Origin of the sequence: Paracoccus sp. MKU1 (assembly GCF_001447385.1) — a bacterium.
GTDB lineage: Bacteria > Pseudomonadota > Alphaproteobacteria > Rhodobacterales > Rhodobacteraceae > Paracoccus.
This window is the reverse complement of the sequence record NZ_LLWQ01000208.1, coordinates 1-47672: the sequence shown is the minus strand read 5'-3', so window position 1 is coordinate 47672 and position 47672 is coordinate 1. Positions and strand designations below refer to the sequence as shown.

Sequence of the window (47672 nt, the reverse complement as noted above, 5' to 3'; positions counted from 1 at the left end):
ATATTTCGGGGAGCCAGATAGTCAGGGAAAGAGGCAAGTTTTCAAGCTTAAAGGGCTTGCGGAGCGTTCGGAGTATAACGGGAAAACATTTAAAGAGCTAGCACCGAGAGATCAGCGGAGACTAAAGAACACAGCGCTCCGTGCCATTCATATTAAGCAGCTCAAACCTAGCCTAAGAAATGATAGCGTATTCCACATATTTGAGAGACTCAACACCGGCGGAACTCAGCTAAAGGCGCAGGAAATACGAAATGCTGTATATCGGGGAAAGATCACAGAGGAGCTCAAGGCGTTAAACGACAACGGTGACTGGCGTAAGATTCTTGGCATCACAAGGGCAGATAAGAACCAAAAGGATGTGGAGATTATTCTACGCCTGTTCTCATTGTTTGAGGTTTGGGGTGACTATGAGAAGCCGATGCTACGCTATCTCAACCATCAGATGAACGCGAACCGTGAATTCTCTACTGATCGTGCGAATCGTTTTAAGAAAAGGTTTCCAGAGGTTGTGAAGCTCGTCGCTGATACCATTCCACGCCCCTTTAGGCCGAGATCGGTAATCAACTCTGCCATGTTAGAAGGCGTTATGGTTGCACTGCTTGAAAATGATAGCATAACACCGGTGCAGCTGGCAGAACGCTACAAGGAACTCCAGCAGGACCCATCATTTGAGCGAGTGCTCAGAGGTGCCACTACTGATACTTTGACTGTCAAGGAGCGGATTAAGCTCGCAAAAGGCGTTCTTGGTAATGCCACGAGTTGATTTGGACGAAAATTTCAGAAAAATTGACGCCTTGATTGCTGAGATCAATGCGTTGGTACCCGCAGACGGAAGGTATGAAGGGGTGCAGTTAAGGGCAGATTTGGCAGGGCTGTTAGTAGTAGCAATGGCTGCGACCTATGAAACCTGCGTGAAGGAAGTCATGTGTGCGCATGCGTCCGTGCGGCACGATGCGTTTGGCCAGTTTGCTCAAAGAAATTATGTAAAATTAAATAGTCGCATAAATATTCATGACCTGAAGAAATACTGCGGCCTATTTTCTCCAATAATGGAGAGGTCGTTCAAGGATGAATTAACCTCAAAGCGAAAGAAGATATCAGATAGGACCGGAAAAAATATAGAAACCGCATACGAGCATATCCTTGCGTGGAGGCATGACTTTGCCCACGCATGGAATCGGAATACAACAATTGAAGAGGCCGCCCGAACGCACAGATTGGCTAAACGCGTCTTATATGCGTTTGATAGGGTTTTTAGTGCGATGGATGTGTAAGCCAATTCGAGGAGAGGTTGAATCTACCTTCCGCCCCAGAAAAGGTCGTCAGAGTTTGTAGACTGCCCTTTCATGTATTGTGTAAACTTCGCTTCCCACCCGATCCGCGTTCTGTGCCCGCTGGTCTGCTACGGTGTGCATGAGCGGCGGCTTCCTCAGTCGCGCTGCGCTTGCCATGCCGCATTGCCCTAAGGCCGCTCCCCGCCCTTCGTGCCAGAGCCTCTAGCCGTGACGGCAATGGAACTTTTGCAGGCCCAGAATCGCGAATCTTAGGCAGCCGAGGGCCGCACAACGCTATGCTCCGGCGCCGTTCATTCAGTTAAGACTGAGAATTCCTCACGCGCCGAGACCTATGCCTTATGCATACTTCCCCGGCCAAGAAGTGGAGGTATAGCTATGCAGGTCGGCGATCCAATTTCAGAGGAAATCATCATTCGAGCGCGCGAAAGCTTTGCGCGACAGGGACTTATGGCGCATCTCGGGGCCGAGATAACGGATGTGCGCGCGGGGCTTGTCACGCTGCGACTGCCGTTCCGTCCGGAACTCACGCAGCAGCATGGCTACTTCCATGCCGGCGGGACATCGGCCATCGCCGACAGCGCAGGCGGTTACGCTGGGTTCACCCTCTTCCCCGAAGGCAGTTCAGTCCTGACGGTCGAGTTCAAACTGAACCTGATCAGCCCCGCGCAGGGAGATTATCTCGAGGCTGTCGGCCGCGTGATCAAGGACGGTCGCACACTGACCATCTGCCAGCTCGATGTATGGGGCGTTGATGGAGAACGCCGCAAACATGTCGCCACGGGGATGCAAACCCTGATCTGCTTGGATGACACCCCAGACCTGCCCGCTTCGCGCTAGAACAAGTCTTCTCGGCGAATGGCCTGAACAGGATTGAAGATCGGCAGATCTTGACGATCCAATCCCAGATCTTCCAACGCCGCGTCGCTCAAGCGGTAAAAGGCCCGAAAGCGGCGCGGCAGCCGAGCCGGGCGTGATGCGAGACCATCTTGGTCGTGCTCTTGCGTTGAATTTGCCGTGCATCGCGGGTTCATGGTCACCTCCGGTGTCTTCCCCCAAAGAATGCACCCCGCGCCCAGAGCCATGAATTTCGGATCCCTCAGCGGATATTGAGAATTCCTCTCTGTGATTGTCGCCGCGAAATCCTCAGGACCGCCGGAAGATTCCTCAATTGCGAGTAGCCATGCCGCCGCATGACAGTCAGCCCCGACCGCTAAAGCGGACGGAGAAGGATACCGGAAGAATGACAAGACTTTCACGCACTGACCTTGAAACCCATGCCAGGCATTGGATCGCTGCCTGGAACGCACATGACGTGGAGACGGTTCTCGCGCCGTTCGCCGAAGACTCCGTCTTCATCAGCCCTCTCGCCAAGCAGGTGACGGGTGACGCCCAGATCATTGGGAAGGACGCCCTGCGGCAGTACTGGACCGACGCCCTGGCACGCGTGCCCGATCTTCACTTCGAACTGAGCGGAACCGCCGTAGACGCAGAGGCGCAATCCGTGACGGTTTTCTATGTGTCGCGAGCCGGTGGTCGGGTCAGGCATGCCTGCGAACACATGCGGTTTCGCGAGGGCGTCCAGTTTCTGGGCGAAGCCTATTACGGGTCCGAGGAATGACGGGCCCCCTGCGCGCGACCGACGCAAACCATTACCCCTGGGGTAACGGCTGCGACGGCTGGAGACTGGTCGATCGCCCCGAACTTTCGCTGCGCGAAGAGCGCCTGCCGCCCGGCGGTGCCGAAGCACCACATTATCATCGGGTCTCCCGCCAGATCTTCTATGTCCTTGCCGGGGAACTGACGATCAGGGTTCCGGGCCGTATCCTCTTGGCCAAGGCGGGAGAGGCCCTGGAAATCTCCCCGGGCCTGGGACATTTAGTGCAGAACAACGGGCCCGAAGATCTGCGCATCCTGCTCGTGTCCGCCCCTGCTACGGCCGGCGACCGGTATCCGGTCGAAGACCATGCGGCCATCCCGGCGGATGTAGCACACCATCCGATGTATTGGCTCTAGCCCGCCCCGGACAAAATCTCCCGCTCGGTTGAGACCTTCTCAATCGGCGAGGAGGCGGCTCCCGGCTAGCACTTGAGACAAAGAGCGGATGCCAGAAGCCATGAACATCAATGATCTCAGAAAATCCTTGAGCGCCGCCTCTGGCGAGACACCGACTCCCGGCCTGTCGGGTCTTCAACGACTTGCACTTCTTTGGGTCACGGCCATCCTGCTGACATTTCTGTGCTTCGTCTCTTATCCTCACCGATCTGGCGAAACGGGCTCCATTCAGGATCGTGCCGAGCAAACCAACGACCTTGGGCGGGTGTACTCCCTGAGGGACGACTGCTGCATCTGGTCCGGCCACGCGCATGACTGACTCAGCCCAATTGTCCCCGTTGCGCCGCATCGTCTTCGTCTCTCTGCCATTTACCTTCGCCTACCTGCTCTCCGAACTCTTTCGAAATGTGAACGCTGTTCTGGAGCCTCGTCTCACGGCCGAGTTTCAGCTTGAGCCTGCGACCATGGGCATGATGACCTCCGCCTTCCTTGGCGCACTGGCCGGCTCGCAGCTGTTCGTCGGCCAGGCCCTGGACAGGTTCGGGCCGAAACGCGTGCTGGTGGCTACGCTCTTTCTGGCTGTCGTCGCATCCGCGCTCTTCGCCGGGGCGCAAACAGCCCACATGCTCATCCTGGCGCGTTTCATGATCGGCCTCGGACTTTCCGCTTGCTGGACCGGCGCCTACAAGGCGAACACCCTGTGGTGGCCGAGGGAGCGCCTGCCCCTGGTAAACGCCATCACGATTGCAGCGGCCGGCCTTGGCTCCCTGGCGGCCACCAGCCCGACCGAATGGCTGCTACGCCAAATCGGCTGGCGCGAAATTTTTCTGGGTCTCGCCGGCGTCACTGCCACCATTGCATTGATCATCGCCGCGGTGGTTCCGCCCCAGACGAGGGAACGAGCCGCCCCTGCGGGGCCGGAACCGGCTGTGAAGGGACTGCGTGGTGTCCTCACGCACCCCGCCTTTCTCACCATCGCACCGGCTTCGGCCCTCTGTCAGGGAGCCTGGGTCGCCTATCAGGGGCTCTGGGCCGGGGTCTGGCTGCGCGACGCGATTGACCTCCCGTCGACTGCGGCAGCGGGTATCCTGATGGCGCTCTCCTTTGCCGTCATCTTTGGGCAATTCGGCTTCGGCCTGCTCGCCGATCGGATCGCCCGCACCGATCGGCACCTGTTCCACCTGACGTTCGCCCTGACGCTTGGCTTTGTTCTGTGTCAGTTCGCGATTGCCGGTGCAGGCGCGTCACTGCAGACCATCCTCTGGGCTGGCTACGGGCTGTTCACCGCGGGTCCCATCCTTGCCTACGCGCTTCTGGTCCGGCTGCTACCCGACGCAGTGTCCGGCCGCGCTATCGCCATGCTCAATCTCGGCGCTGTCCTCACCGGTTTCTTGATGCAGAGCGGCATCGGCGCAGGCATCGAGGCTTTGGTTCGGTTTGGGTGGAGCATTTCGTCCGCCCATGTGACGTTCATCGTGCTGATCGCCGGTCTGCAAGCCATCGCTCTGGCGTGGATGGCTCTGCATCAAGGTCGCGCCCTGGGTCTGGACAAGGTTCGGTGATCATTTCTACGGGGCCCCTGAAAGCTTCTCAATCGCCGCGTCTAACGCATTGGAATACCGTCAAATCATGGAAGTCGAGGAGAGACATTCATGATGATGAACCTAAGTCGTACTGCCCTGTTCTCAATGGCGCTCGCCGCCGCTCCCGTTGTCGCTCACGCGTTCGATCTGGACAGCCGCGACTTGCGGGAGGGTGAAACGATCCGCATGGAATTGGTGAATTCGACCATGGGGTGCGAGGGGCTCAACCAATCCCCGCACCTGGTCTGGAATGACCCGCCTGCGGGAACGCAGAGCTTCGCGATTACGGTCTACGACCCCGACGCCCCGACCGGCAGCGGTTGGTGGCACTGGATCGTTCTGGATATTCCGGCGCACACACGAGCGATGCTCGCGGGCGCCTCCGGCTACCTGCCCGCCCCTCTGGTCGAGTCCCTGACGGATTTCGGGCAGCCCGGCTACGGCGGCCCCTGCCCGCCTGAGGGCGCAGTCCCTCATCGCTACGAGTTCACCGTCTATGCCATCGACGTGCCGAGCCTGGGGTTAGACGCCAGTGCCATGCCCGCCCTCGCCGGCTACATGATTCACGCGCACAGCCTCGGCAGTGTGACACTGACGGCGCGCTTCGGGCGCTGAAAGCAAGGGCTTACCGACCATGAAGAAACGCATGCTGCAGATCGATGCCTTTTCGGACCGACCCTTGCTGGGCAATCCGGCGGCGGTGGTCTTCGACGCCGACGACTTGTCCACCGAGACCATGCAACGCATCGCGCGCGAGATGAACCTCTCCGAGACCGTGTTCCTGCTTCGCCCGACCGATGATGCGAACTATCGCGCCCGCATTTTTACCCCGATGCGCGAACTGCCCTTCGCCGGTCATCCGACCATTGCCGCCGCCCATGCGTTTTGCGGCGAGCAAAGCAGAACGCCCCAAAGCCTGACGCAGGAATGCGGCATCGGACTGGTTCCGATCCGCGTCGAAGACGACCTTTACACGATGACGCAGGCGACGCCGCAATTCTGCGATGTGCCGGTCACCAAAGCTGAACTTGCCGAGGCGATCTCCCTTCCGCTCGATATGCTCGCGGATAGCCGGCATCGGATCGTCTCGACGGGGGTTCCATGGCTGTTGCTTGAGTTGCACGACCTCCAGGCACTGGCTGGCCTGCGACCCGACCTCGGCCGGATCGAGCGGATCTGCCATGGGCTCGGCGCGGCAGGGCTCACGGTCTTTGCGGACAGCGGGTCCGGGGCCGCGCCGCGCCTGCGTGTACGCACCTTCGCTCCGGGTGAGGGCGTGGCCGAGGATCCTGTCTGTGGGTCTGGCAACGGTGCCATCGCTGCTTGGGTCGCCACGCATCGCGATGCGGTGCCTCGGGGTGGTTACCTGTCGGAGCAAGGGGTCGAGATGGGCCGGCGCGGGCTGGTTCACGCGGGCTGGGAAACGACAGCAGAAGGGCTGCGGATCACCATCGGCGGGGCCGCCTGTATCGTCCTGCGGGGCGAGCTGGATCTGGGTGACGCGTCCTGATCAGATGGACTGATCCAAAACCTCCAGAACAAAATCGACCCGCGCCTCGACCGTGGCCAAAGGCAGCGGCAGCAGGTCATATCCCGCCATGGCATAGGCCTGCTCCATTGCCTCTGCCGTCGCAACCGCCTCGTCGAAATCCTGCCCGCGCTGCGCATCCTGACCGAAGATCTCGGGCCAGGGCGGCGCAAGAAAGACCGTCGGGCGATACCGGTAGAGCTCGGCCGCCGCGTGAACATGTGCGGGCGCCTCTCCCACATAGAGCTGAAGATAACCGATCACATCGGGAATGCCGCGATCGAAGACCACCGGACCGTCGGTCCCCTGCGCCTCGTGCCACGAGCGCATCTCCCAGCCGAGCATGAGCTCTGCAAAAAGCTGCCGGTCCTGACCGTGCCACCCTGTTCCGCCGATCCGGGTCTGATCCTGAATGATCGCGCGCCCGGCTTCGGGCATTGTTGCGAGACCATGCAGCGCCAATGCGGACAGAAGCGTTGTCTTGCCCGATCCTGGGCCGCCGGTAATGACGAAAAGTCGGTCGTTCATTTTGATCCTAGTGGAAAGACACCTGCATTCAGCCTGTCGGAAAGACTATCCGCCCCGGAGCATCCTTGGGCAGTCGACCGGAAAGCAACCATGCGGCGGCAAGCGGCCAGAGCGTCTGTTCGAAACGGGCGTGGAAGAATGCGAAATGCCCGATCTCGGGCACCGCGATATCCGGGGGCGCGATCCGCAGATGGGTTCGATCCGCCCCGGAATAGTAGTCGAGCAATCGTTGCCCCGCAGCTTCGGTGCAGAACGGGTCATCTGTCAACCCGATGGCCAGGAGCCGCGCCCTGGTGGCGCCATGACGCGCTGCAAGGTCTGCTGGGTCCAAAGCGGAGCAAACACTTGTCTCGAACCGCGGACCCATCCGGCTCCAGTCGCGCACCACGCCGCGCGGCACATCCTCGAGCCATCCAAGCCGTGCCCCGGGAAAATAGCCGAAGAGCTGCGTCACGGCTGGCATGAAGAGATGCCATTTCAGATACATCGCGCGCCGCTGGCGGGGATCGTAATCGCGCCAGTAGGCGAATTGCGCGCCAACCGTCACGATCCGGTCAAGCCGATCCGAGGTACGCGCCAACCCCAGGGCGAAGCCGCCGATTGAATGGCCCACGGCGCAGAGCGGACGATCCGGCCAGCGCGTACCAACATAGGCAAGCACCGCCTCAGCATCGAGGACGCCCCAATCGACCCATCCCGCCTGCAAATCCTTCACCGGCGTGGAGCGGGACTCACCAATCCCGCGATAGTCGAAGGTCAGGACCGTCGCCCCCTGCCCGGACAACCAGGATGCGAACCGTGCGTAATAGCGCGCCCGAACCGCCGTCGCGGCATGAAGCACGACGACAGGGCCGGTGTCTGCGTGCCAGATCCCACCCCTGATCGGATACCCGTCTTCGGCCGCCACCTCGAAGCGTTCGGCGGGCATCGCCGAGGCGGGCCTTTCAGGGTTCGGCCGCGATGGCGGAGCGTCAGGTCTCCAGCGGTAAAGCATTGGTGTCCACATTCGTCTCAGGTCCGACAATACGAGAACAGCTTCCTTTGAAAGGGAAATCACGCCAAATGAGCTTTGCTACGGCTCACCTGAAGCCAATTCAATTGCGGGACCGGTCGGATTGGCGCTCTCTTCTCGCAGGAGGGCACCGAAATGACCCAGGATCGCATGCCACGCAGCCCCGTCGTCACGCTCGACGATCTGGAGCTCTCGCCACAGAGCTATGGCACCCGTTTTCATGCCGCCATGGCGGCCATCGCCGCCCCACTCGGTGCGACGCATCTGGGGGCGCGGCTGGTGGAGGTTCCGCCCGGCAAAGCGGCCTGGCCCTTCCATGCTCATCACGCCAATGACGAGATGTTTGTCATTCTCTCGGGCTCCGGCGAGCTGCGGTTCGGCCCCGACCGGTACCCGGTCGCAGCCGGCATGGTGGCGGTCTGCCCTGCGGGCGGCGCCGAAACGGCCCATCAGTTGATCGCAACCGGCACTGAACCCCTGCGATATGTCGCGGTCAGCACCATGCGCGAGCCTGATGTGATGGCCTATCCCGACAGCGGCAAGCTGACAGTCTTCGCGGGCGCCGCGCCCGGAGGTGACAAGGCAAAGCGTCGGGTTGCCAGCTCCTTCCGGACCGCGGATGCGGTCGATTACTGGGAAGGCGAAGAGCCATGAGCCCCGTCGAGTTCTGGTTCGACTTCTCGTCCGGCTACGCCTTCTTCGCTGCGCAGCGGATTGAGGCAATCGCGGTAGGCCTGGGTCGGACCGTGCTCTGGCGACCCTACATGCTGGGCACCGCTTACAAGGTGACGGGGGCACGCGGATTGTCCTCGACGCCGCTGAAACGCGACTATGCGCGGCGCGACTGGGCGCGGATCGCTCGGCACCAGGGCCTGACCTTCCAGCTGCCCGCCGACCATCCCCATGTCGCCCTGGCGGCGACGCGCGCCTTCTACTGGGTTGAAACACAGCACCCTGAACTTGCTGCTGCCTTCGCGAAGAGGGTCTTCACCTTGTATTTCAACGACCGTCTAGACACAGCCTCACCCGAAGCCGTCTCGCGGCTCGCCCCTGAGTTCGGTCTCAAACCCGAAGCCCTTCTGGCCGGCATCGCCGACCCTGCCCTGAAAGAAAAAGTCCGGAAGATCGGAGAAGACGCGGTGGCACGGGGCGTCTTCGGATCTCCCTTCTTCATCGTCGATGAAGAGCCTTTCTGGGGCTGGGACCGCATAGAGATGATGGCAGAGTGGGTCAGGACCGGCGGATGGTGAACGTACCGACGATCCGCCGCCTGTCCGCCGCGGACGCTCCGCGCCTTGCCGATCTGATGACGGCCTATCGGAGAGCCATGAGCGGACCGGCAGAGGCAATGACGCCGGAACAGGCCACACCTCTGATCGAGCGGGCCGGCAGCGAGCCGGATCTGCTGCTTCTCGGGGCGGATCATGGCGGCGCGCTTGCCGGCTTTGCGCTGGCCTTCGACTTGCCCGAGATCATCTCAGGAAGCCGTGCCGGTCAGCTCGACGACCTCTTCGTCATGCCAGAGGCCCGGGGAAGCGGCCTTGCCCGCGCCCTGATTGGCCAGTTGACCGAGATCGGTACCGCGCGCGGCTGGACCCATCTGCGCTGGCTGGTGCCGCAGGACAATCTGACGGCGAAACGGTTGTATCTGTCGATCGCCGATCTCGCGCCCTGGGACAGTTTTCGGATCGAGCTGTAGTCATAGCCGCCCAGCAGCGAGCTGCCAGACGTCAACCCTCGTTCTCTGGTTGGAAAATCTGCTCGATCGGCAAGGCGAAGAGGCCGGAGAGCCGAAAGGCCAGAGGCAAGCTGGGATCATAGCGCCCGCGTTCGAGCGCGTTGACCGTCTGCCGGGACACCTCAAGGTGCAGGGCCAGATCGGCTTGCGACCACCCCTTCGCCTGACGCAATTCGCGGATCGCGTTCTTCATCCGTAGCGCACACGGCCGATCAACACGCCCACGACCCAAAGCGCCGCCATCAGCGGCCAGACAACGAACATCGAGAGGCGAGGCAATCCTACCCCTTCAAGGAATCCATAGCCGAAGGTCAACAGCGCGGTGCCTGCAAAAGCGAGTGCCAGAGCTTCGAACTGAAGTTTGCGCTGTAACTCGTCCATCCGGTGAATGGCTCGGATGATGACAACACAGATAAAGACCGAAGGCAGCATCGGTGCCAGTGAAAGCAGGATCCGCATCGCCTCGCTGTCCGTCCCTCTCGCAAGCAGTCTCTGCGACAGGATCAGCATCGCCACATAGGCGATCAGTCCGATTGTCAAAAGTCCGAGCCACCGCATAGTCACCCCCCATGTAAAGTTAGCTTTACATGGGGGGTGACGAGCGTGCACGGCCATGTCAAGCACGTTTTACAATTCGCAATCGCTCAGGCAAGGTCGATCCGGTAGCGCTTGACCGGATCGAGCGTGGCAATCCGGTCATAGAGCCGCTGCGCAACCAGGTTCTCAACGCCGGTTTCCCATTCGATGCGGCGCCAGCCCTGCGCGCGCCCCTCCCGAACCAGTCGCTCGACAAGCCGTTCCGCCAGCCCGCGACGCCGCGCGAAAGGTGCGATCCAGAGATCTTCCAGGATCGCGATCTGGGCCGTGCTGAAGCTGTGCTGGCGAAGCACCACATGCGCCAGCCCGGCGGCCCGCCCCTGTCGGAGAACCAGCCAGCCGAGAAGTGGCGCGGCTTGATCCATGAGGCGCTGCCAGATGACGGGAATGTCCGCTCGGGCACGATCAGGCGCCGCGTAATGGTCCAGGTTCTCTTGCCAGAGGTCTTCCCATGCCACGCGGTCGTTTTCCTCAAGTCGCCGGATTTCGACCGCAGCCGCTTCAATGCGATTCATTCAATCTGCTCCCGGCTCCAGTTGCCTTTGCGCGAGGGTCCTTTCCCCGGCCGAGGCCTCGACCATCCAGCGGCTCAGGTTGCGCACGCGACGGTCCCTGGCCAGCGCCTCCGGATAGACGAGGAAGTAGCCTCCGCCCGTATGAGCCCAGTGGGGAAATAGCTGCGTCAACCGCCCGGCTCCGACGTCGAAGGCAGCGATTTCCACCCCGGCCAGAGCCACCCCCGCCCCGTCCATGGCCGCGCGCAGTGCGAGCCCCGCGGAATCGACCATCATCACCGCAGCAGGCCGGATCGGCCCACCCGGCAACGTCGCGTTCCATCGCGCGTAGTTCTCTTTCCGATACTGCGAGAGAAACAGGGTCATGCCCGATATCTGCGCCCGCATTTCGTCGGGGTCATCCTTGGCCAGGGGTGGCGCGCCGAACAGGCTCACGGTTTCTTCGAACAGCAGGTCCGCCTGCAACCCATCCCATTGGCCCTGCCCGTGCCGCACCGCCGCATCGGCCACTCCGGCCGACAAGTCCACAGCCTCCTGTGTAGTGGATATCAGCAGATCGAAGCCGTTGCGCTCGAACGGGTAGCGCGTGAGCCGGGGCGAGAACCAATGGGCCGCGAACGTCGGCAGCATCGACAGCCGCAACGGGCCCGTATTGCGATCCTGCCTGAGACCGCCGACCGCTTCGATGATCCGGGAAAACCCCTCGCTCAGATCGGGCGCCAGTCTCGCTCCGGCCTCTGTCAGTTCGAGCGCCGGACCGACCCGTCGCATCAATGTCAGGCCGAGCGCATCCTCAAGCCCGCGCAACTGGTGGCTGACGGCGGATGGCGTTACGCCAAGTTCCAGCGCCGCCTCCTTGATCGAGAGATGGCGTGCCGCAGCCTCGAAGGCTCGCAGGGCGTTCAGAGGCACATTCAGCCGAAAGGGTACTTGTTTATCCATAGATCCTCACGAACCGACTATCGCCGATAACCGGCACCACGCGAACGACGCTTTCTCATCAGCGCCTGAAAACTGCTCACTCGCCTGCCCGGCTCCTGAGCCTGAAGATTGTCCCACCATCCGCGAACTGGGAGATCCCGAATGCTGACCGAAGCCGTGAAGGTCCCGCTCGTCGATACGACGAGGCCCGTCTGGTTCGACGGGACGCTTCTGCCGTCCGGTGAGGCGACGCTGCATGTTCTGACGCATTCTCTGCACAACGGCGGTGCGGTCTTCGAAGGCATCCGCTCCTATGACGGTCGCCTGTTTCTGGGTAAGGAGCATTTCCGGCGCCTGCAGCGCTCGGCCGAACTTCTCGGCTACACACTGCCATGGCTGGTCGATGATCTTCAGGCCGCGGCCGAGGCCGTGCTTTGGGCTGGCGGACTGAAGGACGCCTATGTTCGGCCGATCGCCTGGCGCGGAAGCGAAAGCGTCACCGTATCGGCGCAGGGTTGCCGGATCCATACCGCCATCGCGGCCTGGGACTGGCCGGTGGAAACCGCCCTTGGGGACGGGACCGGCGGATTGCGCCTGGTTCTGTCGGATTGGCGGCGCCCCGCGCCCGATACAGCGCCGACGGCGTCGAAATGCTCGGGCCTCTACATGACCGGAACCTTGTCGCGAGCCGCAGCCGCCCGTAGCGGACATGACGATGCCCTCATGCTGGATATGGCAGGCCATGTCGCCGAAACGACGGTCACGAACATCGTCCTCGTCCGGAACGGCAGGCTGCTTTCTCCCCTTCCTACATGCTTTCTCGACAGCCTGACCAAGCGCCATGTCTTCGACCTTGCGCGTGGCCTTGGCCTGTCGGTTCATGAAGGAACCGTCAGCCTCGACGATCTGGATGCAGCGGACGAGGTCTTCGTCACGGGCACGTCGGTCGAGCTTCGCCCCGTAGTCTCGCTGGACCGCCCCGGCAAGCACAGCACATGGCCTTTGGGGCCAATCACCACGGCCCTGCGCGAGGCGCTCCGCGCCTCGACCCGGGCTCACGCGTAGTGCCAGACCAGCAACAGGCCGAGGCAGACGATCGCGGCGCGCAGGAGTTGCGGCTTCACCCGGCGCGCCAGCCGGCCACCGATGACACCACCTGCCGTCGCCCCCAGAAAGACCAGGGCAGCCGGCCCCCAGGCGACCGTGCCGCCAAAGGCGAAGATCAGGACGGCGATACTGGTCGCAAGCGTTGCCAGAGCATTCTTGACCACGTTCAGCCGCTTCAGATCGTCGTCCCCAGTCACGGTCAGCAGCGCCAGCAGCAGCACCCCCAGCCCTGCCCCAAAGTAGCCACCATAAAGGGCCACGCCCCCTTCGGCGCACGCGGCGCTGACTGGCCCGATCGACACCCCGCGGCGGGCAAGCCAGCGGTTGAGCATGGGCCCTGCCGCAAACAGCAGCGTCGCGAAAAGCAGCAGCCAGGGCACCAATTGCCGGAACAGTGCATCTCCCGACATCAGCAACAGCCCGGCCCCCGCCGCCGAGGCCAGCGCAAACACCGCGATGCGCCCGGGCCGCGCGATCAGTTCCTGCCGCAGCACCGCACCTTCGCCAATCAGGCTGGCCGCATGGCCGGGCCAGATCGCGACTGCGCTGGTTGCGCCCGCCGTCACCGGCGGCAGCCCCACGGCCAGCAGCGCCGGGAAGGTAAAAAACGTGCCCCCGCCCGCGATCGCATTGCACAGCCCGCCAAGCAGCCCCGCGCCGGCGAGCAGCGCCATTGTCGTTATATCCATCCGGTCCTCCGCTTCGCCTCCGCGCGATCCTGACGGAGGGGCTGGAAAAATGTGTCGCCCCGGTGCCAGATGATACCCCGGAGGTGCCAGCATGCAGCGCGATGAGATCGGAGGATTTGCCGAGGATGGAAGTCCGGTGATCGGCAGGATCACGAGTTTCACACCCGGCACCATGCCCGAGGCGCATGCGCATTGGCGCGGACAGCTCGCCTGGTGCCCGGACCGACCGGTGACGGTCGAGACAGGACGCAGGCTGCATCTTCTCTCTCCCGGCATGGCGATCTGGCTTCCACCGACGCACCGCCACCGCATCCGGGCCGAGGGCGCGCGGAAATCGGTCAACCTCTACACCCGGCCCGCCGCGGCGCCGCTGCCCAAGGACCCCACGCCTTTCCCTCTCGAAGCGCTGGAGGCCGAACTTCTCCGCACCCTCGCAGGGTCCAGCCGCGCCGACCGGCAAGAACCCGCCTTCGCCCGGCTGACGGCCGTGCTGTGGGACCGGCTTGCGCGCCCCGCCCCCGCGCCCACACTGCCCCTGCCTGCCGACCTGCGCCTGCGTCGTATCGCGCTGGCACATCTCGATGGGGCCGACCATTCTCTCGACCACTGGGCTGCGGCACTGGCGCTGTCGCGGCGCAGCCTGCAACGGCTCGTCCGTCGCGACACCGGGCAAAACTGGGCCACCTGGATGCGAGACCTTCGGTTGGCACGCGCCATTGCCCCGTTGATGGCCGGCAAAAGCGTGCAGCATGCAGCCCATGCCGCCGGCTACGCCACCGCGAGCGGCTTCGTGGCCGCTTTTCAGGCCGCCCATGGGATCACGCCCGGTCAGTTGCAGCGTCGGATGGAGATCTGAGGTCATCCCACGCGCCGCTCCGTCAGCAGTCGCAGGGCGAACCCGATCAAGACACTGCCGGTGATCCCGTCGAGGAGGCGAGGCAGGCGGGGGCCGTTCAGGGCATTCTGAAACGGTACTGTCGCGGCAGTCAGCGCTGCAAAGAAGATCAGCCCCATCGACGCGTGTATCCCCGCGAGCAGAACGCTGAACGGCACCACCGGAACGCCCACGGGCAGAAACTGCGGCAAGAAGCTGATATAGAAGACACCGACCTTGGGGTTAAGAAAGTTGGTCATCACCCCGCGCAGGAACCAATTCGGTGCGGAAGGCGCCATGACCCTCGGCAACCCCGGCTCTCGCGCACGGAACGCCTCCCACAACATCCCGATACCCAGCCAGATCAGGTAGGCCGCGCCGGCAAGCTGAAGACAACGGTAAGCCAGTTCCGACACGGCCAGCACAGCACCGAGCCCCAAAGCCGCAATCAATCCCCATGCCAGCACCCCGGTCACCACCCCTGCCCCCGCCAGCATCGCGCGGCGCGGCCCCTCGACCGCCGCCGTCCGCAGAACGAGGGCTGTATCGAGCCCCGGTGTGATCGTCAGCAAAGCCGCGGCAATGGAAAAGCTCAGCAATGCAGTTGCAACGTCCATGGCTACTCTCCGATCTCGTCGAGGAAATCTGCCAGAAGCTCCCGGCCTTCGGGCCAGGCGCCGAGGTTCGACGCCTCATTCAAATGGCCCCTTGGGCCGAGACGGCGCGGCCAGGCGCCTTGCCTGGCAGCCCAAGCTATCGCACTCGCCTTTGGATCATAGGGATCGTTCTCACTTGCGACTGCCAACACCGGCCGCTCACCAAACCCCGTTGCAGGTAGCGCTCCGAATGCTTTTGCCTGTGCCGGGAAAGCTGGCCCGCTCGGATCCGGCACGGCAACAAGAAATGCCGCGGCGATCGCCCGGGACGACGCCGCACGCCAATGGGCGAAGAGCAGGCACCCGAGCGAATGGCATACCAGCACCGGCGGATAAGGTGCCGCGGCGACCGCCCGGTCCAGGGCGGCGAACCAGTCCGCGAGGTCGGGCTCATCCCAGGAATTTGGCTCTATCCGGAGGGTGTTCGGATAGAGAGTTTCCCAACGGCTTTGCCAATGCTCAGGGCCGGATCCCCCGATGCCCGGCACCATAACGAAACGACGGCTCATGCGACTCTCCTGATGTTCACCCTTCTGGAGTGTCCCCTGCCGAACGGATAACGGGAATGGCAATTCATCGGCGCTTGTGACAAACTTCCGATGAATTAACGGAATCCGTGGTGGAACATGCCGACCAGTGAGCTCGACCGCCTTGACATCGCAATCCTCGAAGCGCTTCAGGAAAACGCCCGCACCCCGCTATCGGAGGTCGGCCGACGTGTCGGGCTTTCGCAGCCGGCGACATCGGAGCGGGTGAAGCGCCTTGAGAATCGCGGAATACTCGCAGGCTATACGGCGCGTCTGGACGCCGCCGCGCTCGGTTTCGGGATGATGGCCATCATTCGCCTGAAAACCACGCATGAGCACATCAAGCCAGCCTTGAAAGCCTTTGCCGAGATGCCGCATGTCATTGAGGTCCACCGTTTGACCGGCGAAGACTGCTTCCTGCTCAAAGTCCTCGTGCCGACGCCCGGCCAACTTGAGACCATCGTCGACACCATCGCCCGGTTCGGCGCGGTCACGACCTCTCTGGTGCTGCGTTCGGAACCCGTAAAACCGCTTGGAAAGGCGCTACTCGGCTGACAACTCCACGCGCGATACCGGAGCAAACCATGCCTATCGATATCTGGCTCATCTACGTCGCAACCGTGCTCGCCCTGATGAGTACGCCTGGCCCCAGCCAGATGCTGATGCTGTCAAACAGCGCCATCAATGGCTTGCCGCGGGCCTGGTTCACCGCTGCAGGAGATTTGACAGCGAACCTGATTCAGATGCTCGCCGCCGGCCTGGGGCTGGCGACCGTCATCGCTACCTCCGCCGAGGCGCTGACCGTCGTAAAATGGGCCGGCACCCTCTATCTCCTGTGGATCGGCCTGCGTACGCTTCGGCGATCCATGAAGCCCATATCGCACTCCGCTTCTCGACGGGCCTCTCTTCGGACCCTTTGGCTGCAAGGCTTCGTGACCTCGGCGGCCAACCCCAAGGCCGTGGTCTTCTTCGCAGCGCTGTTTCCTCAGTTCATTGATCCGGCGCTGCCGTTCTGGCCGCAGTTTCTGGTTTTGTCGGCCACCTATATCGCAATGGACGGAGCGTTCCTGACCGGATACGGGGCTGGCGCGCATTGGCTCTCCCAACGGCTGAAGGGTGAGGCCCGTCGTTGGCTCGACCGGATCGGAGGCAGCTGCATGATCCTGGCAGCGGTTCTCCTGGGGATGAAAAACGCCGCCAGCCGGTAAGGTCGCTACTCCTCTCGGACGGAAATTCAACGCCGGGTGAGACATTCTCACTACGTATGATACGAGAGGTTTTTCATGATGATCAGGCGTTGCATGAGAAGGCGCTGAAGCAAGCAAGCAGCCAGCCCCCCGCTTCCGAACGCAGGTTTCGGCTGCAGGTTCGGAGGTGGCTTCATGATTGAACTGCGTCAACTACACCAATTGATCGCTATCGCCGAGTTTCGGAGCCTGCGCGCCGCCGCCGAAGCTCTGGATGTACAACAGTCGACGCTAAGCCGCACCGTCCGCGCCATCGAGGATGAGCTCGGCGCGATACTTCTGGACAGGCGCCATAGCGGCGTCGAGCTCACTGAGGCCGGCCAGGCTTTCCTTCGCGAAGCCAAATCGGCGATCGAACTGCTCGAACGTGCGCAGCGACATGCCAGGCTTGCAGGTCGAGGAAAGACCGGAAGTCTCACGATCGGAATTCAGACCTCGCTGGGCACCGGATTCCTCAAGGACCTTCTCAGGCGATACGCGACCGCCCATCCCCAGGTTCTGCTCAGCGTAGTCGACGGCGCAACGAGAGAGCATGTCAGGCTCGTCGCGGCGGGCTCTCTGGACATCGCCTTCGTGACCGATTGCGAGATCCCGTCGAACTGCGATTACGCACAGCTGTGGCAGGAAGAAGTTTTCGTTGTCACCTCGAAGACCCATGCACTGTCTGGCATGCCCGCTGTCAGTTGGTCCTCGATGCGGCACGAACGGGTCCTAGTAACCGTCGCCGCGCCAGGTCCCGAGGTCGAAGCCTTCATTCGCGGCGTTCTGGCGGCCGAAGATGATTGCGACTTCAAAGTCGATAGGATCGATGCGACGCAGGAGATGCTTCTGGATCTGGTCGCCCTGAACCAGGGCATTACGGTCGCCGTCTCTTCCTGGCAGCGACCAGATGATCGGGAACTTTCCTATCTCCCGGTGAACGAGCCCAAAAACAGCGTGGCCTTCAATGCAATCTGGAATCGAGCGAACGGCAATCCGGCGCTCCGGCGGCTCATAACTGCCGCACATATCTGCGCCGGACGGCACCGCCGGGGCACGTCCGACTGGCTGTCAGCGCAACACTCCATCGGTCAGGACGGCATGTCGGGCCAACAAGTTGTCATACCCTCCAAAGGGTCCTCGCGCGATGGATAAGATCAAGCGTTGCCGCACGGCCGAAGCTCTGAGCGCCTATGCCGCGGGAGGTTATTCGGCGGCGGAAACCGTCTGCGTGCGCACTTTGATGGATTACCCTAACGACCCGGACCTGCTTCACCTGCTCGGGGTCGCACGGCTCGCTCATGGTAGCATCACTGCGGCGATCGAGGCCCTTGAGGCCGCCTGCGCACATGCACCGGTACCCTCGCCGGAAGCGTACAACAATCTCGGCATAGCTCTGCGCAAGGGGCAGCGGCCTGAAGACGCAATTGCAGCCTTCAGGAAGGCCATCGAAACACGGCCCGGATATACGGAAGCGATGTACAATTCGGCTGTCACCTCAATGGATCTGGCGGATTTTGCTACTGCAGCCGACCTTCTCGCCGAAGTCACCGCTGCCAGTCCTGAAGATGCGCGGGCGCATTTCGCTTTGGCGGAGGCTTTAATCGCCCTGAACGATCTTGACGCGGCAGCTCTGTCATTGCGTCGCTACCTTCGTCTCGCCCCCGGAGACGAGCGAGGCGCTGAACTACTTCTTGCATCCATTGGCAAGGCGCCTGTTCCAGCTAGAGCATCACCCACCTTTCTGCGCGACCTCTACCGACGAAAGGCGAAGAATTGGGATCTTGTCCCAGGCTATTTCGCGCATCGTCACGTCCTGGATGCCGTTCTCCGCCACGCTTCCCCGCCCTTCCTCTCGGCCCTTGATGCTGGATGTGGCACAGGCATCTCCGGCGCCGGCTTCCACGCGATGACCCAGCACATGGTGGGGGTCGACCTCTCGCCGGACATGCTTGAGAGCGCCCGCGCGAAGGGCATCTATGACGTCCTGAACGAGGATGACTTGCTTTCTTTCCTGACCCGGCATCCAGACCGCTTTGACCTGATCGTCTCGGCGGCGGCACTCATCCATTTCGGGGACCTGAACCCCGTCCTCGAAGCAGTGTGGCTGGCCCTTCGGCCGGAAGGAACATTTGCTTTCACCAGCTATTCATATGACGGTTCCGACCCAACAGCCTTTGGTGCGTCGAGCTATCGGGAACTCGCAAAGGCGGGATGTTTCGCGCATGGCAGCGCGTACCTGGCTGACCAATTCGAAACCTGCGGTTTCGAGATCTGCGAAGTCAGCGAGATCATCCATGAGCAAAGCTCCTCGCAGAAGATCCCGGGTTTCGTCGCGGTGCTGCGCAAGAGGAACGGCGTTGAAGGCCCCTAATCAACGGCCCCTTGCCGGGCCATTGATCTGAGCAATCCCGTCTATTGCCTGGATGCGGAAGGTCTCTTCCCGATGATGTTCATCGCCTTGAAACTGGCGACCACCTCGTCGCGCTGGTTCACCGCCTCCACAAAAGAATGCACCAGCCCCCTGTCCGCCTTCGTCCTTGACGGTCGGGCTTCTGTGATCGTGATCCTCACCTGGAGCTGATCGCCCGGACGCACGGGCACAGACCACCGCACTTCATCCACTCCCGGGGACGCCATACTTGCAACGGAGGTCAGGTAGTGTTCCACGAAGAGCCTCATCATCAGGCCAATCGTGTGCCAGCCACTGGCAATGATCCCACGAAATGGGCCGCTCTCTGCGGCGTCCCGATCCATGTGGATTGGCTGCGGATCAAACTGGGCGGCAAATTCGATGATTTCCTTTTCGTGAACCTCCACTCCGCCAAACTGGAAGCAACTTCCGGGGACGTAGTCCTCAAAATAGCGCGCATCCCTGGGGACATCGAAGGACATCTGAACGGGGGAGTCTTGGCTCATGTCTCGCACCTTCATCCATTAAGGAAGCGGGGCACAGCATTCACCGCAGCCCCCGCTCAGCTCGGCTCGCGCGAGCTGAGTTCGATTGCAGGCAATATCAGCCGGGTCAGCTCACCGCGCGAGTGAAAATACATGCACTCAGCGTGAGCTTCCTTCACGCTTCGCTCCCGGTGGACACGCGCCTCGCCCTCGCGAACCCGCGATCCGTGGCCATGAACCGCTCCAGCATCGGCACGATCAGCCGGACAGGATCGGCTACAGGCTGGCCTGTCTCCCGCCCTAACACCTCCGCATAGGCGACAAGATCGCGATGAACGGACGCGGGCAATTCCACGGTCACTTTCACCGGCTTGTCATCGGGCAGAGGTCCCAGCTTCAGTTTCGACATGATCAACCTCCTGCCGGTTCGAATACCAGATCGCGGGTGACGATGATCCTGACCGGGAACCCCGGACGGATGGTCAATGTCGGCGCGACCTGCAACTGACGCTGTACGATCTGCTGACCGGCCTGGTTGATCGTGTCCACCGCGCCATCGCGGATCGCCTGGACCAGGCGGTCTTCGTCATCGGTGGCGAGGTCCGCGCCGATCGCGAGCAGCGTGGACAGACCCGCCGCGCGCATCAGATCCCACCAATGGTAGTTGACGCCATCTTCGAGGCCGGCATAGCCGCTCGCATCCGCGCCTGGCAGACGTTCGAGAACGATGGATCGGCCACCGGGAAGGATCAAGCGGTTCCAGACCAACAGCACGCGGCGTTGGCCGAACGTCACACCTTCATCGTATTGGCCGATGATGCGGGTTCCTTGTGGGATCAACAGCAGCGATCCGGTCGGGCTGTCATAGACATTCTCGGTGACCTGCGCGGTGATCTGGCCCGGGAGATCGGAGCGAATGCCGGTGATGAGCGCGGCCGGAATCACAGCTCCCGCCTGAAGGATGTACGGCGAGGCTGGCGGCTGAATGCGATCCGACGCGACGGTCTGCCGGTCCACCGGACCGTTGAGGAAAGCCGTATATCGGCTCCCCTCGGATTGCCCGGAGCCACCCAGGCCCGGAAGGTTCACGCCGCCCCCGTCCGTCGTTGCCCTGCCAGACGCCGTCTGGAAGAAGACACCGCTCAGACGCGCGGCGTCCTCCTCTGCCCTGCGGCGCTCCGCTTCCGGATCGACGGTCGGGCCCGCAATCGGCGGAGGGCCCACGGGCACTCCCCGCTCCTGTGCATCTAGGATCGGCCGCCCGAGGTCACCGGGCAGTGCGGGTCCCAGAACCGGTCCGGTATAGTCGGACGGCAACCCCTCCAGGCCGTCCGCGGCCGGTCGGTTGTCGATGGAATAGAGTTCTCCACCTCCCGGCCCGGCCTCACGGGTCTGGAGCGCATAGATCAGCGCACCCCCGATGCCGAACAGGGCGACCGCTCCGACACCGGCCAGAACCTTGCGCGACAGCCGGGTCACGCGCGGCGGATCGGGGCGCAGACGCATCGGAGCTGCGGTATCGGTGTCACTCATGACGCCCCTCCCCTTCGCGCATCCCCCTCCGTCCGCGCATCGGCCTCGCGCTCCTCCATGCGCACGATCCGGACCACCTGCTGGCGGTCTCCTGCCCCCAGCCGGAGCTCCGCCGCACCGAAGAGGCGATCCACGATCAGCACGTTCCGGTGAATGCGGCTGTTGACGATCTGTGGTTCTCCGTCGGCGCCGAGCACGAAGAGCGGCGGCATCTCGCCCTGGGCGATGCCAGCCGGGAAAACGACATAGACGCGGCGGCCGTCGTCGAAGACAGAAACCGGGCGCCAGGGCGGGCTTTCCCCCTGGATCTGCAAGCCGTAGCGATGATTGCGGGCAGAGGGCGCCGGAATGGTCGGCGCGGTTGCCACAGCCTGTCGACCGCCACGCGGCGCAGCCGGATAAGCCCAGGCGACAGATGGCATGTAGAGTGCCTCGCGCGCACGCAACTCGATCGTGTACACCCGCCTGTCAGTGCTGATCACCAGATTGGTCGAGATGTCGTCCCGCGTCGGTTTGACGAGGATGTGGACGCGGGCGGTGGATCCGGACCCGCTCTCTGTGTCGCCAATGATCCAGCGCGTGGTATCCCCTGCGGCGATCGGACCCGCGCCGGTCAGACGTTCGCCCGGCTCGAGTGCGATGTTGGTGATCTGACCCGGCGCGGCATAGACCTGATAGAGGGCACCTTCCGACCAGGGATAGATCTGGATCGCATTGTAATAGCCCTCGCGGCGCGGTTCGACCCGGGCGGCGGCATTGGCGTTTTCGATACGTCCGGTCGGTGTGCCTGCCGCCGCTCCGCCATGCGCCACAGTCCAGACCGGCGGCGTGTGCAGGGGTCGAGGACGTTCCTCGGCAGCCGAGGCGGGCGGAGTGGGCAGCGGCGGCACGTACTCGTCGTAGCTGAATTCCCGCACCCGGTTGCTGGCACATCCTGCCAACACGGATGCGGATAGCAGGAGGGCCACCAACGTCGGCGTCCTGATGCCCGGAGACCTGGTTTCATGAACAAGCGTTTCAGTCATTGGCTCATCTCCCGCGACCAGGAGATCGCATTGACATAGATTCCGAGGGGATTGGCGCGCAGGCGCTCGGCGCTGCGCGGAGTCTGGATCACGACGGTCAGGATCGCGGTCCAACGCTCGGTCGCGGAAAGCTGGCCGTTCTCGTAGTGGCGCTCGGTCCAGGCGACGCGGAACGATCCCGGCGAGGCCCGGATGACCGAGGACACCTCGACGGCGATCTGTTGACGACCGACGCGGGTGAACGGGTCGTTGGCGCGGGCGAAGTCGTTAAGTGCGGCCGCGCCACGGTCCGTGGTGAACTCATAGGCGCGCAGCCAGTTCTGCCGCACGATGATCGGGTCGGCGGGGATGGAACGAACCTGCTCGATGAAACGACCCAAATGGAAGGCGATCTGTGGATCGGTCGGCTCGTAGTCGGCGGAGGCCGGAGCGACCGCCTGGGCCTCGCCGAGCGCGTCGATCTGAACAACCCAGGGCACTACCGTGCCGCGTGCGGATTGCCAGACCAGGGCGCCAGCAAATCCCGCCGCGAGGATCAGGCTGCCGAAGGCCATGTAGCGCCAGTTGCGGGCCTGAACGCGGGCGGAGCCGATGCGCTCGTCCCAGACCTGCGCAGCCCTCTGGTAAGGCGTCTCTGGCTGAGGTGTCTTGCCATAATGCGTGGCGGAACGCCTGAAGAGGTTCATGAGCGGTCCCTTTCGGAGAGATTGACGGAGGAGCCCGAGCCGTGGCTGTCGCCCGACCGGACGGCATGGGCGGCAGCGCGGACGCCATGGCTCACTGCCTGGTTATGGCGCATGCGCTTTGCCCAGGCTGGCGGGCCATCGGCGGAGGACGGGCCGGAGCTGCCAGGCTCGGGCGCCGCCCCGCCGACCGTGCCCATCGAGGTGGTTCCGCCCGTCGCCGCAACACCGCCCTTTACGCCCTCGGCGTAGCTGGACTGGATCCCGCCAGCCGCGCGAAAGGAGGCCTTCTTGAGCGGTGATGCCGCGGCAGCGGCCCCGGCGCGCGCTACACCGATCAACCCACCGGAGAGACCACCTCCACCCATCGAGCCGAGCGTGTAGGCGCTCGAGGCAGCGCCCGCCGCGGTGGCGCCGCCGCGTGCGAGGGCGGCACCACCGGAAAGTGCAGACCCTGCCCCGCGCGCTGCGAGCATGGTCGCCCCTCCGGCCCCGATCGCCGCGCCACCAACGGCAAGGCCGGTACCAATGGCCGCCCCCGCGCTGAGTTGGGGCCCGCCGGACACCAGACCCGAGGCGATGCCGGGGCCGAATATTCCGAGGCCCAGCAGAGACAGGGCAGCCAGAACAATCGCCATGGCATCATCGATGGTCGGGGTCACGCCACCGAAGCCAGCGGTGAACTGGCCGAAGAGCGTCGATCCGATGCCGATGATCACGGCGAGGACGAGAACCTTGATGCCGGACGAGATGACGTTGCCCAGCACACGCTCGGCCATGAAAGCGGTCTTGCCGAAGAGGCCGAAGGGGATCAGCACGAAGCCCGCGAGGGTCGTGAGTTTGAACTCGATCAGGGTGACGAAGAGCTGAACCGCGAGGATGAAGAAGGCGAGGATCACCAGCGCCCAGGCGAAGAACAGGCAGAGGATCTGGACGAGGTTCTCGAAGACCGCGACCCAGCCCATCAGATCGGAGATGCTCTCGAGCAGCGGTCGCCCGGCCTCGAGCCCGGTCTGGGCGACGCGGCCAGGGCGCAGAAGATCGGCGGCGGAAAACCCGGTGCCCGAGGCCATCAGACCAAGGCCCGCGAAGCTCTCGAAGACAATCCGGGCGAGGTTGTTCCAGTTGGAGATGATATAGGCGAAGACCCCGACAAAGAGCGTCTTCTTCACCAGTCGGGCAATGATGTCATCATCGGCGCCCCAGGCCCAGAACAAGGCCGCCAGCGTCACGTCGATGACGATCAGCGTGGTGGCGATGAAGGCCACCTCACCCCCGAGCAGTCCAAACCCGCTGTCGATATAGCTGGTGAAGATGCCCAGAAAGTTGTCGATGACGCCGGTCCCGCCCATGGTTCACTGATCTCCCGGACGCTGCGGCCCTTCGGGTGAAGGCGTCCGGCCGAGGAACCGGTCACGGCTCTCGGCCCAGGCGGCGAGGCAATCGGCATCGCTGGAAGCGGCCTCGCCAAGCTGCTGGCACCGGCGCAGCGTCGCGCGGAGAGGATCGGCAGACGGCTGGAGCGCGGGCGCGGTGCTGGCCGGCACGGGAGCTTCCTCCCGCGTGACCTCGATCACTGTGGCGGTGATCGCGATCGCCGCGAATGCGATGGCCACGATCCGCGCCAGCACCTTCCCCTCCATCGTCTCCCCTCCCGGCCTCAGTTGAACATCTGCGCATTGCCGGGCTGGTAGCCCGAGCCCGGCGTCAGGAACCGCTCGCGCTGGATGCGGCCCTGTTCGGCGGCGGTGGCACGCTCGGCCTCGGTCAGCGCGTTGGCGCGACCGTTTGCCGAGATCACCGCGATCAGATCCGAGAGCTGCTGCGATTGCAGTGCGAGGAGCTGGTTGCCCGCCTGCGTGGCCTGCAGAGCGCCAACCGCATTCTGGCTCTGTCCCACGAGCGCGGACATCTCAGCACGGTTGGCATCGATGTTGCCGACGACACCGGCCTGCACGCGCATCGCATCCTGCAGGCCACCGACGGTATTCTCCCAACGGGACCGGGCCTCGGCGATCATTTGCTGGTCGGTCGCCGTCAGAGAAAGGTTGCCATAGTCCTGCTGGAACATCTGGTCGATGCTCTGCACATCGAAGGCGATGTTTTGGGCCTGCGCCAGGAGTTGCTGCGTGCGGCTGACGTTCTGCTGGATCTGCTGGAGCGCGGAATACGGCAGGTTGGCGAGATTGCGCGCCTGGTTGATCAGCATCTGCGCTTCGTTCTGGAGCTGTGCGATCTGGTTGTTGATCTGCTCCAGAGCGCGCGCCGCGGTCAGGAGATTTTCCGCGTGGTTGGTCGGGTCGTAGACGATAAACGGGCCGCCGCCGATGCCGAAGAGCGCATGGGCGGGCGGCGCTGCGATGGGCGACATGGCCATGGGCATCGCCAGCGCGAGGGCGAGCAGCGACGTGCCTGCGGACCGAAACGTAAACTTGCGTGTCATGGTGTGATTTCCTCTTCTTCAAGGTTGATGTCCGTGTCCTCAACAACTGGGGTGGCCGGAGAAGCCCCGTCCGCGTCGATGGCGAGATTGGTGAGGTCGGGGATCAGCTCGGCGGCCCAATCGAGGTCATGCGCCTTCAGCCAGGCGACGAGGAACGCGTCTCTCCCGTGCTCAGCACAGATCTCGGCAATCAGCGCCTGATCCGATTTGGACGACGCCGCGCAGAGTGCGAGCCCGACGTCGCTGAGGCCCAGCTCGAAAAGCCGGTTGCCGCGCCGCGACTGGCAGTAGTAGTCGCGCTTGGGCGTGGCCCGCGCGAGGATCTCGATCTGTCGGTCATTGAGGCCGAAGCGGCGATAGATGGCCGTGATTTGAGGCTCGATAGCCCGCTCGTTCGGCAGCAGGAGCCGGGTCGGGCAGCTTTCGATGATCGCAGGCGCGATGGCGCTGCTGTCGATGTCGCTGAGGCTCTGCGTCGCGAAGATCACCGAGGCGTTCTTCTTCCTCAGCGTCTTCAGCCACTCGCGGAGCTGCTCCGCGAATGCATCGTCATCGAGCGCGAGCCAGCCCTCGTCGATGATGAGCAGCGTGGGTCGCCCGTCGAGCCGATCGCCGATCCGGTGGAACAGGTAAGAGAGGACGGCGGGCGCCGCGCCGGTTCCCACCAGCCCCTCGATCTCGAAAGCCTGCACATCCGCCGATCCCAGCCGTTCGGTCTCGGCATCAAGCAGCCGGCCATAGGGTCCACCCACGCAGTATGCGCGGAGCGCCTGCTTCAGGTCATTGGACTGCAGCAGGACCGCGAGGCCGGTCATGGTCCGCTCACCCACAGGGGCCGAGGCCAGCGAGGTCAGTGCTGTCCAGATATGTTCCTTCACATCCGGGGTGATCTGGATGTTCTCGCGCGTCAGGATGGCGACGATCCAGTCAGCCGCCCAGGCGCGCTCCGACGTCTCGTGAATGCGGGCCAGCGGTTGCAGCGAGACGAAGTTCTCGTCCGCGTCGGTCAGTTCTCCGCCGAGATCATGCCAGTCGCCACCCATGGAGAGCGAAGCGGCGCGGATCGAGCCGCCGAAGTCGAAGGCGAAGATCTGGCTGCGCGAGTACCGCCGGAACTGAAGCGCCATCAGCGCCAGCAACACGGATTTTCCGGCGCCGGTCGGGCCGACGATGAGGGTGTGACCGACATCCCCGACATGCAGAGAAAACCGGAACGGGGTGGAGCCTTCGGTCCTGGCGTAGAGCAACGGAGCGTCGCCGAAATGCTCATCCTGTTCCGGCCCCGCCCAGACCGCCGAGAGCGGGATCATATGGGCGAGATTCAATGTGCTGATCGGTGGCTGCCGGACATTGGCATAGGCATGCCCGGGCAGACTACCAAGCCAGGCATCGACGGCGTTGACCGTCTCGACCATGACGGTGAAATCGCGGGACTGGACGATCTTCTCGACCAGCCGCAGCTTCTCTTCGGCGCGGCGAACGTCCTCGTCCCAGACCGTGATCGTGGCCGTGACATAGGCCATGCCAGCCAGATCCGCGCCGAGTTCCTGCAAGGCCATGTCCGCGTCAGCGGCCTTGTTCGCGGCATCTGTATCGACCAGCGCGGATTGCTCGTTGGTCATCACCTCCTTTAGGATCACGGCGATGCTCTTACGCTTGGCGAACCACTGACGACGGATCCGGGTCAGCAGCTTCGTCGCATCCAGCTTGTCCATGAGGATGGCACGGGTCGACCAGCGGTAAGGAAAGGCCAGCCGGTTCAACTCGTCGAGCAGGCCCGGGGTCGTGGCGCCGGGAAAGCCGGTGATCGTCAGGACGCGGAGGTGATGATTACCCAGACGCGGCTCCAGCCCACCGGCCAGCGGCTGGTCGGGCAAGAGCGCGTCGAGATAGACCGGCACCTCGGGCACGCGCACGCGGTGCCGGTTGGTCGAAATCGTCGAATGCAGGTAGGTCAGCGTAGCGGCGTCATCGAGCCAATGGCAGTCCGGCATGAAGCCGTCGAGCAGCGCCAGCACGCGATCGGTGCGGTCGACAAAGCCGCGCACCTGTTCCCAGGGGTTCACACCTGAGGTTTCGCGGCCCTCGTAGAGCCAGGATTCTGAGCGTGCCGCGTCCTCCGCCGGTGGAAGCCAGAGGAGCGTCAGGAAGTAGCCGGATACGAAATGGCTCCCCTCCTCCTCGAAATCGGCCTTGCGCTCGGCATCGACCAGCGCCGATGCCGCATCCGGGAAGGTGCTCACCGGATAGGTCGCGGCCTCAGAGCGCTGTGCTTCCACGAAGATCGCCCACCCGGAACCGAGGCGCCGGAAAGCATTGTTCAGCCGTCCCGCCACCGCGACCAGTTCGGCAGCGACGGCGCTGTCCAGATCGGGACCCCGAAATTTCGCCGTCCTCTGAAACGAGCCGTCTTTGTTGAGGACCACGCCCTCCCCGACCAGCGCCACCCAGGGCAGGTAGTCGGCGAGGCGCGAGGCGGTGCGACGGTATTCAGCAAGATTCATCATGGGGGTTCACACCGAGAGATGACCGGGAATGCGCAAATGGCGGCGCGCAACCTCGACGAAGAGCGGATCGCGCCTGGCCGCCCAGACAGCAGCGATGTGGCCGACGGCCCAGATCAGGATCCCGACCAGCCAGAGCTGAAGCCCGAGGCCGACCGCACCGGCGAGCGTGCCATTCAGAATGGCAACCGAGCGCGGTGCGCCGCCGAGCAGGATCGGCTCGGTCAGCGCACGGTGAACCGGCACGCTGAACCCCGGCACCGCGTCGAGGGTCTCGAAACTCACCGCCATCAGATCAGCGCTCCGCCACCGAAGCTGAAGAAGCTCAGGAAGAAGGACGAGGCCGCAAAGGCGATGGAGATGCCGAAGACGATCTGGATCAACCGCCGGAAGCCGCCGCCGGTATCGCCGAAGGCCAGCGTCAGACCGGTGACGATGATGATGATCACCGCCACAATCTTGGCCACCGGCCCCTCGACGGAGTCGAGGATGGATTGCAGAGGCGCTTCCCAGGGCATGGAAGACCCGGAGGCATGCGCAGCCGGAGCGATGAACAGGCTGACATAGGTGGCGGCGGCGGCCGTGGCGATGTGTTGGCGGATGCGCAGGGCGTGACGGATCATGCGGGATCTCCTGGTTCGTGAGTGGTGGGTTCTGAAATGACAGGTGAAATCCGGTAGTCGCCGTCCGGCCCGAGGCCCTTGACGCGGGCGAGTTCGACCAGACGGCGTGCGGAGCCTCGGCCGGCCAGAACAGCCACGAGGTCGATGGTCTCCGCGATCATGGCGCGGGGCACGGTAACGACGGCTTCCTGGATGAGTTGTTCGAGCCGACGCAGCGCGCCAATCCCGGAACCGGCATGGATGGTGCCGATGCCGCCGGGATGGCCGGTGCCCCAGGCTTTAAGCAGGTCCAGCGCCTCGGCGCCGCGCACCTCGCCGATGGGAATGCGATCAGGGCGCAGACGCAGCGAGGAGCGCACCAGATCGGACAAGCTCGCAACGCCGTCCTTGGTGCGCATCGCCACGAGGTTCGGCGCGGCGCATTGCAGTTCTCGAGTATCTTCGATGATCACGACGCGATCGGAGGTCTTGGCCACCTCGGCGAGCAACGCATTAGTCAGCGTGGTCTTGCCTGTAGAGGTACCCCCCGCCACCAGGATATTGGCACGTGCCGCAACCGCCTGGCGCAGCGCCTCGGCCTGCATCAAGGTCATGGTCCTGGCGGTGACGTAATCTTCGAGGGTGAAGACGGCGACGGCGGGTTTGCGGATGGCGAAAGCCGGAGCGGCAACCACGGGAGGCAAAAGCCCCTCGAAGCGCTCGCCTGTTTCCGGGAGTTCCGCAGAGACGCGAGGGGAGAGGCCATGAACTTCGACGCCAACATGGTGGGCGACGAGGCGAACAATACGCTCGCCGTCCGCTGCGCTCAGCGTCTTGCCACTGTCGGCCAGCCCCTCGGAAAGTCGGTCGACCCAGAGCCGCCCATCGGGGTTGAGCATCACCTCGACGGTCATGGGGTCGTCCAGAAACCCGGCGATCGCCTGCCCGAGCGCGGTGCGCAGCATCCGCGCGCCTCTCCGGATTACCTCTGGTCTCTGATCGGTCTTCGCCATGCCGGCCCCGTTCCCTTACGGGCGCCTCCAACAGGCCGCCCTGGATCGGGGTCGATTAAGAAAGCCGTAGATGCCTATGGCTCAACAGCTTTCGGAGGGGTGTAGTAGCCTAGCGTGCAATGACAGGAAAACGGCGGAATGATCCCCAGTTTCACTCCGGGAGGAAGGCATCGTGGCAACCGTCATGAGAACATGGTGAATTCGGGCGGAAAGCGGTCGTTGGCTGCGAAGAGGATCAAAGGCCGGTTTAGTGCTTAAAGGCCTAAAGGCAATTGACCAACTTGCACCGCTAGTCACCGCCTATCGGGCGGCTGACAGAGTTGTGTGGGGCGCGATATTTGGGTTGCAACCACGCGGCGAGACGCCGAGAGTTCCGCTTGCCTACGAAGAGTTGTGGAATAGTCCCTTTTTCAAATCCTACCTTGGTTGTGCGGAAAGATTCTTTGCGGTGGAGCCTGCCCATGAAAATTGAGAATATTGCCGTGCGCAATTTTCGCTGCTTCGGTCCCGACTGGATGGAAATCAGCCTGGAAGAGCAGGTAACGGCCTTCGTCGGTGGGAACGGCTCAGGCAAGACGGCGCTCTTCCAGGCGCTTTCCCGTCTCTTTGGAGTGACGAGGGCGGACAGGACCGTCACAAAGAAAGACTTCCATATCGCGCAGAACGAAGAGGAGCTGCCGGACGGGCGGGCTCTGGAGATCGAGTGTCTGCTCGGCTTCCCAGAGCTCGACGAAGAAGAGGACGAAGACGCTTCCGCCGTCCCCGACTTTTTCAATCACATGGCTGCTTCTGGCCCCGATGAACCGCTAAAGGCGCGCATGCGACTTATCGCCAGGTGGATCGAAGACGGCACGCCTGACGGGACCGTCGAAGAAGACATCAGATGGATCACGACCCTCGGCAACGAATTTGAATGGGAGACGCTTCCGAAAGTCTCCGCTGTGGATCGCGCGAGCATACAGGTTGTCTACGTTCCCGCCCTTCGCAACGCGGCCGACCGTGTCACCGAGCTCCTGAAAGGACGCCTATGGCGAGCGGCGCTATGGTCAGCTGATCTTGGCGCCCGCGCGACGGAAGGGGCCGAGCTTATCCAGAACCAGTTCGATCAGGAAGCCCCGGCAAGCTTCATCATTGAGCGTCTGACGCACAGGTGGCAGCAGGTTTACGAAGGCGACACGGACACAACCCCTAATCTTCGGCTGATTGAGAGCAGGATCGAAGATCTTGTCCGGCGCGCGGAGTTCGTTTTTCATCCTGACGAGGCCGGTCGAAACCGAATCCTCACCGATCTCAGTGACGGACAGCGCTCGCTTTTCCACATCGCTCTGACGGCTGCAACCCTCGAGACCGAACAGGCTGCGCTTGCCCTCGCTGCGGCGGAGAGCCCGTTCGATCAGGAGAAGCTGAGGCGCACGCATCTGACGATTCTCGCGATTGAAGAGCCTGAAAACAGCCTCTCCCCATTCTTCTTGTCTCGGATCGTGACGTTGGCGCGGGAAATCGGCGAGATGAGCACGGCGCAGGCGCTCATTTCGAGCCATAGCGCCAGCATCCTCTCCCGCATCGAGGCGGACGAAGTTCGCTACTTTCGGCTTGACCGCCAGACGCGCCGCGCGAGCGTCAGGCTGCTGACCTTGCCTGAAGACGATGTACAAGCCAGCACATATGTCCGCCTCGCGGTCCGTTCCTACCCCGAACTATATTTTGCGCGGTTCGTGATTCTGGCGGAGGGGGACTCGGAGCGAGTCGTTCTGCCCCGTTTAGCCGAAGCAAGAGGCGTTCCGCTTGACCCGTCATTCGTGCCGGTCGTGCCTTTGGGCGGTCGCTATGTCTCGCACTTCTGGAGACTGCTCACCGATCTCGGCATCCCTCACGCGACACTGCTCGACTTCGATCTTGGCCGCACCCATGGCGGAGCCAAAATGATCCGAACGGCGTTCGCGGCTCTAGAAGAGGTGGATCGCGACCTGACTGCAAATCCCCTCGTTATTGATGGCACGATCAGTCTCGACGATCTCGAAGATTTGGATGACGAAGATGTTCTGGAGGATTGGGCGGAAAATGACTGGCTTCAGGCTCTCAGACATGAAGCCGTCTTCTTTTCCGACCCCATCGACTTGGATTTCGCGATGCTTGAGGCGTTTCCTGCGGCGTACCAGCACCCCAATCCGGGTGGACGAGGCCCTAGGACGACAGCAGAGGCGATTGCCGAGAAAAAAAGGGTGGTCCTGAAAACCAACGGGAATCCCGACATCTACGACGGCGAGCAATGGGACGATAGCTTCACCTGGTATCCATATCTTTTCCTCAGCCGCAGCAAACCGGAGACCCATCTCGCCGCGCTGAGCAGGATCGCTCGTCGAAACCTCGCTCGGCGCGCACCCCCGGAACTACGCGCCCTGATCGATCATGTCAGAGACGTTCTGTTTCCTGAGCCGGCTGAAGACTGATGCCCGTCGCGCCGGAAGATTGGCGACCACAAGGCGTCGATGACCTTGAACCGCGAGTCTGGGACGCTCTTCGAGAGACCGCGCAGAGTGTTTGCGTTACCGCCGGTGCCGGAGCGGGCAAGACCGAATTTCTGGCGCAGAAGGCCGCCTATCTCCTGCAGACAGGTCTTTGTCCGGCACCAAAGCGCATCCTTGCGATCAGTTTCAAACGCGATGCCGCTCAAAACCTTGCCGCGCGGGTTCGCCAGCGCTGCCCTGCGGACCAGGCCCGCAGATTTCACTCGATGACGTTCGATGCATTTACGAAGCACATGCTGGATCATTTCCGCCTTGCGATCCCCTATGCCTACCGACCGCCCGCAGACTACAGCATCGCTTTTCCCTCCAGACAGGACATAGAGGTCTTCCTGCGAAGACACGGCCGTCCGGACGTCAGTGCGGACCGGTTTGAGCGAGCGGTCGCCCGTACACCGCTGCCGCTTGAAGAAACCGTTGAAAATCCGCGCGCGAGAGAGCTGCTACGGGCCTACTGGGATGACCAGTATGCCATGCCGGACGGCGCACTTGTTTCTTTTGCGATGATCAACCGCGTCGTTGAGTACATGCTTCGCGCGAATCCCAGGATCAAGCGCGCTTTGCGCCTCACATATCCCTTTGTCTTTCTCGATGAATTCCAGGACACAACCTACGCGCAATATAGCCTCGTGGATGCTGCGTTCAGCGAAAGCGATGCCGTCTTTACCGCAGTCGGCGACGACAAGCAGAAGATTATGGGTTGGGCGGGCGCAATGGATAACGCGTTCGACGAATTCACCGCCGACTTCAATGCCGTTCGCCATGCGCTACTCAGGAACTGGAGATCTCACGGGACGCTTGTTGCCATCCAGCATGTCATCGCACGGCAGATCGATCCCGATGTCGAGGAGGTTGAGGCGCGCGGCGAGCTGGCGATCGAGGGGGATACGGCGGCCATCTGGCGGTTCGACAGCCGCGAGCAGGAAGCTGAGCAGATAGCGCGATGGATCAGGAGCGAAGTCGATGATGGCCGCATCGCCCCACACGATGTTGCCATCCTCGTGCGCATGCGGGCAAACAACGTTGAAGACGAGCTTGCGCCCGCTCTCCGTGCCCACGACCTCGCGCTGCGAAATCTTGCCAGAAATGTTGGCGAAATCGCCATTCAGGATTTGTTAGCCGAGCCCCTGACCGAAGTTCTCCTCCCGCTCTTGCGGCTGGGTGCAAGCGTCCGCGACCCCGATGCTTGGAATGCGACGCAGGAACGCCTGCAAACGTTGGCGGGCATCAGTCCCGAAGATGAGGCCGGGCAAGAGCGCTTGCAGCGCGATATCGGAGAGTTCTCTCGGAACCTTCGACAGACGATGCGTGACGAGCCACCGGATCCGGCAGTGGCCGACCGGTTGTTCGCGCAGGCTCTGGACTTCGCCGGGATCGAGCGTCTGCGTCAGACCTACCCCGAATATCGACGCGACGCCGATTTTCAGCGAGTGCGCAACGGCTTTCAGGTTCTTTTGCGGGAATGCGTCGAGAACGCAGCGGACTGGAGTGGCGTTCTTGATCACTTCGAAGGCAAGGACCAGGTCCCGCTCATGACAATCCATAAGAGCAAGGGCCTCGAATTCCACACCATGATCTTTTTCGGTCTCGATGCCAAGACATGGTGGAGCCTGTCGCCGGAGCGTGGCGAAGAGCTAAATTCATTCTTCGTCGCGTTTACTCGAGCGAAGCAGCGGGCGTTCTTCGCTTACTGCTCCGAGCGGGGCAATGCTATCGACTGGCTGGAACAGCTTCTCCTGCCTGCAGGTGTGGAGCAGATCGACGGAGCCAATATTGTCGCTGCCGACAGGTAAGGACGGCAGATCCTGGGATCAGTAAGCCGGTTTCGTATCGGACGTGGTGGAGTGCTTGAAGCGGACGTCAGCTTGGGAGTGGCTGAACGGCAGGTCTGGGCCGAGCAACCCGGACATTATGATCACGGCTACAGTTCCCACGTCTGCGGTTGAGGTAGTTGAAATCTTTTCAGCCACCTGCGCCCCCTTCCTCATCCTCCGACACCTCCTGCCGCAGCTTCGGACCCTGCGCCAGGCGCCGACCGAGAGCCGAGACAAACGCCTCGTATCGCTCCCCTGCTTTTGCCCGTGCCGCCTTGGCTGCGGGTTCCGGCAGAGCGGGTGTCGTCGCAAGCCAGAAACGGATGAACACCGCCAGGCTTTCGACGGAGATTCCGACATCGCGCTCCAGCCGGGTGATCCGCCTGTCGATCTGATCCAGGCGTCGGGCCAGAACCGCCTCGCGGCGCTCTGCGTTATCCGGCGAGAGGAAGGATGCGATCGCGGCCTCAGCCACCATCGATTGGGATCGGTCGCGCCGGGCGGCAAACTCCGCCAGCATCTGCATGACCTCGGGATCAAGGTAGACCGAGATCTTCGTCTTCTTGCGGCTCGAGGTCATGATCAAAGCTCCATCCCGTCGTCGGGATTGAGGGAGACCTGGCGCGCGACACCACGCATCTGCTGCATGATGCGCCGATTGCGGATGGCGCCATCTTCCTCATCCTCGGGTGGGTCGAATTCAAACTCGTTCTCGAGAGGTGTCTGCCTGTCGGCCGACCGGGTCTGCGCCAGCTCCGGCTGAAGACGGCGCTCCGACGCTGTCGGGTCCTCATCCTCCGGTCCCGTCCCGGATACCGGCTCGGGTTCGTCGTCCTGCGGTGGGACTGCCAGACTACTCCAGTCATCCTTCCCGGACGCGCCTACATCCACCAGGTCGGGTGGCGGCAAGACCCGCTCGGTGAACCGCTCATCTTCGTAATACCGTGCTTTTGTCGCCCGGATCGGTGGAGTGCCGGCCACCATGACGATCTCGTCTGAAGGCGGCAGCTGCATGATTTCTCCGGGGGTGAGCAACGCCCGCGCGGTCTCCGATCGGGACACCATGAGATGGCTGAGCCAGGGCGCCAGACGGTGCCCGGCATAGTTCTTCATCGCCTTCATCTCGGTGGCCGTGCCGAGAGCGTCGGATACCCGCTTGGCCGTGCGCTCATCATTGGTCGCGAAGCTCACACGGACATGACAATTGTCGAGGATCGAGTTGTTCGGACCATAGGCCTTCTCGATCTGGTTCAGCGACTGGGCGATGAGGAAGCTCTTCAGCCCGTAGCCCGCCATGAAGGCCAGCGCGCTCTCGAAGAAATCCAACCGGCCAAGCGCCGGGAACTCATCGAGCATCAGAAGCAGCCGATGACGATCATCTTTGCCCTGCAGCTCCTCGGTCAATCGTCGGCCGACCTGGTTGAGGATCAGGCGGATGAGCGGCTTGGTGCGATTGATGTCAGATGGCGGCACCACGAGATACAGCGTAACGGGCCGCGCTTCCCCGACAATGTCGCCGATCCGCCAGTCGCAGCGGCGCGTGACCTGCGCGACGACGGGGTCTCGATAGAGGCCAAGGAATGACATCGCCGTCGAAAGCACACCGGAGCGTTCATTCTCGGACTTGTTGAGCAATTCACGGGCGGCACTGGCGACCACGGGATGCGGCCCCGCCTCGCCCAGGTGCGAGGTCCGCATCATCGCGCGGAGTGTGGACTCCACGGGACGCCGCGGGTCAGACAGGAAGTTGGCGACACTGGCCAGCGTCTTGTCCTTCTCGGCATAGAGGACGTGCAGGATCGCACCGACGAGCAGACTGTGGCTGGTCTTCTCCCAATGGTTCCGCCGCTCCAGGCTCCCCTCGGGGTCGACGAGGATGTCGGCGATGTTCTGAACATCACGAACCTCCCACTCTCCGCGGCGCACTTCGAGCAGGGGATTGTAGGCTGAAGAGTTCGGATTGGTAGGATCGAACAGCAGGACCCGACCGTGCCGGGCGCGGAACCCGGCGGTCAGCTGCCAGTTCTCTCCCTTGATGTCATGAACGATGGCCGAGCCCGGCCAGGTGAGAAGCGAGGGTACGACCAGCCCTACCCCCTTGCCGGATCGCGTCGGTGCGAAGCAGAGCACATGCTCCGGCCCATCGTGGCGCAGGTAGTCCCGGTCATAGCGACCGAGGACCACTCCATCCGGGTCAAGAAGTCCAGCCGCCTTCACCTCGCCCTTATCGGCCCATCGGGCAGAACCGTAAGTCGCGACGTTGCGGGCCTCGCGGGCACGCCAGACCGACATGGCAATGGCCACACCGATAGCGATGAAGCCCCCCGAGGCAGCGATGATCCCGCCTGTCACGAAGACCGACGGCGCGTAGGCCTCATAGAAATACCACCACCAGAAGATGGCGGGAGGATAGTAGATGGGCGTCCCAAACAACACGAACCAGGGTGGGCCCAGCTGTGCCTGATAGCCAAGGCTCGCGGCCACGTATTGCGTTGCTCCCCAGGTGGTGGCCAGAATGATGAGGAAGACGATGGAGACCTGGCCCCAGAGGATCTTGGTCGCGGACATGACTGTCGCTCCTTTCCGGTGTGTTGATCAGAGGCCGAGGCCGCGCTTGCGGCCAAAGTCCCAGTCCACTCCGCCGTCCCCGCGCGCGACGCCGGTGACATCCCGGCCGAGATGCTTTTCGAGGGAGGGGGACCAGGGCACCAGCTGGAAGCCGAGCGCGCCGTCAGCTCCAAAGCCTTCGATCATGGCAAAACGGCCCGAAGCCAGCACGAGACGCTGGCGATAGATGCCGCTGACGTAGTCACCCGGATCAGCCTTGTTGAACGGCAAACCGGTTTCCCCAGAGAGCTGCGCGCCAACCGCCTGCAGCTCCCGGTCGCGCAAGGTTCCGAGCAGGCGCCGGGCAAAGACCACCCTGCCGCCCCGCTGCTCGGCCAGCCCCTCCGAGGTCAGATGATCGGCCCGGGCGTCCAGGGCCTGCCGGACCTCGGCACCGAAGCCCTGGTCCGACAGCGCGAGCGGATCCCGCGCGATGGCCTGCCGGTCGAGCCAGGTGGCCCCCGACGCGGAGACCTGCGCAGCGAGGTCCAGGTCGGACCGGACCGCCAGCGCGACACGACGCTGGCCGCGTGCATCGTCATAGGTGCGGAGTTCCACGATCGAGCCTGGGGCGCTGTCACCGGCGGCGTCGAGATGGGGCAGACGGATATGGTGGCTCCGGCCATCGACACCATCGACGACGGCATAAGCCGTCCCCTTCAGCTCGTCATCCAGACCGCGTTCAACCAGACGACCGATGACGGGAACATCGAGGCTCTCTGCGGCAAGGACGTAACTCGAGGACCCGCGCTCGATCCCCCGGTCCGTCAGGGCACGATGCATCCGCTTGATGATGTCGCCACGCTCCCCGATCTCGCGCAGCACCGCCTCGGCATCGTCCCTGATGTGCCATTGCGACTTTCCGATCTGGTCGGCGACACCGAGCACTTCCAGCCTCCGCAGCCGCCCGATCTTCAACGCGTGAAACGCATCCGGCTGCCGATCCGCATCCGGCGCCATTTCGAGGATGCGCGAACGCCCCGCGTCCCGCAGCAACTGACGATCGAGCTGCGTCCAGCGCTCGGCCCCGATCTGTCGCTCAAGCGTCCGCCGGATGTCGAGATCGCTGCGTAGGCCCAGTTCCTGGGTGATGAGATCCCGTGCCCTGTCCCGCATCCCTTCCTTGATGTAGTCCCGCGAGATCACGAGATCCTGGCCGTCGTCGCGCATACCGCGAACGATCAGGTGGACATGCGGATGCGCGGTGTTCCAGTGATCGACGCCGACCCAGTCAAGCGACGTGCCGAGATCCTGTTCCATCCGCCCGACGAGATCGCGGGTGAAGGATTGCAGGTCAGACATGTCGGGCGCGTCGTCGGGCGAGACGATGAAACGGAAATGATGACGGTCATCGCGACACCGCTCGGCAAAGGCCCGGCCATCGGCATCCTCCGTTCCGGGCCCGAAGAGACTGGCCTTCTCCCCGTCCCGGGTCACGCCATCCCGGCGCAGGTAATCGAGGTGGGCTCCGAGGGGTGCGGATTTCCCGCTGTGCCGGACCACACGCGCCTTGACCACCGCGCCGCGTGTGCGGACGGTGATGAGGCGGTTGGCCTGAATACTGGCGCGTTGACCGCGCCCGAAGCGGGACCGATTACCCGGGGTGACGCGCCCGGCCCGCGAGACACCACCCCCGGCCTTTTTCGCGGCAGCCAGGGCCTGTGCGACAAAGGGCCGGGCCTGCTGCGCCCGTGTCGAGCGGATACCCCCCGGACGGATGCGGAACTCGCGATCATCGGGCATGGGAGTTCCCCACACAGTGCGAAACCGCGGTGAATATCAGAGTGTTAGGCACATCTCGCACGGTGCGCGCACACGCCACACGGTGCGGAACGCGGCGAAAACATGAACAAAAACAACCGCCCAACCGCCGCGCACCGTGCGCCCTTTTATCCTGCCATCCTTCGGTCGTGGTGCCCGCCACCACTCCTTGCGCCCTCCAAGACACGCCAGAGCACGACGGAATGCGAAGTGTCGTCGCGCGGATCATGGCCGGGCCTCACCAGTCTCCGGCTGGACGAAGAGGCCCTCAGATTGCGGGGTGAGGCCCGCCTGCGGCACCGCCGGGATGGGGGAAGGAGCGCCGCCGACCTTTCGGTCAGGCAACACAGGATCGGTTGCAAGCGTCCCGTCTTCGCGGCTGATGAAGATCGCCGCCTCACGCCAATCGAGCGGTCGGGCTGCAGTGATAGCGGTGCCCGATGGCCGCTCGCCAAGCAGAACGGGTGCAAGCGCAGCGACATAGGCACGTGTCTCGGGAGGCAGCGGACGATCCGCCAGTCGGTATTCTTCGTAGCGGGCGGGACCGGCATTATAGGCCGCCAGCATCGCCGAGACATCGCCATAGCGGTCCCACATCTCGCGCAGATAGGCCGTGCCCGCGAGGATGTTGTCACGCGGCTCGAAAGGGTCTCGGCCGAGGCCATGACGGATGCGCAGCCCGGCCCAGGTGTCGGGCATGACCTGCATGAGCCCCATCGCGCCAGCGGAAGACACCGCGCGCAGATCGCCCGCGCTCTCTGTCCGCATCACGGCCATGATCCATGTCGTCGGAATGCCGAAGCGCTGCGATGCCTCGGTGACCTGGGCGGCATAGGGATGCGCGGCGATTGCGTGTTCGGGCACACCGGTTTGCGCCAAGAGCGGCTGCGTGGCGGTGGCCGGGAGGAAGAGGCCGGAAAGAAGAAGGAGGAGAATGCGGTGGCAGATGCCACCCTTCCCCGAGGCGGGACGGGTGCAGGACGCGATCATCGTCAGTCCTGCTCGTCGCGTTTCTTCGGGCGGGTCCAGTGCAACCCCCAGTCCCTGCCTTCCTCATCCGACTGGAACAGGCGGGCGCGGATCGGATGCTGGAAAACCGGATCATCGAGCAGGACTGAAACGAAAGCCCCTGCGGTTTCGCCGGTGTGTTTCCAGCCCGCGCCAACCTCCGGGCCCTCCTCGTCACCGAGGTGGATGCGATAGGCGGGAGCTTTCTCGGAGTCGACGGTGTCGGTGGGAACGAATGTCAGTTCCAGGTCGAGAGAGAGCGTACGCAGCTGTCCGGCATAGCCAGACGGGGTACGTTTGAATTGGCCGATTTGCGGCATTGGAGACTCCTTCTTTAAGCGGTGAGTGGGATGCGGGCCGCTTGCACGTCCCGCCATGAACGCGCCGTCACCTCTCCGGCGCGTGCCAGACGAGGCGGCCATCGCTACCCTCGTCGGTGAACAGTGGACTGGCCCGGCCGATCACTGCCGAGGTGGGGAACGGACCGAAGTAGCGGCCATCGAAGCTGTCAGAGACCGCCGGGTTCATCAGGAAGACCTCGCCCTCTACGATGGTGCGGCAGCCCTGCCAGACAGGAAGATCGCGGCCCTGGCTGTCGCGCTCTCGCGCCTCCCCCAGGTGTCTGCCATCGACGGTGATCGCGGCGCCGTCACGGCAGACCCGTTGTCCCGGCAGCCCGGTGACGCGCTTCAGGATCGGCACATCGCGACCGACATAGCCGCGCGCGACCATGAAACCTGCAAAGGGTTCGGGCGGCATGACCACGACCAGATCTGGCACCTCGAGCCGATCCGCCGGCGCGATGGCGTAGAGACCAATCGGCACGCTGGCCGAGGCGTTCCAGACCAGCCGTGGCGCAGTCGGAACGCTGCCGGCGATGACGGCGGCGAGCGCCGCGACCGTCGCCATGATGTAGCGGGCACGGGTCATTTTCCGATCTCCCGACGCCGGAGCCATGCGGCATGGCGTTCCGCCGTATAGCGTCGTGGCGCTGCGCCCGCCTTCATCCAGTGGGCGACATGGTGCCAGTGATAGGGATCGACCTCGGCAGGATCGATGCCGAGACCCTCGATGGCATCGACATGGCGGAGGACCTTCTCGACCTTGGGCCAGCCTTCGATCTTCAACAAAATCTCGCCACCTGGGCGCACGAAGGGCAGCGTCTGACAGGCGCTCCCAGGCGCGACCGCACGCACGATGTCGATGCGCGAGACGACGGTTCCATAGTCATTCGCCGCCCAGCGGACGAAGCCAAACACGGCGCCGGGACGGAAGAAGACGATGCGGCGGCTGCGGTCGAGGATCTGTTCCCCGGCCGCCTGGCCGAACCTGATCCAGAACTCGATCCGCTTCTCCACCCAGGTCAGTTCCACGCGCGTCAGCTCGCCGCGGGAATGGGCGTCGAACGGTCCGTCTCCGGTCACGCCGGGGATCACAAAGCCGGTCATTGAGGTTCTCCTTCGGGTTCCGGGTATTCGCGCCCGAGCAACTCGCGCAGCATGTCAGCGACAGTGACGCCGCGGCTGAAGGCTGCGACCTTGATGCGACCGCGCAGGTCCGGGGTGATGTCGATGGTGAGCCGGGCCGTATAGATCGCCGCCGCGCGACCGTGTGCGGATGGCGCCTCGCCAGCCTTGATCCAGGTCTCGGCATCGACTGGCCGCGCGGCGAAACCACGCTTGTCATTGCGCCCGGTCATACCGCCACCTTCCCAAGACCGAGGCGCCCGATCTCAGACGTCAGCGCCGCGATCTCTCGGGCAGCAGGCGATTGACGGTCAATGTCACTGGCGAGGCGACCAGTTTGTGCCGCATCTGCAAAGACGACGCGCTGACAAATCGTGCTGGCAAGCACAGGAGGATCGTGATCGGCCAGCGCCTCGGCAGTGTCCCGGGCGATGACGGTGCGCGCGCCGCAGCGGTTGAGCAGGAAGCGGGCGACAAGTTCCGGCCGATAAATGCGGGCCTCCGCAAGGAGGGACAGCATCTCGGCAGAGGCCCAGCCATCGAATGGCGAGGGCTGGACCGGGATCAGCACCAGATCGGCGGTGAGCAGCGCTGAGCGCATGAGCCCCGCAACACGCGGTGGGCCATCAATAACAACATGGTCGACTGTGCAGGCAAGTTCGGGGACTTCGCGGTGCAGGGTGTCACGGGCCAGGCCGAGGGTGCCGAAGAGCCGCGGCAGACCTTCGCGGGCGCGTTGCTGCGACCAGTCCAGAGCGGAGCCTTGCGGGTCGGCATCGATCAGGGTGACACGCTTGCCCTGTATCGCCAATTCACCAGCAATATGAAGCGCAAGCGTCGTCTTGCCGACGCCACCCTTCTGCTTGAGCAGAGCGATGATCATTTGCCACCTCCCGGCAATTCGAGAGGAAGGCGGGGCGTATCTGGATGATCGGAGGCTGCTGCAACACCCTGATCGGAAGCCGGTCGCAGCACCGATGGGGCGACGGCTGCCTTCGTCTTACCGGCCTGGCTGAGGCTTTTTGCGGTGGCACGGATGAGGTTTTCCACACCATCAGCGCGCTCTTCAAAGTTAGAGTCTTCGTTAGATTCTAAGTTAAGAGAGCGATTTCCGCTTTTGCTTCCATACGTTGCACCCTGTTTGGGTTCCTGATAGCACGAGCCCCCGGTTCCTGATGGCACGATAGTCCGGGTTCCCGATAGCACGAGCGCATTCACAGGTTTTCCACAGCCCTGCGCGGGCTCGAAGGCCAGCAGCTTGCGGCCACCAACCTCAGTCTCGAGAAAGAGCGTATAGCCCGGCAGCGGCTGCCGCCGGATGATGTCGCGAAGCTCGAAGGCAAACCGCTTGAAGGGCGACAGTGCCCCGGACTTCTGGTGAAGATGATGGAAATCGAACCGCCAGCCATCGCGCTGTCGGCCACCGTGCTTGCGCACCAGGCGATACAGCCAGCGGTCGAGCCCGCCGGTCAGGTCGAAATACGCCCGGTCGATGGTGAGGATCAGCGCATTGTCGAGCACCGCTTGGTAAAACCAGTCGGGCACGATCAGTTCGATGCCGTCCGGGCGCCCGTCCCTGTCGCTGCGCTCCTGCCATTCGTTGATCCAGGAGAAGCGATGGCGGCGTCCTTCAGCCGGCTGCCGGATCGAGGTGGAGATCGTCGTCGACTGCAGACGATCCAACGCCGCCTTCAGGCGCTGGTAATCCCGCGCGCTAGTTCCGCGACCGACATAGGTGAGGATCTCATATGGGGTGGCAAGCATCAGCCGGGAAGTGCGCAGGCCCGCGTCACGCGCCTCGACGATCTGGCTGGCCGCCCAGATCAGGATGTCGGCATCCCAGATCGTGGCCATGCCGTGATCGGGAACCGCCTCGACCCGGATGCTGACGCTGCCAGCGGCAAAGTCGATCGGCGCAACGCGCTTCGACTTGGCGAGGGAGAAGAAGGGATAGGCCATGAGGTCCTGCGCATCTCTGGGGGCGAAGTCACCGGGCAGCGCGCGGAACAGATCGAGCTGCCCACGCTCGGAGCGGGGTTTGCGTCCATCGGTCATGACGGCATTGCCGCCACGTCAGCGCACGAAGCGGCCGGGCTGCTGGAGATTGGCGAGCGTCTGGCGTTTCGCCGGCAGCACCTGTCCGCGCGGATCGGAGGTCGAGGTGACAGCGCCGCGTCCGACCCAGGCCTGCAGGTCCTCGATCGCGTAGACCACACGTCCGCCCAGCTTGTGGTAGGCGGGACCGGTGCCGTAGGTCCTGTGCTTCTCCAACGTGCGAGCGGACAGGCTGAGGAACTGCGCGGCTTCCTTGGTGCGCAGATAGCGCGGGGGAAGTTCGGTTGAGATGGCGGACATCGGGCGTCTCCCTGCTGTGTGTGACCACTGCCGCGAAACAGCGGCTGATGACGGTCACGTTGGCGAAGCGCGTCCGGTCAGATGCAGTGGGGAGTTGGCAGGGGTAAATTCGCACACCGCGGTGCGGGATCGCCGACCTAGAGGCGGCGCTGGTGACGCAGGAGCTTGCGATAGCCGCCGGCGATCAGGTCACGCCCCTCACGAAGGAGGCTGGAGACGGCAAAACGGGCCGAGGAGACCTGCCATTCATCGCGGTCCAGATGACCGGTACGGAACAGCACCTCGGCGATCTGCTTCTGGGTCGCGCCGTCGAAGGCGGCGTCGGAGGCCTGGAGGACACGCCGCAGCCGCGCTTTCTGCTGCGCGGTCAGACGGGTGTCGCGGGGGATTGATCGACGGCGGTGCAGGTCCGCCAGGAGCCGCTGGATCGCCTCCATGCGGTCAAGCCCCTCGGAGCCGAGCGGAACGGTAGCCACAAGCCGACCGTGCTGCTTCAGGGGAACGACGAGATGCAGGTCTGTTCCGTCCGGCAGCCTGTGGCGCAGGTGCTTACCAATGGGGGATGCCCGGCCCTTCGGGGCGACTATCTCACCGCCGGGGGCGTCTGTCTCTTCAGAAAATACCTCAGGGGCGACCGCGAGGATCACGGCGCTGGTATCGATTTCGGGGCGCCAGAATATCTCGGCGACAGTCGCGGCCAAACCGGGCCGTATCGGGAAAGCACAGACCCCATCGACGGCCGACCTGATCCCTCAGGTCAGCCCTCTCAGGTGGTCCCCCTGCAAGTTCTGCATAGTCATCTTGATACTCGGGATTACGGCGCAGGCACTCCCAGCCGAGTTCCGGCGCGGCCAGATCATCGAGATAGTCATAGGCCGCCTGGTCACGCCAATTCGAGCGGTCGGGTTGCATGGCATCGCCTCTCCCCTGGGTTGATCTCAGGAAAAGGATTCCGGGAGATCAATCACTTGGGAAGTCCGCCCCAAGGCATCAGGTGATGCGTGGCACGCATCACCTTCTCAGCCGGTGCGCCCCGTCGCCAACTGCCGATAGCCCTCGGAACTCAGCCAGCGCGCGCGTTCAAGATGGGTATCATGGACCAGGCGCGCCCGCTCAGGCTCTTTCTGCGTATCGAGGCCCAGGATGATCTGCGCTGCCTCCTGCCAGCTCGCGCCCTCGCCGGCAGCATCGAGCAGACGCATATATTGCGTCATGTGACGACGGTCATAATCCGTCACCACGGTCCCTTGCGGCGGTACATCCTGCAATTCGCCTCTTCTCACACGCAACCCCATTGCGGTTTGCCAGCATGTTTAGCACGGTTGTTCGATCTTCTTGTGAGCATGGCGACGGCGGGCGTCCCTCTTCGGGGAGACGTGCCGGAAAGCTCAGCCCTTCGGGACGGCCTTCGCCTGAACATGCATCACTCCAATCCCCTGGTCGGAGTTCAGGAGCAGAATGCCATTCGCTTCAAAAGCCCGTCGAACCTGATCGCGCGTGGTCTCGTAGACCTCGAGTCCGCTTTCGGATTCGAGGCGCTTGAGCGCGGTCAAAGATACCCGGGCCTCATCCGCAAGCTGCTCCTGTGTCCAGCCAAGAAGCGCACGCGCGGCCCGCGATTGTCGGGCGGTGATCATGCAGATCACCTCCCATCCGGCCCGGCGCGCACACCAGAACTACGACTATTATAGTCGCTCTCAGAAGAATCTCTACCGGATTTCTTCCGCGTTTATATCGCGTTTTCGTCTTGGCGCCGCCGAACGGGAAAACTGATTCGGTTGCCCGGTTTGGCGGGCGGGCCCCGGCCTGTCGGCCGGGGCCTCACGGCGCCGCTACTCGCTGCGGCGACCGTTGGGGCGGGACCAGATCAGCGCGTAGCTCTCGCCGTCCTCCTCATCGAAGAGATTGGCGTAGATCGGGGCGGTGAAACTCGGATCGTCGAGCTTGAGGCCCAGATAGTCGCGGCCCTCGCCAGAGCGCTTGGACCAGGCGGCGCCGATCTCGGCGCGGCCGACGAGGACCCGGTGGCTGGGGGCGTTCTCGCCGGTGGCGCGGGTGTCGGGGACGATGCGCACGCCCTTGGCCTGAACGCTGAGGGTGACGATTTCGCCGGTGAATTCGTTGCCGGTCTTCTTGAAGGTGCCGATGGTTGCCATTTTAAGTCTCCGTTTTCCGTTTCCGGGTCCGCACCATTACGGCCCGATGGCGATCGACAGGCCGAAGACGACCGGCGGCGCACCCCCGGCGTGCCGGGGGCCGGACAGCACAGGCAGAACTTTCTTGTCTCGCGCGGAATGGGCGCAGCCCAGGGGAAGAAAGTTATGGCGGCGCTGTTGCGCCAAGCCGGTCGAGGCACAGCCGGTCTTCGGCCAGATCAGGCCATTGAAAGGGCCGTATGGAGCGGACATGGGACGGGTAAGGAACGGAGACGATGGCAACCGCGGATGCTCATCAGCCTGACCGGCCTTTCACCGGCGGATTGGCTCGCCCGCGACAGGCATTGCGCGTCGTTCTCCAAGCGCCCCGCCCGACGTGCCGCCCGCGATCACAGGAGCAGTCTGCCGCTCGAACGGTCCGCCATTCCCACCGCTCAGCCACGGGCAGCGACGCGGGTCTCATGCCGATCCGCACACCGCTCCATACCGGCATCCTGACGATCGGAATGGCATTCCAGCGCTGATCCGGGCCCGCCTCGTCGGATCGTTGGCATTGTCAGGCGCCGACGGCCAATCCGTCCGAAGTGTCGGCGGCCATGCCGGCAATGCGGAGGAAGGCGGAAACGCCAACGGCGCCAGCGCCGATGACGGCGAAGATCATCTGCCATGTCTCCGAGGGCATCATAGTCCTGATGATCCCGAGGGTCGCGTAGAACCCAGCCAAGACTGCGGGTACGACGAAGATCAGCACGATGACAAAGCGCGCCCAGAGCGGGCGCACGAGTATGATCAGCACCTGACCGATGGCCAGCGTCAAGCCGGCGGCAAAGCCGCCGACGAGGATTGCACCGAGCCAGCCCGCGCCAGTTCCATAAGCCCAGATGCCGGTATGAAGTCCAACGAGGAACGGCAGGGCGAAGACTGCGAGGGTAAACACCAACCAGCACAGGCCCGCAATGGCCGCGAAAGATGCAAGGATTCCGAGAGCGATCATGGTGGTGTCTCCCGTTTGACGTGGAACGGTCGCGCCTTCCACCACCACCATGGCGCAACCTGAAAGTTGGCAGAATTCTGGCCTTTGCGCGAGACACAAGGTGACCCGCCCCCGCTGAGGGAACCAGGCAATCGTTGACCCGTGGTGCAGTTTTCCCCACTGTGTCGTGATGATTTACGTCCTGGCATATCCGCAATTTGAGCCGAGTATCGCCGAACGCATTCGTCAGTTTCGGACCGAGAACGAGCCGGCCAGAGCCGAACTCGTCCCCCCACACGTAACTCTCGTGTTCGGGCTGATGAATACTCGCCCTCATGAGTTCCTGGAACACTGCGAGGCGGTGGCCAACAGGTCATCGCAGTTTGAGATGTCATTCGTCTCAGAGGAGATTACACGCGATGCCTTTGAAAAGACCTATAAACTGCTACTCGTCAGTTCGACCGGAAATTCCCAGTTAGCGGCACTGCATGAGCAACTCTACGAAGGCGCTCAGAGGGCGGAGCAAAAGGAAGATATCACCTACCGTCCACACATGACGGTCGCGACGAACCCCGATCGAACGATTATCAAGAATTTGGACACTTCTTCCCTCGGAGGCTTCCCGCTCTTGGGAACCATCCGGGCCCTGGAGGTGGCTAAGCTTGAGAACGGGAGGCTACACCACCTTCGCACCACCCCGTTCGCAAAGTCGGGCTAGGGTTTTAAGGCGGCTTGCGGAAGCGCGACAGGCGGTCGTGCGTGATCCGCGCCGCGCTTCTTCACTTCCGGCCCATAGCCGCAGGTCGGCCTCGACATATGCTGCTTTGCCGCATTCCCGGAAGCTGCCGCTCGGTTGCGACGCAGCGAAATACCCGTTCACACGTATCGTACAAACTGATCACCTCTGTTCCGGAGGTTTTTGGCAAGTCACGCGAAAATCGGCGACGATAAGGAGCGACCTCTAGACTCGAATTCGTGCTTGGGCTGTAATGTCCGCCAGCCGCAAACCGCGTCTAAGAACTTCAGCTCGAACTTCGTCGTAGACAGGAGCGATTCCCTTAGGGTCGCGGATGGTCATTAGCAACGCAAAGCCGATGCCTTCGTCCGGGATAATGTAAGCTCCCGGTGAGGACCGTCTGACGCTGAAGGTGGGATGGATGTAGGAGGCTGAAGCTATGGACACCCATAGCTTCAGTTCCCAAGTCGAGGTTCTCTCGGTGACCGATAGTGGTCGGCGGCGTCGCTGGTCGGCTGCCGAGAAGATCCGTATCGTCGAGGAAAGCCTGTCGCGCCCGCGCAGCGTGGCGCTGACGGCGCGGCGTCACGATATCTCTCGCGCGTTGCTGACGCGCTGGCGGAAGGACTATCGCGAGGGCCTTCTCGGAAATGAGCCTGCCCTGACCTTTGCGCCGGTGATGATTGCTGCCGAACCTGTGCCTGTATCGGTATCACCTGCGG

General features: G+C 63.2%; 60 protein-coding genes. 22 read left to right on the top strand and 38 right to left on the bottom strand.

The features are described from left to right. The 9 genes from AQY21_RS28095 to AQY21_RS21420 form a co-directional block, all read left to right on the top strand. On the top strand, positions 1–763 hold a 763-nt coding region (locus tag AQY21_RS28095; protein ID WP_082658218.1), incomplete at its 5' end, for a DUF262 domain-containing protein. Next, complete coding sequence (locus AQY21_RS28830) at positions 750–1274, top strand: HEPN domain-containing protein (RefSeq protein WP_152988311.1); 525 nt, start codon at positions 750–752, stop codon at positions 1272–1274. The genes AQY21_RS28095 and AQY21_RS28830, both read left to right, overlap by 14 nt. Positions 1275–1670: 396 nt before the next feature. Then, positions 1671–2132: a PaaI family thioesterase gene (locus AQY21_RS21445; protein ID WP_058099624.1), complete on the top strand. Its 462-nt coding sequence runs from the start codon at positions 1671–1673 to the stop codon at positions 2130–2132. A 403-nt stretch (positions 2133–2535) separates the two neighbouring features. Then, the gene (locus AQY21_RS21440) at positions 2536–2913 is read left to right on the top strand and encodes a nuclear transport factor 2 family protein (protein WP_058099623.1); all 378 of its coding nucleotides are present in this window, start codon (positions 2536–2538) and stop codon (positions 2911–2913) included. After that, positions 2910–3308 carry a cupin domain-containing protein gene (locus tag AQY21_RS21435; protein ID WP_058099622.1) on the top strand — a complete coding sequence of 133 codons (399 nt, stop codon included), beginning with the start codon at positions 2910–2912 and terminating at the stop codon, positions 3306–3308. Before AQY21_RS21440 ends, AQY21_RS21435 begins: the two co-directional genes overlap by 4 nt. Before the next feature lie 100 nt (positions 3309–3408). Then, complete coding sequence (locus AQY21_RS28825; protein ID WP_152988310.1) at positions 3409–3666, top strand: hypothetical protein; 258 nt, start codon at positions 3409–3411, stop codon at positions 3664–3666. Then, positions 3659–4909, top strand: coding sequence for an MFS transporter (locus AQY21_RS21430; RefSeq protein WP_058099621.1), 1251 nt, complete (start codon positions 3659–3661; stop codon positions 4907–4909). Before AQY21_RS28825 ends, AQY21_RS21430 begins: the two co-directional genes overlap by 8 nt. A gap of 90 nt (positions 4910–4999) precedes the next feature. After that, positions 5000–5545 carry a YbhB/YbcL family Raf kinase inhibitor-like protein gene (locus AQY21_RS21425; protein WP_203416605.1) on the top strand — a complete coding sequence of 182 codons (546 nt, stop codon included), beginning with the start codon at positions 5000–5002 and terminating at the stop codon, positions 5543–5545. A gap of 31 nt (positions 5546–5576) precedes the next feature. Then, entirely contained in the window at positions 5577–6440 is an 864-nt protein-coding gene (locus AQY21_RS21420) for a PhzF family phenazine biosynthesis protein (protein WP_238986858.1), read from the top strand. On the opposite strand, the gene AQY21_RS21415 is transcribed toward AQY21_RS21420, so the two are convergent. Together AQY21_RS21415 and AQY21_RS21410 are read right to left on the bottom strand one after the other, a co-directional pair. After that, positions 6441–6986, bottom strand: a complete 546-nt coding sequence (locus AQY21_RS21415; RefSeq protein ID WP_058099619.1) for an AAA family ATPase — start codon at positions 6984–6986, stop codon at positions 6441–6443. A 28-nt stretch (positions 6987–7014) separates the two neighbouring features. Continuing rightward, complete coding sequence (locus AQY21_RS21410; RefSeq protein WP_058099618.1) at positions 7015–7992, bottom strand: alpha/beta fold hydrolase; 978 nt, start codon at positions 7990–7992, stop codon at positions 7015–7017. A 141-nt stretch (positions 7993–8133) separates the two neighbouring features. On the opposite strand from AQY21_RS21410, the gene AQY21_RS21405 reads away from it, so the two are divergent. From AQY21_RS21405 to AQY21_RS21395, 3 genes are read left to right on the top strand one after another with little or no spacing between them, the layout of a single operon-like run. Then, positions 8134–8652, top strand: coding sequence for a cupin domain-containing protein (locus tag AQY21_RS21405; protein ID WP_058099617.1), 519 nt, complete (start codon positions 8134–8136; stop codon positions 8650–8652). Continuing rightward, positions 8649–9248 carry a 2-hydroxychromene-2-carboxylate isomerase gene (locus AQY21_RS21400; protein WP_058099616.1) on the top strand — a complete coding sequence of 200 codons (600 nt, stop codon included), beginning with the start codon at positions 8649–8651 and terminating at the stop codon, positions 9246–9248. Before AQY21_RS21405 ends, AQY21_RS21400 begins: the two co-directional genes overlap by 4 nt. After that, the gene (locus tag AQY21_RS21395; protein WP_238986856.1) at positions 9224–9697 is read left to right on the top strand and encodes a GNAT family N-acetyltransferase; all 474 of its coding nucleotides are present in this window, start codon (positions 9224–9226) and stop codon (positions 9695–9697) included. The genes AQY21_RS21400 and AQY21_RS21395 overlap by 25 nt, the downstream gene beginning before the upstream one ends. A gap of 31 nt (positions 9698–9728) precedes the next feature. Here AQY21_RS21395 and AQY21_RS21390 read toward each other — a convergent pair whose 3' ends face one another. The 4 genes from AQY21_RS21390 to AQY21_RS21375 all read right to left on the bottom strand — a co-directional run bounded on the left by AQY21_RS21390 (position 9729) and on the right by AQY21_RS21375 (position 11790). Next, positions 9729–9929, bottom strand: a complete 201-nt coding sequence (locus tag AQY21_RS21390; RefSeq protein ID WP_058099614.1) for a helix-turn-helix transcriptional regulator — start codon at positions 9927–9929, stop codon at positions 9729–9731. Beyond that, complete coding sequence (locus AQY21_RS21385) at positions 9926–10294, bottom strand: hypothetical protein (RefSeq protein WP_058099613.1); 369 nt, start codon at positions 10292–10294, stop codon at positions 9926–9928. Before AQY21_RS21385 ends, AQY21_RS21390 begins: the two co-directional genes overlap by 4 nt. 86 nt (positions 10295–10380) lie before the next feature. After that, the gene (locus tag AQY21_RS21380) at positions 10381–10848 is read right to left on the bottom strand and encodes a GNAT family N-acetyltransferase (protein ID WP_058099612.1); all 468 of its coding nucleotides are present in this window, start codon (positions 10846–10848) and stop codon (positions 10381–10383) included. After that, complete coding sequence (locus AQY21_RS21375; protein ID WP_058099611.1) at positions 10849–11790, bottom strand: LysR substrate-binding domain-containing protein; 942 nt, start codon at positions 11788–11790, stop codon at positions 10849–10851. A gap of 141 nt (positions 11791–11931) precedes the next feature. Between AQY21_RS21375 and AQY21_RS21370 the strand changes: the two genes are divergently transcribed. Continuing rightward, a complete protein-coding gene (locus tag AQY21_RS21370; RefSeq protein ID WP_058099610.1) occupies positions 11932–12834 on the top strand; it encodes an aminotransferase class IV in 903 nt (300 codons plus the stop codon). Here AQY21_RS21370 and AQY21_RS21365 read toward each other — a convergent pair. Then, positions 12825–13550 (bottom strand): sulfite exporter TauE/SafE family protein, encoded by a 726-nt coding sequence (locus AQY21_RS21365; RefSeq protein ID WP_238986855.1) that lies wholly within the window; start codon positions 13548–13550, stop codon positions 12825–12827. The genes AQY21_RS21370 and AQY21_RS21365 overlap by 10 nt on opposite strands. Before the next feature lie 151 nt (positions 13551–13701). On the opposite strand from AQY21_RS21365, the gene AQY21_RS21360 reads away from it, so the two are divergent. Further along, the gene (locus AQY21_RS21360) at positions 13702–14421 is read left to right on the top strand and encodes a helix-turn-helix transcriptional regulator (RefSeq protein ID WP_238986854.1); all 720 of its coding nucleotides are present in this window, start codon (positions 13702–13704) and stop codon (positions 14419–14421) included. 2 nt (positions 14422–14423) lie between these two features. Here AQY21_RS21360 and AQY21_RS21355 read toward each other — a convergent pair whose 3' ends face one another. Together AQY21_RS21355 and AQY21_RS21350 are read right to left on the bottom strand one after the other, a co-directional pair. After that, positions 14424–15056: a LysE family translocator gene (locus tag AQY21_RS21355; protein WP_058099607.1), complete on the bottom strand. Its 633-nt coding sequence runs from the start codon at positions 15054–15056 to the stop codon at positions 14424–14426. A 2-nt stretch (positions 15057–15058) separates the two neighbouring features. Further along, on the bottom strand, positions 15059–15604 hold the full coding sequence (locus AQY21_RS21350) for an alpha/beta hydrolase (protein ID WP_058099606.1): 546 nt from the start codon (positions 15602–15604) through the stop codon (positions 15059–15061). 117 nt (positions 15605–15721) lie between these two features. On the opposite strand from AQY21_RS21350, the gene AQY21_RS21345 reads away from it, so the two are divergent. The 4 genes from AQY21_RS21345 to AQY21_RS28090 all read left to right on the top strand — a co-directional run bounded on the left by AQY21_RS21345 (position 15722) and on the right by AQY21_RS28090 (position 19222). Then, the gene (locus tag AQY21_RS21345) at positions 15722–16177 is read left to right on the top strand and encodes an Lrp/AsnC family transcriptional regulator (protein ID WP_058099605.1); all 456 of its coding nucleotides are present in this window, start codon (positions 15722–15724) and stop codon (positions 16175–16177) included. Between the two features lie 29 nt (positions 16178–16206). After that, entirely contained in the window at positions 16207–16830 is a 624-nt protein-coding gene (locus tag AQY21_RS21340) for a LysE family translocator (RefSeq protein WP_058099604.1), read from the top strand. Between the two features lie 174 nt (positions 16831–17004). Continuing rightward, positions 17005–18003, top strand: a complete 999-nt coding sequence (locus AQY21_RS21335) for a LysR family transcriptional regulator (RefSeq protein WP_082658215.1) — start codon at positions 17005–17007, stop codon at positions 18001–18003. After that, positions 17996–19222, top strand: a complete 1227-nt coding sequence (locus tag AQY21_RS28090) for a tetratricopeptide repeat protein (RefSeq protein ID WP_082658214.1) — start codon at positions 17996–17998, stop codon at positions 19220–19222. The genes AQY21_RS21335 and AQY21_RS28090 overlap by 8 nt, the downstream gene beginning before the upstream one ends. A gap of 41 nt (positions 19223–19263) precedes the next feature. Here AQY21_RS28090 and AQY21_RS21325 read toward each other — a convergent pair whose 3' ends face one another. The 12 genes from AQY21_RS21325 to trbB all read right to left on the bottom strand — a co-directional run bounded on the left by AQY21_RS21325 (position 19264) and on the right by trbB (position 29549). Further along, positions 19264–19767: a MaoC family dehydratase gene (locus AQY21_RS21325; RefSeq protein ID WP_238986853.1), complete on the bottom strand. Its 504-nt coding sequence runs from the start codon at positions 19765–19767 to the stop codon at positions 19264–19266. Between the two features lie 154 nt (positions 19768–19921). Beyond that, positions 19922–20155, bottom strand: coding sequence for a DUF2274 domain-containing protein (locus AQY21_RS21320; protein WP_058099601.1), 234 nt, complete (start codon positions 20153–20155; stop codon positions 19922–19924). Positions 20156–20157: 2 nt separating this feature from the next. Next, entirely contained in the window at positions 20158–21279 is a 1122-nt protein-coding gene (locus tag AQY21_RS21315; protein WP_058099600.1) for a TrbI/VirB10 family protein, read from the bottom strand. Beyond that, positions 21276–22304: a P-type conjugative transfer protein TrbG gene (gene trbG / locus AQY21_RS21310; protein WP_058099599.1), complete on the bottom strand. Its 1029-nt coding sequence runs from the start codon at positions 22302–22304 to the stop codon at positions 21276–21278. The genes AQY21_RS21315 and trbG overlap by 4 nt, the downstream gene beginning before the upstream one ends. Beyond that, complete coding sequence (trbF, locus tag AQY21_RS21305; protein WP_058099598.1) at positions 22301–22990, bottom strand: conjugal transfer protein TrbF; 690 nt, start codon at positions 22988–22990, stop codon at positions 22301–22303. The genes trbG and trbF overlap by 4 nt, the downstream gene beginning before the upstream one ends. Next, the gene (gene trbL / locus AQY21_RS21300; RefSeq protein ID WP_058099597.1) at positions 22987–24339 is read right to left on the bottom strand and encodes a P-type conjugative transfer protein TrbL; all 1353 of its coding nucleotides are present in this window, start codon (positions 24337–24339) and stop codon (positions 22987–22989) included. The genes trbF and trbL overlap by 4 nt, the downstream gene beginning before the upstream one ends. Before the next feature lie 3 nt (positions 24340–24342). Then, positions 24343–24630 carry a putative entry exclusion protein TrbK-alt gene (gene trbK-alt, locus AQY21_RS21295; protein ID WP_058099596.1) on the bottom strand — a complete coding sequence of 96 codons (288 nt, stop codon included), beginning with the start codon at positions 24628–24630 and terminating at the stop codon, positions 24343–24345. A gap of 17 nt (positions 24631–24647) precedes the next feature. Then, on the bottom strand, positions 24648–25430 hold the full coding sequence (gene trbJ, locus AQY21_RS21290) for a P-type conjugative transfer protein TrbJ (protein WP_058099595.1): 783 nt from the start codon (positions 25428–25430) through the stop codon (positions 24648–24650). Then, on the bottom strand, positions 25427–27937 hold the full coding sequence (trbE, locus tag AQY21_RS21285) for a conjugal transfer protein TrbE (protein WP_058099594.1): 2511 nt from the start codon (positions 27935–27937) through the stop codon (positions 25427–25429). Before trbE ends, trbJ begins: the two co-directional genes overlap by 4 nt. 6 nt (positions 27938–27943) lie before the next feature. After that, entirely contained in the window at positions 27944–28225 is a 282-nt protein-coding gene (locus AQY21_RS21280; protein ID WP_058099593.1) for a VirB3 family type IV secretion system protein, read from the bottom strand. Beyond that, positions 28225–28557 (bottom strand): TrbC/VirB2 family protein, encoded by a 333-nt coding sequence (locus AQY21_RS21275; RefSeq protein WP_011747801.1) that lies wholly within the window; start codon positions 28555–28557, stop codon positions 28225–28227. Before AQY21_RS21275 ends, AQY21_RS21280 begins: the two co-directional genes overlap by 1 nt. Continuing rightward, on the bottom strand, positions 28554–29549 hold the full coding sequence (trbB, locus tag AQY21_RS21270) for a P-type conjugative transfer ATPase TrbB (RefSeq protein ID WP_058099592.1): 996 nt from the start codon (positions 29547–29549) through the stop codon (positions 28554–28556). Before trbB ends, AQY21_RS21275 begins: the two co-directional genes overlap by 4 nt. 461 nt (positions 29550–30010) lie before the next feature. On the opposite strand from trbB, the gene AQY21_RS21265 reads away from it, so the two are divergent. Together AQY21_RS21265 and AQY21_RS21260 are read left to right on the top strand one after the other, a co-directional pair. Then, positions 30011–31999: an ATP-dependent endonuclease gene (locus AQY21_RS21265; RefSeq protein ID WP_082658212.1), complete on the top strand. Its 1989-nt coding sequence runs from the start codon at positions 30011–30013 to the stop codon at positions 31997–31999. Beyond that, on the top strand, positions 31999–33867 hold the full coding sequence (locus AQY21_RS21260; RefSeq protein ID WP_058099591.1) for a UvrD-helicase domain-containing protein: 1869 nt from the start codon (positions 31999–32001) through the stop codon (positions 33865–33867). Before AQY21_RS21265 ends, AQY21_RS21260 begins: the two co-directional genes overlap by 1 nt. A 169-nt stretch (positions 33868–34036) precedes the next feature. Here AQY21_RS21260 and AQY21_RS21255 read toward each other — a convergent pair whose 3' ends face one another. The 17 genes from AQY21_RS21255 to AQY21_RS21175 all read right to left on the bottom strand — a co-directional run bounded on the left by AQY21_RS21255 (position 34037) and on the right by AQY21_RS21175 (position 46235). Next, positions 34037–34468: a hypothetical protein gene (locus tag AQY21_RS21255; protein ID WP_058099590.1), complete on the bottom strand. Its 432-nt coding sequence runs from the start codon at positions 34466–34468 to the stop codon at positions 34037–34039. A gap of 2 nt (positions 34469–34470) precedes the next feature. Continuing rightward, a complete protein-coding gene (locus AQY21_RS21250; protein ID WP_058099589.1) occupies positions 34471–36456 on the bottom strand; it encodes a conjugal transfer protein TraG in 1986 nt (661 codons plus the stop codon). A 27-nt stretch (positions 36457–36483) separates the two neighbouring features. Next, a complete protein-coding gene (locus tag AQY21_RS21245; RefSeq protein ID WP_058099588.1) occupies positions 36484–38238 on the bottom strand; it encodes a VirD2 family relaxase/mobilization nuclease in 1755 nt (584 codons plus the stop codon). A 243-nt stretch (positions 38239–38481) separates the two neighbouring features. After that, complete coding sequence (locus AQY21_RS21240; RefSeq protein ID WP_058099587.1) at positions 38482–39246, bottom strand: lytic transglycosylase domain-containing protein; 765 nt, start codon at positions 39244–39246, stop codon at positions 38482–38484. 2 nt (positions 39247–39248) lie between these two features. Further along, on the bottom strand, positions 39249–39584 hold the full coding sequence (locus tag AQY21_RS21235; protein ID WP_058099586.1) for a DUF736 domain-containing protein: 336 nt from the start codon (positions 39582–39584) through the stop codon (positions 39249–39251). A 67-nt stretch (positions 39585–39651) separates the two neighbouring features. Then, the gene (locus AQY21_RS21230; protein ID WP_058099585.1) at positions 39652–40194 is read right to left on the bottom strand and encodes a S26 family signal peptidase; all 543 of its coding nucleotides are present in this window, start codon (positions 40192–40194) and stop codon (positions 39652–39654) included. Then, a complete protein-coding gene (locus tag AQY21_RS21225) occupies positions 40191–40712 on the bottom strand; it encodes a DUF2840 domain-containing protein (RefSeq protein ID WP_058099584.1) in 522 nt (173 codons plus the stop codon). The genes AQY21_RS21230 and AQY21_RS21225 overlap by 4 nt, the downstream gene beginning before the upstream one ends. After that, positions 40709–40963, bottom strand: coding sequence for a hypothetical protein (locus AQY21_RS21220; protein WP_043870025.1), 255 nt, complete (start codon positions 40961–40963; stop codon positions 40709–40711). The genes AQY21_RS21225 and AQY21_RS21220 overlap by 4 nt, the downstream gene beginning before the upstream one ends. Continuing rightward, positions 40960–41613, bottom strand: a complete 654-nt coding sequence (gene parA / locus AQY21_RS21215) for a ParA family partition ATPase (RefSeq protein WP_058099583.1) — start codon at positions 41611–41613, stop codon at positions 40960–40962. The genes AQY21_RS21220 and parA overlap by 4 nt, the downstream gene beginning before the upstream one ends. Next, positions 41610–42785 carry a replication initiator protein A gene (locus AQY21_RS21210; RefSeq protein WP_058099582.1) on the bottom strand — a complete coding sequence of 392 codons (1176 nt, stop codon included), beginning with the start codon at positions 42783–42785 and terminating at the stop codon, positions 41610–41612. Before AQY21_RS21210 ends, parA begins: the two co-directional genes overlap by 4 nt. 18 nt (positions 42786–42803) lie before the next feature. After that, a complete protein-coding gene (locus tag AQY21_RS21205; RefSeq protein ID WP_058099581.1) occupies positions 42804–43085 on the bottom strand; it encodes an AlpA family transcriptional regulator in 282 nt (93 codons plus the stop codon). A gap of 137 nt (positions 43086–43222) precedes the next feature. Further along, positions 43223–43786 (bottom strand): DUF2285 domain-containing protein, encoded by a 564-nt coding sequence (locus AQY21_RS21200; RefSeq protein ID WP_238986852.1) that lies wholly within the window; start codon positions 43784–43786, stop codon positions 43223–43225. Beyond that, positions 43710–43997 carry a transcriptional regulator domain-containing protein gene (locus AQY21_RS30280; RefSeq protein WP_369807818.1) on the bottom strand — a complete coding sequence of 96 codons (288 nt, stop codon included), beginning with the start codon at positions 43995–43997 and terminating at the stop codon, positions 43710–43712. The genes AQY21_RS21200 and AQY21_RS30280 overlap by 77 nt, the downstream gene beginning before the upstream one ends. A gap of 107 nt (positions 43998–44104) precedes the next feature. Next, complete coding sequence (locus AQY21_RS21195; RefSeq protein WP_058099580.1) at positions 44105–44380, bottom strand: DNA -binding domain-containing protein; 276 nt, start codon at positions 44378–44380, stop codon at positions 44105–44107. 93 nt (positions 44381–44473) lie between these two features. Next, entirely contained in the window at positions 44474–44722 is a 249-nt protein-coding gene (locus AQY21_RS21190; RefSeq protein WP_058099626.1) for a helix-turn-helix transcriptional regulator, read from the bottom strand. 195 nt (positions 44723–44917) lie between these two features. Next, positions 44918–45241, bottom strand: coding sequence for a DUF736 domain-containing protein (locus AQY21_RS21185; protein ID WP_011747836.1), 324 nt, complete (start codon positions 45239–45241; stop codon positions 44918–44920). Between the two features lie 556 nt (positions 45242–45797). After that, entirely contained in the window at positions 45798–46235 is a 438-nt protein-coding gene (locus AQY21_RS21175; protein ID WP_058099625.1) for a hypothetical protein, read from the bottom strand. Between the two features lie 169 nt (positions 46236–46404). Here AQY21_RS21175 and AQY21_RS21170 point away from each other — a divergent pair, with 169 nt between their 5' ends. Both AQY21_RS21170 and AQY21_RS28085 read left to right on the top strand, forming a co-directional pair. Beyond that, positions 46405–46932 (top strand): 2'-5' RNA ligase family protein, encoded by a 528-nt coding sequence (locus AQY21_RS21170; RefSeq protein WP_058099578.1) that lies wholly within the window; start codon positions 46405–46407, stop codon positions 46930–46932. 457 nt (positions 46933–47389) lie between these two features. Continuing rightward, the coding region (locus tag AQY21_RS28085; RefSeq protein WP_082658211.1) for a transposase at positions 47390–47672 on the top strand (283 nt) is incomplete at its 3' end.

Coding starts and splice junctions, on each gene's coding strand:
- AQY21_RS21190 (WP_058099626.1), bottom strand. CDS start 44,722: ATGATCACCGCCCGACAATCGCGGGCCGCGCGTGCGCTTCTTGGCTGG.
- AQY21_RS21280 (WP_058099593.1), bottom strand. CDS start 28,225: ATGGCGGTGAGTTTCGAGACCCTCGACGCGGTGCCGGGGTTCAGCGTG.
- AQY21_RS21405 (WP_058099617.1), top strand. CDS start 8,134: ATGACCCAGGATCGCATGCCACGCAGCCCCGTCGTCACGCTCGACGAT.
- AQY21_RS21275 (WP_011747801.1), bottom strand. CDS start 28,557: ATGATCCGTCACGCCCTGCGCATCCGCCAACACATCGCCACGGCCGCC.
- AQY21_RS28090 (WP_082658214.1), top strand. CDS start 17,996: ATGGATAAGATCAAGCGTTGCCGCACGGCCGAAGCTCTGAGCGCCTAT.
- parA (WP_058099583.1), bottom strand. CDS start 41,613: ATGATCATCGCTCTGCTCAAGCAGAAGGGTGGCGTCGGCAAGACGACG.
- AQY21_RS30280 (WP_369807818.1), bottom strand. CDS start 43,997: ATGCAACCCGACCGCTCGAATTGGCGTGACCAGGCGGCCTATGACTAT.
- trbF (WP_058099598.1), bottom strand. CDS start 22,990: ATGAACCTCTTCAGGCGTTCCGCCACGCATTATGGCAAGACACCTCAG.
- AQY21_RS21345 (WP_058099605.1), top strand. CDS start 15,722: ATGCCGACCAGTGAGCTCGACCGCCTTGACATCGCAATCCTCGAAGCG.
- AQY21_RS21170 (WP_058099578.1), top strand. CDS start 46,405: ATGATTTACGTCCTGGCATATCCGCAATTTGAGCCGAGTATCGCCGAA.
- AQY21_RS21260 (WP_058099591.1), top strand. CDS start 31,999: ATGCCCGTCGCGCCGGAAGATTGGCGACCACAAGGCGTCGATGACCTT.
- AQY21_RS21195 (WP_058099580.1), bottom strand. CDS start 44,380: ATGGGGTTGCGTGTGAGAAGAGGCGAATTGCAGGATGTACCGCCGCAA.
- AQY21_RS21185 (WP_011747836.1), bottom strand. CDS start 45,241: ATGGCAACCATCGGCACCTTCAAGAAGACCGGCAACGAATTCACCGGC.
- AQY21_RS21210 (WP_058099582.1), bottom strand. CDS start 42,785: ATGACCGATGGACGCAAACCCCGCTCCGAGCGTGGGCAGCTCGATCTG.
- AQY21_RS21245 (WP_058099588.1), bottom strand. CDS start 38,238: ATGCCCGATGATCGCGAGTTCCGCATCCGTCCGGGGGGTATCCGCTCG.
- trbE (WP_058099594.1), bottom strand. CDS start 27,937: ATGATGAATCTTGCTGAATACCGTCGCACCGCCTCGCGCCTCGCCGAC.
- AQY21_RS21325 (WP_238986853.1), bottom strand. CDS start 19,767: ATGAGCCAAGACTCCCCCGTTCAGATGTCCTTCGATGTCCCCAGGGAT.
- AQY21_RS21240 (WP_058099587.1), bottom strand. CDS start 39,246: ATGATCGCGTCCTGCACCCGTCCCGCCTCGGGGAAGGGTGGCATCTGC.
- AQY21_RS21410 (WP_058099618.1), bottom strand. CDS start 7,992: ATGTGGACACCAATGCTTTACCGCTGGAGACCTGACGCTCCGCCATCG.
- AQY21_RS21385 (WP_058099613.1), bottom strand. CDS start 10,294: ATGCGGTGGCTCGGACTTTTGACAATCGGACTGATCGCCTATGTGGCG.
- AQY21_RS21355 (WP_058099607.1), bottom strand. CDS start 15,056: ATGGACGTTGCAACTGCATTGCTGAGCTTTTCCATTGCCGCGGCTTTG.
- AQY21_RS21425 (WP_203416605.1), top strand. CDS start 5,000: ATGATGATGAACCTAAGTCGTACTGCCCTGTTCTCAATGGCGCTCGCC.
- AQY21_RS28830 (WP_152988311.1), top strand. CDS start 750: ATGCCACGAGTTGATTTGGACGAAAATTTCAGAAAAATTGACGCCTTG.
- AQY21_RS21440 (WP_058099623.1), top strand. CDS start 2,536: ATGACAAGACTTTCACGCACTGACCTTGAAACCCATGCCAGGCATTGG.
- AQY21_RS21265 (WP_082658212.1), top strand. CDS start 30,011: ATGAAAATTGAGAATATTGCCGTGCGCAATTTTCGCTGCTTCGGTCCC.
- AQY21_RS21235 (WP_058099586.1), bottom strand. CDS start 39,584: ATGCCGCAAATCGGCCAATTCAAACGTACCCCGTCTGGCTATGCCGGA.
- AQY21_RS21390 (WP_058099614.1), bottom strand. CDS start 9,929: ATGAAGAACGCGATCCGCGAATTGCGTCAGGCGAAGGGGTGGTCGCAA.
- trbJ (WP_058099595.1), bottom strand. CDS start 25,430: ATGACACGCAAGTTTACGTTTCGGTCCGCAGGCACGTCGCTGCTCGCC.
- AQY21_RS21415 (WP_058099619.1), bottom strand. CDS start 6,986: ATGAACGACCGACTTTTCGTCATTACCGGCGGCCCAGGATCGGGCAAG.
- AQY21_RS28825 (WP_152988310.1), top strand. CDS start 3,409: ATGAACATCAATGATCTCAGAAAATCCTTGAGCGCCGCCTCTGGCGAG.
- AQY21_RS21445 (WP_058099624.1), top strand. CDS start 1,671: ATGCAGGTCGGCGATCCAATTTCAGAGGAAATCATCATTCGAGCGCGC.
- trbK-alt (WP_058099596.1), bottom strand. CDS start 24,630: ATGGAGGGGAAGGTGCTGGCGCGGATCGTGGCCATCGCATTCGCGGCG.
- trbB (WP_058099592.1), bottom strand. CDS start 29,549: ATGGCGAAGACCGATCAGAGACCAGAGGTAATCCGGAGAGGCGCGCGG.
- AQY21_RS21430 (WP_058099621.1), top strand. CDS start 3,659: ATGACTGACTCAGCCCAATTGTCCCCGTTGCGCCGCATCGTCTTCGTC.
- trbL (WP_058099597.1), bottom strand. CDS start 24,339: ATGGGCGGGACCGGCGTCATCGACAACTTTCTGGGCATCTTCACCAGC.
- AQY21_RS21255 (WP_058099590.1), bottom strand. CDS start 34,468: ATGACCTCGAGCCGCAAGAAGACGAAGATCTCGGTCTACCTTGATCCC.
- AQY21_RS21250 (WP_058099589.1), bottom strand. CDS start 36,456: ATGTCCGCGACCAAGATCCTCTGGGGCCAGGTCTCCATCGTCTTCCTC.
- AQY21_RS21350 (WP_058099606.1), bottom strand. CDS start 15,604: ATGAGCCGTCGTTTCGTTATGGTGCCGGGCATCGGGGGATCCGGCCCT.
- AQY21_RS21420 (WP_238986858.1), top strand. CDS start 5,577: ATGCTGCAGATCGATGCCTTTTCGGACCGACCCTTGCTGGGCAATCCG.
- AQY21_RS21225 (WP_058099584.1), bottom strand. CDS start 40,712: ATGACCGGCTTTGTGATCCCCGGCGTGACCGGAGACGGACCGTTCGAC.
- AQY21_RS21230 (WP_058099585.1), bottom strand. CDS start 40,194: ATGACCCGTGCCCGCTACATCATGGCGACGGTCGCGGCGCTCGCCGCC.
- trbG (WP_058099599.1), bottom strand. CDS start 22,304: ATGACTGAAACGCTTGTTCATGAAACCAGGTCTCCGGGCATCAGGACG.
- AQY21_RS21340 (WP_058099604.1), top strand. CDS start 16,207: ATGCCTATCGATATCTGGCTCATCTACGTCGCAACCGTGCTCGCCCTG.
- AQY21_RS21320 (WP_058099601.1), bottom strand. CDS start 20,155: ATGTCGAAACTGAAGCTGGGACCTCTGCCCGATGACAAGCCGGTGAAA.
- AQY21_RS21335 (WP_082658215.1), top strand. CDS start 17,005: ATGATTGAACTGCGTCAACTACACCAATTGATCGCTATCGCCGAGTTT.
- AQY21_RS21435 (WP_058099622.1), top strand. CDS start 2,910: ATGACGGGCCCCCTGCGCGCGACCGACGCAAACCATTACCCCTGGGGT.
- AQY21_RS21315 (WP_058099600.1), bottom strand. CDS start 21,279: ATGAGTGACACCGATACCGCAGCTCCGATGCGTCTGCGCCCCGATCCG.
- AQY21_RS21205 (WP_058099581.1), bottom strand. CDS start 43,085: ATGTCCGCCATCTCAACCGAACTTCCCCCGCGCTATCTGCGCACCAAG.
- AQY21_RS21175 (WP_058099625.1), bottom strand. CDS start 46,235: ATGATCGCTCTCGGAATCCTTGCATCTTTCGCGGCCATTGCGGGCCTG.
- AQY21_RS21400 (WP_058099616.1), top strand. CDS start 8,649: ATGAGCCCCGTCGAGTTCTGGTTCGACTTCTCGTCCGGCTACGCCTTC.
- AQY21_RS21380 (WP_058099612.1), bottom strand. CDS start 10,848: ATGAATCGCATTGAAGCGGCTGCGGTCGAAATCCGGCGACTTGAGGAA.
- AQY21_RS21375 (WP_058099611.1), bottom strand. CDS start 11,790: ATGGATAAACAAGTACCCTTTCGGCTGAATGTGCCTCTGAACGCCCTG.
- AQY21_RS21220 (WP_043870025.1), bottom strand. CDS start 40,963: ATGACCGGGCGCAATGACAAGCGTGGTTTCGCCGCGCGGCCAGTCGAT.
- AQY21_RS21370 (WP_058099610.1), top strand. CDS start 11,932: ATGCTGACCGAAGCCGTGAAGGTCCCGCTCGTCGATACGACGAGGCCC.
- AQY21_RS21365 (WP_238986855.1), bottom strand. CDS start 13,550: ATGGCGCTGCTCGCCGGCGCGGGGCTGCTTGGCGGGCTGTGCAATGCG.